Annotated in this window: 49 protein-coding genes (1 of these 49 running past the window's edge); 25 read left to right on the forward strand and 24 right to left on the reverse strand. The window is 56.9% G+C overall.

From position 1 onward, the window contains the following. On the reverse strand, positions 1 to 187 hold a 187-nt coding region (locus tag K2Q04_RS17325; protein WP_291165952.1), incomplete at its 3' end, for a sugar phosphate nucleotidyltransferase. Positions 188 to 205: 18 nt separating this feature from the next. After that, positions 206 to 2,161, reverse strand: a complete 1,956-nt coding sequence (locus tag K2Q04_RS17330; RefSeq protein WP_291165953.1) for a glycoside hydrolase family 5 protein — start codon at positions 2,159 to 2,161, stop codon at positions 206 to 208. 270 nt (positions 2,162 to 2,431) lie between these two features. Between K2Q04_RS17330 and K2Q04_RS17335 the strand changes: the two genes are divergently transcribed. Further along, positions 2,432 to 3,427, forward strand: coding sequence for a glycosyltransferase (locus tag K2Q04_RS17335; protein WP_291165954.1), 996 nt, complete (start codon positions 2,432 to 2,434; stop codon positions 3,425 to 3,427). Positions 3,428 to 3,457: 30 nt separating this feature from the next. Here the strand turns inward: K2Q04_RS17335 and K2Q04_RS17340 are convergent, their stop codons facing one another. Beyond that, positions 3,458 to 4,528 (reverse strand): glycosyltransferase family 4 protein, encoded by a 1,071-nt coding sequence (locus K2Q04_RS17340; RefSeq protein ID WP_291165955.1) that lies wholly within the window; start codon positions 4,526 to 4,528, stop codon positions 3,458 to 3,460. Between the two features lie 573 nt (positions 4,529 to 5,101). Here K2Q04_RS17340 and K2Q04_RS17345 point away from each other — a divergent pair. Genes K2Q04_RS17345 through K2Q04_RS17355 form a run of 3 tightly spaced genes read left to right on the forward strand, consistent with a single transcriptional unit; the run spans position 5,102 to position 8,747 of the window. Further along, positions 5,102 to 5,815 (forward strand): sugar transferase, encoded by a 714-nt coding sequence (locus K2Q04_RS17345; protein WP_291165956.1) that lies wholly within the window; start codon positions 5,102 to 5,104, stop codon positions 5,813 to 5,815. Positions 5,816 to 5,856: 41 nt separating this feature from the next. After that, positions 5,857 to 7,524 carry a hypothetical protein gene (locus K2Q04_RS17350; RefSeq protein ID WP_291165957.1) on the forward strand — a complete coding sequence of 556 codons (1,668 nt, stop codon included), beginning with the start codon at positions 5,857 to 5,859 and terminating at the stop codon, positions 7,522 to 7,524. Between the two features lie 2 nt (positions 7,525 to 7,526). Then, entirely contained in the window at positions 7,527 to 8,747 is a 1,221-nt protein-coding gene (locus tag K2Q04_RS17355; protein WP_291165958.1) for a polysaccharide biosynthesis/export family protein, read from the forward strand. A gap of 13 nt (positions 8,748 to 8,760) precedes the next feature. On the opposite strand, the gene K2Q04_RS17360 is transcribed toward K2Q04_RS17355, so the two are convergent. The 3 genes from K2Q04_RS17360 to K2Q04_RS17370 are packed head-to-tail and all read right to left on the reverse strand — an operon-like array spanning position 8,761 to position 11,932. Beyond that, entirely contained in the window at positions 8,761 to 10,038 is a 1,278-nt protein-coding gene (locus K2Q04_RS17360; protein WP_291165959.1) for a polysaccharide biosynthesis protein GumE, read from the reverse strand. After that, positions 10,028 to 10,804, reverse strand: a complete 777-nt coding sequence (locus tag K2Q04_RS17365; RefSeq protein WP_291165960.1) for a WecB/TagA/CpsF family glycosyltransferase — start codon at positions 10,802 to 10,804, stop codon at positions 10,028 to 10,030. The genes K2Q04_RS17360 and K2Q04_RS17365 overlap by 11 nt, the downstream gene beginning before the upstream one ends. 15 nt (positions 10,805 to 10,819) lie before the next feature. Beyond that, positions 10,820 to 11,932 (reverse strand): glycosyltransferase family 4 protein, encoded by a 1,113-nt coding sequence (locus K2Q04_RS17370; RefSeq protein WP_291165961.1) that lies wholly within the window; start codon positions 11,930 to 11,932, stop codon positions 10,820 to 10,822. A 327-nt stretch (positions 11,933 to 12,259) separates the two neighbouring features. Between K2Q04_RS17370 and K2Q04_RS17375 the strand changes: the two genes are divergently transcribed. The 3 genes from K2Q04_RS17375 to K2Q04_RS17385 all read left to right on the forward strand — a co-directional run bounded on the left by K2Q04_RS17375 (position 12,260) and on the right by K2Q04_RS17385 (position 15,602). After that, a complete protein-coding gene (locus K2Q04_RS17375) occupies positions 12,260 to 13,570 on the forward strand; it encodes an MATE family efflux transporter (RefSeq protein ID WP_291165962.1) in 1,311 nt (436 codons plus the stop codon). A 193-nt stretch (positions 13,571 to 13,763) separates the two neighbouring features. Then, on the forward strand, positions 13,764 to 14,504 hold the full coding sequence (locus K2Q04_RS17380) for an adenosylcobinamide amidohydrolase (RefSeq protein WP_291165963.1): 741 nt from the start codon (positions 13,764 to 13,766) through the stop codon (positions 14,502 to 14,504). 270 nt (positions 14,505 to 14,774) lie between these two features. Beyond that, positions 14,775 to 15,602 (forward strand): LssY C-terminal domain-containing protein, encoded by an 828-nt coding sequence (locus K2Q04_RS17385; RefSeq protein WP_291165964.1) that lies wholly within the window; start codon positions 14,775 to 14,777, stop codon positions 15,600 to 15,602. A gap of 100 nt (positions 15,603 to 15,702) precedes the next feature. Here K2Q04_RS17385 and K2Q04_RS17390 read toward each other — a convergent pair whose 3' ends face one another. After that, entirely contained in the window at positions 15,703 to 18,507 is a 2,805-nt protein-coding gene (locus tag K2Q04_RS17390; RefSeq protein WP_291165965.1) for an autotransporter outer membrane beta-barrel domain-containing protein, read from the reverse strand. A 508-nt stretch (positions 18,508 to 19,015) separates the two neighbouring features. Here K2Q04_RS17390 and K2Q04_RS17395 point away from each other — a divergent pair. Then, complete coding sequence (locus K2Q04_RS17395) at positions 19,016 to 19,816, forward strand: pentapeptide repeat-containing protein (protein ID WP_291165966.1); 801 nt, start codon at positions 19,016 to 19,018, stop codon at positions 19,814 to 19,816. Between the two features lie 107 nt (positions 19,817 to 19,923). On the opposite strand, the gene K2Q04_RS22250 is transcribed toward K2Q04_RS17395, so the two are convergent. Beyond that, positions 19,924 to 20,352: a cytochrome c gene (locus K2Q04_RS22250; protein WP_366935765.1), complete on the reverse strand. Its 429-nt coding sequence runs from the start codon at positions 20,350 to 20,352 to the stop codon at positions 19,924 to 19,926. Between the two features lie 257 nt (positions 20,353 to 20,609). On the opposite strand from K2Q04_RS22250, the gene K2Q04_RS17400 reads away from it, so the two are divergent. Continuing rightward, positions 20,610 to 21,053: a c-type cytochrome gene (locus tag K2Q04_RS17400; RefSeq protein WP_291165967.1), complete on the forward strand. Its 444-nt coding sequence runs from the start codon at positions 20,610 to 20,612 to the stop codon at positions 21,051 to 21,053. A gap of 38 nt (positions 21,054 to 21,091) precedes the next feature. On the opposite strand, the gene K2Q04_RS17405 is transcribed toward K2Q04_RS17400, so the two are convergent. Next, positions 21,092 to 21,541, reverse strand: a complete 450-nt coding sequence (locus tag K2Q04_RS17405; protein ID WP_291165968.1) for a host attachment protein — start codon at positions 21,539 to 21,541, stop codon at positions 21,092 to 21,094. A gap of 34 nt (positions 21,542 to 21,575) precedes the next feature. Then, positions 21,576 to 22,277, reverse strand: a complete 702-nt coding sequence (locus K2Q04_RS17410) for a hemerythrin domain-containing protein (protein ID WP_291165969.1) — start codon at positions 22,275 to 22,277, stop codon at positions 21,576 to 21,578. A gap of 21 nt (positions 22,278 to 22,298) precedes the next feature. Here K2Q04_RS17410 and K2Q04_RS17415 point away from each other — a divergent pair, with 21 nt between their 5' ends. Then, positions 22,299 to 24,209: a PAS domain S-box protein gene (locus K2Q04_RS17415; RefSeq protein WP_291165970.1), complete on the forward strand. Its 1,911-nt coding sequence runs from the start codon at positions 22,299 to 22,301 to the stop codon at positions 24,207 to 24,209. Between the two features lie 4 nt (positions 24,210 to 24,213). On the opposite strand, the gene K2Q04_RS17420 is transcribed toward K2Q04_RS17415, so the two are convergent. Continuing rightward, positions 24,214 to 24,933 carry a response regulator gene (locus K2Q04_RS17420; RefSeq protein ID WP_291165971.1) on the reverse strand — a complete coding sequence of 240 codons (720 nt, stop codon included), beginning with the start codon at positions 24,931 to 24,933 and terminating at the stop codon, positions 24,214 to 24,216. A 127-nt stretch (positions 24,934 to 25,060) separates the two neighbouring features. Here K2Q04_RS17420 and K2Q04_RS17425 point away from each other — a divergent pair, with 127 nt between their 5' ends. The 3 genes from K2Q04_RS17425 to K2Q04_RS17435 all read left to right on the forward strand — a co-directional run bounded on the left by K2Q04_RS17425 (position 25,061) and on the right by K2Q04_RS17435 (position 27,078). Further along, complete coding sequence (locus tag K2Q04_RS17425) at positions 25,061 to 25,747, forward strand: helix-turn-helix domain-containing protein (protein WP_291165972.1); 687 nt, start codon at positions 25,061 to 25,063, stop codon at positions 25,745 to 25,747. Between the two features lie 62 nt (positions 25,748 to 25,809). Further along, the gene (locus K2Q04_RS17430; RefSeq protein ID WP_291165973.1) at positions 25,810 to 26,655 is read left to right on the forward strand and encodes a universal stress protein; all 846 of its coding nucleotides are present in this window, start codon (positions 25,810 to 25,812) and stop codon (positions 26,653 to 26,655) included. Positions 26,656 to 26,721: 66 nt separating this feature from the next. After that, positions 26,722 to 27,078, forward strand: a complete 357-nt coding sequence (locus tag K2Q04_RS17435) for a c-type cytochrome (RefSeq protein WP_291165974.1) — start codon at positions 26,722 to 26,724, stop codon at positions 27,076 to 27,078. Positions 27,079 to 27,112: 34 nt separating this feature from the next. Here K2Q04_RS17435 and K2Q04_RS17440 read toward each other — a convergent pair whose 3' ends face one another. Then, positions 27,113 to 28,177 carry an ABC transporter ATP-binding protein gene (locus tag K2Q04_RS17440; protein ID WP_291165975.1) on the reverse strand — a complete coding sequence of 355 codons (1,065 nt, stop codon included), beginning with the start codon at positions 28,175 to 28,177 and terminating at the stop codon, positions 27,113 to 27,115. Positions 28,178 to 28,217: 40 nt separating this feature from the next. Next, the gene (locus K2Q04_RS17445; RefSeq protein ID WP_291165976.1) at positions 28,218 to 29,522 is read right to left on the reverse strand and encodes a sugar ABC transporter substrate-binding protein; all 1,305 of its coding nucleotides are present in this window, start codon (positions 29,520 to 29,522) and stop codon (positions 28,218 to 28,220) included. A gap of 127 nt (positions 29,523 to 29,649) precedes the next feature. Between K2Q04_RS17445 and K2Q04_RS17450 the strand changes: the two genes are divergently transcribed. The 7 genes from K2Q04_RS17450 (at position 29,650) to K2Q04_RS17480 (ending at position 35,848) form a co-directional block, all read left to right on the forward strand. After that, the gene (locus tag K2Q04_RS17450; RefSeq protein ID WP_291165977.1) at positions 29,650 to 30,423 is read left to right on the forward strand and encodes a DeoR/GlpR family DNA-binding transcription regulator; all 774 of its coding nucleotides are present in this window, start codon (positions 29,650 to 29,652) and stop codon (positions 30,421 to 30,423) included. A gap of 4 nt (positions 30,424 to 30,427) precedes the next feature. Then, complete coding sequence (locus tag K2Q04_RS17455; RefSeq protein WP_291165978.1) at positions 30,428 to 31,312, forward strand: sugar ABC transporter permease; 885 nt, start codon at positions 30,428 to 30,430, stop codon at positions 31,310 to 31,312. Then, positions 31,302 to 32,132, forward strand: coding sequence for a carbohydrate ABC transporter permease (locus K2Q04_RS17460; RefSeq protein ID WP_291165979.1), 831 nt, complete (start codon positions 31,302 to 31,304; stop codon positions 32,130 to 32,132). Before K2Q04_RS17455 ends, K2Q04_RS17460 begins: the two co-directional genes overlap by 11 nt. Beyond that, positions 32,129 to 32,941 (forward strand): choline/ethanolamine kinase family protein, encoded by an 813-nt coding sequence (locus tag K2Q04_RS17465; RefSeq protein ID WP_291165980.1) that lies wholly within the window; start codon positions 32,129 to 32,131, stop codon positions 32,939 to 32,941. Before K2Q04_RS17460 ends, K2Q04_RS17465 begins: the two co-directional genes overlap by 4 nt. Further along, the gene (locus tag K2Q04_RS17470; protein ID WP_291165981.1) at positions 32,938 to 34,317 is read left to right on the forward strand and encodes an NAD(P)/FAD-dependent oxidoreductase; all 1,380 of its coding nucleotides are present in this window, start codon (positions 32,938 to 32,940) and stop codon (positions 34,315 to 34,317) included. Before K2Q04_RS17465 ends, K2Q04_RS17470 begins: the two co-directional genes overlap by 4 nt. After that, positions 34,314 to 35,429, forward strand: a complete 1,116-nt coding sequence (locus tag K2Q04_RS17475; protein WP_291165982.1) for an FAD-dependent oxidoreductase — start codon at positions 34,314 to 34,316, stop codon at positions 35,427 to 35,429. The genes K2Q04_RS17470 and K2Q04_RS17475 overlap by 4 nt, the downstream gene beginning before the upstream one ends. A gap of 176 nt (positions 35,430 to 35,605) precedes the next feature. Beyond that, positions 35,606 to 35,848, forward strand: a complete 243-nt coding sequence (locus K2Q04_RS17480; RefSeq protein WP_291165983.1) for an acyl carrier protein — start codon at positions 35,606 to 35,608, stop codon at positions 35,846 to 35,848. A 7-nt stretch (positions 35,849 to 35,855) separates the two neighbouring features. Here K2Q04_RS17480 and K2Q04_RS17485 read toward each other — a convergent pair whose 3' ends face one another. Next, complete coding sequence (locus K2Q04_RS17485) at positions 35,856 to 36,791, reverse strand: hypothetical protein (protein ID WP_291165984.1); 936 nt, start codon at positions 36,789 to 36,791, stop codon at positions 35,856 to 35,858. Between the two features lie 124 nt (positions 36,792 to 36,915). Here K2Q04_RS17485 and K2Q04_RS17490 point away from each other — a divergent pair, with 124 nt between their 5' ends. Beyond that, on the forward strand, positions 36,916 to 38,127 hold the full coding sequence (locus K2Q04_RS17490) for a hypothetical protein (protein WP_291165985.1): 1,212 nt from the start codon (positions 36,916 to 36,918) through the stop codon (positions 38,125 to 38,127). Between the two features lie 36 nt (positions 38,128 to 38,163). On the opposite strand, the gene K2Q04_RS17495 is transcribed toward K2Q04_RS17490, so the two are convergent. Further along, complete coding sequence (locus tag K2Q04_RS17495; RefSeq protein ID WP_291165986.1) at positions 38,164 to 38,364, reverse strand: hypothetical protein; 201 nt, start codon at positions 38,362 to 38,364, stop codon at positions 38,164 to 38,166. 84 nt (positions 38,365 to 38,448) lie between these two features. Between K2Q04_RS17495 and K2Q04_RS17500 the strand changes: the two genes are divergently transcribed. Further along, positions 38,449 to 38,958 carry a hypothetical protein gene (locus K2Q04_RS17500; protein WP_291165987.1) on the forward strand — a complete coding sequence of 170 codons (510 nt, stop codon included), beginning with the start codon at positions 38,449 to 38,451 and terminating at the stop codon, positions 38,956 to 38,958. A gap of 57 nt (positions 38,959 to 39,015) precedes the next feature. Here K2Q04_RS17500 and K2Q04_RS17505 read toward each other — a convergent pair whose 3' ends face one another. The 6 genes from K2Q04_RS17505 to K2Q04_RS17530 all read right to left on the reverse strand — a co-directional run bounded on the left by K2Q04_RS17505 (position 39,016) and on the right by K2Q04_RS17530 (position 44,494). Then, positions 39,016 to 40,692, reverse strand: a complete 1,677-nt coding sequence (locus K2Q04_RS17505; RefSeq protein WP_291165988.1) for an FAD-dependent oxidoreductase — start codon at positions 40,690 to 40,692, stop codon at positions 39,016 to 39,018. 73 nt (positions 40,693 to 40,765) lie between these two features. Then, entirely contained in the window at positions 40,766 to 41,656 is an 891-nt protein-coding gene (locus K2Q04_RS17510) for an alpha/beta hydrolase (RefSeq protein WP_291165989.1), read from the reverse strand. A gap of 132 nt (positions 41,657 to 41,788) precedes the next feature. After that, complete coding sequence (locus tag K2Q04_RS17515; protein WP_291165990.1) at positions 41,789 to 42,592, reverse strand: anti-sigma factor; 804 nt, start codon at positions 42,590 to 42,592, stop codon at positions 41,789 to 41,791. Next, on the reverse strand, positions 42,589 to 43,131 hold the full coding sequence (locus K2Q04_RS17520; protein WP_291166034.1) for a sigma-70 family RNA polymerase sigma factor: 543 nt from the start codon (positions 43,129 to 43,131) through the stop codon (positions 42,589 to 42,591). The genes K2Q04_RS17515 and K2Q04_RS17520 overlap by 4 nt, the downstream gene beginning before the upstream one ends. A gap of 30 nt (positions 43,132 to 43,161) precedes the next feature. Continuing rightward, entirely contained in the window at positions 43,162 to 43,545 is a 384-nt protein-coding gene (locus tag K2Q04_RS17525) for a c-type cytochrome (RefSeq protein ID WP_291165991.1), read from the reverse strand. 4 nt (positions 43,546 to 43,549) lie between these two features. Beyond that, entirely contained in the window at positions 43,550 to 44,494 is a 945-nt protein-coding gene (locus K2Q04_RS17530) for a metallophosphoesterase (RefSeq protein ID WP_291165992.1), read from the reverse strand. A 385-nt stretch (positions 44,495 to 44,879) separates the two neighbouring features. On the opposite strand from K2Q04_RS17530, the gene K2Q04_RS17535 reads away from it, so the two are divergent. The 3 genes from K2Q04_RS17535 (at position 44,880) to K2Q04_RS17545 (ending at position 50,698) form a co-directional block, all read left to right on the forward strand. Beyond that, complete coding sequence (locus K2Q04_RS17535) at positions 44,880 to 45,437, forward strand: cytochrome P460 family protein (protein ID WP_291165993.1); 558 nt, start codon at positions 44,880 to 44,882, stop codon at positions 45,435 to 45,437. 797 nt (positions 45,438 to 46,234) lie between these two features. Beyond that, positions 46,235 to 48,478 carry a polysaccharide pyruvyl transferase family protein gene (locus K2Q04_RS17540; RefSeq protein WP_291165994.1) on the forward strand — a complete coding sequence of 748 codons (2,244 nt, stop codon included), beginning with the start codon at positions 46,235 to 46,237 and terminating at the stop codon, positions 48,476 to 48,478. 174 nt (positions 48,479 to 48,652) lie between these two features. Next, positions 48,653 to 50,698 (forward strand): hypothetical protein, encoded by a 2,046-nt coding sequence (locus tag K2Q04_RS17545; protein WP_291165995.1) that lies wholly within the window; start codon positions 48,653 to 48,655, stop codon positions 50,696 to 50,698. Between the two features lie 66 nt (positions 50,699 to 50,764). Here K2Q04_RS17545 and K2Q04_RS17550 read toward each other — a convergent pair whose 3' ends face one another. The 3 genes from K2Q04_RS17550 to K2Q04_RS17560 all read right to left on the reverse strand — a co-directional run. Next, on the reverse strand, positions 50,765 to 53,851 hold the full coding sequence (locus K2Q04_RS17550) for a N,N-dimethylformamidase beta subunit family domain-containing protein (RefSeq protein WP_291165996.1): 3,087 nt from the start codon (positions 53,849 to 53,851) through the stop codon (positions 50,765 to 50,767). 99 nt (positions 53,852 to 53,950) lie between these two features. Next, positions 53,951 to 55,756 carry an HlyD family type I secretion periplasmic adaptor subunit gene (locus K2Q04_RS17555; protein ID WP_291165997.1) on the reverse strand — a complete coding sequence of 602 codons (1,806 nt, stop codon included), beginning with the start codon at positions 55,754 to 55,756 and terminating at the stop codon, positions 53,951 to 53,953. Continuing rightward, positions 55,757 to 57,671, reverse strand: the 3' portion of a protein-coding gene (locus K2Q04_RS17560) for a type I secretion system permease/ATPase (protein ID WP_291166035.1). It continues 224 nt past the right edge of the window; the window shows 1,915 of its 2,139 coding nt (coding positions 225–2,139); its start codon lies beyond the right edge, outside the window; its stop codon occupies positions 55,757 to 55,759. It lies immediately after the preceding gene.

The raw sequence follows: 57,671 nt of genomic DNA on the forward strand, positions 1-57,671 counted from the left end.
TGTTGCACAGGAGGATCGGCCGCTCGAAACCCTGAGGTCCCGGCAGCCGCCCGAGCGCCGCGCCGAGGAACGACGAGTTTTGATCGTTGAAGAACCGAATGAACTGCTTCGGATACATCGCCCGCGAGAGCGGCCATAACCGCGTCCCCGACCCGCCCGACAAAATGACTGGGTAAATATTGCTCACGACGTCCCCTCACGACTGTCAGCGCGGAATGTACTTTTTCAGTTGGTCAAGCATTGGTGGCGCCGCGCCGCCCGGGAAGGGGCGCGGCTCGACGAGATAGGGATAGTTCTTATCCCACCAGGGGCCCGCGGCCCAATACGTGAAACCTATGTAGCCTCCCTCGGATGGCGTCGCCATCGCGCTCTTCCAACTGTTGAGCATATCCTCGCCCTCGTGGAGACAAAGGAAATTATTGGCCCACCCCGCCTCGCCGATGATGCCCTGCATCTTGTACTTCTTCAGCCACGTCGTGAACGGATCGAGACGACGCGAACCGCTGAATGGCATGCAGAAAGAGGATGTTCCGGAAGAATCCAGGTCAAGGTATTGATGAGCTTCAACGGCGAAGTTGTTCAGAGGATCGTAGGCCTTGAGAACCTGCACGCTGTTGTCCGATGAATCCCACGAGTGCGCACCATCCCAGTACGAACCTTGAAAGACAATCTTGTTGGGCGCGCCGGCGTCCCGAATGGCCAAAGTAATTGTGTTCGCCGTCTTTATCCACTCGAGCGCCGACTGCTCGTGCGGCTCGTTCATCAGGCCAAACCAGATGTACGGGTTGTTCTTGAAATGCACAGAGAGCTTCGCCCAGAGCTCCGCCAACTTTTGATTGGAAACGCCGTTGGAGCCAGCCAGTCCCGTCCCCTTGCCGTCGTCGCTGTAATACGATCCGTAATTGTGCATATCCAAGATGCAAACAATCTCGTTTCGCGCACACCGTGATGCCACGCGACCGAGTTCCTGCAGATCCTGAGGGCGAATTTCTTTGTCAGGACCAGGCTGGATGTTTTGAAACTTGAACGGGACGCGAAGGATCTTGAACCCCTGCTCCTTGGACCAGTCGATCCGCGCATTCTCCGGATAGACGTAATCCTTGTTGAACGTCGTGCCCTGACCGAATTCACCGCTCGCCATATTGACGCCCATCGCGGGCTTCGCCGGAGGCAAAGTCCAGTCCCCGAGATGAACGCCTGCACGGCCCGCATCGATCTCCCCGGTCTCGTTGTCTTTAAGACCGAGAACAAAATCTCCGGATTTAGGATCATCGCGCGCGGTCAGCGTGAACTTTATAGGAAACTTCGTTTGAGCATCGACGATCAAAACGCCGCTCGATGGATCATACGTTCCCGGCGGCACCGCTGCAGCTATCGCATCGCCGACCTGACCCTGAAAGGCACCCTCATCCACCGTACTGCTCGGATGGATACTGATGCGAATCTTGGTCGGCTTCTTGATCGCGGCTCCGCTTTCATCAAGCTCGAAGGCAACGCTTTCACCGGCCGCAATCGCCGGAACGGAACGCAAAATAGACCATCGGACAGCGCGATCATCGCCGCCCGCAAAGCGTGGGCCCTCGGTAACAAGCTTAAAGGTTGATGAGTCATGAATAGTCGCCGGATTGACCGACCCCGGAGCAATCATGAAATCGATTTGCTCCTGCTTCCCTGGTGCCCACGGAGCCGCATCGCTGCCCGTAAAATTTCGCCCGCGTGCAAACTTGAACGGGAAATTCAATTCATAGGTGCCGGCGGGCAAGCGATATTCAAAATTATGCGATGTCACCGGTCCAAGTGACAGACCGGGCCGCGATGAAAGAGCCTTCTGCGCGACGACGTCATAGGACTCTTCCAACAAATTGTCGTCGCTCGCCACGCCCGAAACTTGCATCTGAACCGTTTGCCCATCGGTCACACGGCAGGCGAACAGATCGACATTGAAGCGCTCGCCCTCCGACAAGACGAGAGGGTCGGCACCGATGACATAAACCCCATCCTGCTTGTTCCGGCAAAAATCATCCGGTGACTTTTCGCTAGGCGTATCGCTAGCGGCGAGATCGCTTCCGGCTGCCAACGTTTGAGAACCGCCCACTGGCGTGAATGCAGCTGTCACGAACGCGATTACGACAACGGAAGGCAGCTTGAAGTAATCAAGCATCGATCTCACTCCCGGATGCCTGCTGTCATCCGCCCTGCAAATCACGCCCTGCACTGATGACTGCAGCGAGACAAAAGCAGCAACAACACCTACTCCTGCTCTCGAGGGAAGTTCCTGCCGACGAGCCTGAAGTCACTTTTCCTGCTGCGCCGTTTATGCGGCATTGATTCTGAGCTGCCGAACCGGCTTGATCGTCATCGACGAGAACGAAACACCTGAGCCCCCCAGGGAACGCTGCCGCACGTTGCCGCAGACGAATTGGAGGATCGAATGTCAGATCCGGTCAGTGTGTGCATCCCGACCTACGAACGGCCTCGGCTCTTACAGGCTGCAATTCACTCATGCGTAACGCAGGCCTACCGGCCGTTGCGCATCGTCGTTGGCGACGATTCCCGCACGACAGAAACCAACGAAATGCTCGATGCCTTCGCTGTTCCCGACGGTGTGAGCATTGAATATTTGCCAAGGACGTCGGTCGCGTCCCAACGCGACAACATTATTAGGTTATTCAATCACGTCGCCACGCCGTACGTATCGTTGCTACACGACGACGACATGTTCGCACCGAGCGGAATGGACCTTACAATAAAGGCCGCCTACGAAAACCCCTCGGCTATTGGCGCATTCGGCGTCCAGCAAATTGTCGACGCAAGCAGCGCACTGCTGCCTGCGGAAACAGAGCAATTCAATAAAACGTACCTTAGAACCAAAGAGTATTTGGACCGCATTCATAGCATTTGGTTTTCGGTTTTATCCCTACAGCTGCCAAGCAACGGCTTTTTGCTAAGGACTGCCTTGGCAAAACGTGCAGCAACGGCCTTGCCCGCCAACCCCGGCTCTGCGGTTGACGTGGCATTTGCTCTGCGATTGGCAGAGTTGAGCGGCGACGCATCGCTCTTCCTCACCTCCAGCGTAACGCATCGCTACCGGTTGACACCGGGAGCCGAAACCGAACGCCTCGATCATCTTCCGATTTACACGTTCTTGCGCGAGATCAACATACCCGCCGCCTACCGCGATCTTCAAAAGCAGCGCTTGGCAATTTTCTTAGTTGCGGCCATCAACGAACGGCTAAGCCGCGGAGACATGCAAACCGCGCGCGAATTGATACTTTCGAACGACTATCCGGCGGAGCTTCGGTTGCGGCCGATGGGCATCTTTCACACGGCCGCAGCGCACCTGAGATTGCCGCCCGCTGTCGCTCGCCTGCCCTATGCGATCAGCCGCAAGAGACGATTTACGCGCCAAACTGCCGTAAGGGTCTGAATCAGGCTCTCGACATTCGGGGCGCATGAGCTACGAACCGTTGCGGCGAACCAAAGCATCCAGCGCCGCGGCGTAAGTATTTCTGCCAAGATATGATAAGAACTCGACCTTTGCCTCGCGTGCCCGCTTGATCGAACCGGCACGATCGCTTCTCACTTTCTGAAGCTCGTGCGCCGCAGCCTCGACGGACGGCTCTGCCCACACGGCATCGGAAACGCCGTGATACGCCGGATCGTCATCGGCAAACGCAACGAGCTTGTAGGCGACCGCCGACAGCTTGTCTGGCGAGCAAAAATCAACATTACCGGACCAGCCGGTCGCGATAACGGGAACCTCCATAAGTATCGCCTCTGCGATCGTCAGCCCGAAACCTTCCGAGCGATGCAACGAGATGTAGGCGTCTGAAGAACAATAAAGTTCTGAGAGTTGCTCATCCGACCAGACTTGATCGATGACGCTGATATTCCGGCTCTCGCCGATCTCGCTCCTGATCACAGCGAGATCTTGCGGGTACCGCTTCCCCTGTGACGTCTTCAAAACGAGTTCGACGCCCTCTTCATCGCCGAATGCCGCTCTAAACCCGCGTATGACCGCGAGCGGATTCTTCCTTTCGAAGGAGGAACCCAAATTGAAAACGGAAAGAACCCGGAAAGTCCTGTCTTTCGGCCTCACGGGAACCACATTGCCCATATCTAACTGGATCGGATGAGGCACCGTAAGCACTGGCTTCATCGTGTAGCGCTGCATCGTTCTCTGGCAAAAACGACTTGGAACCATGAACGCATCGACGTACCGCATAGCGTCGATCCAGTCCTTAGGCAAACACTCGAGTTCCCACGCCCAGTACGCAATGTTGTATGATTTGTAGTAGGAGCGGAGCCCTGCCGTGATGATGCCGGGTAGCAGCATCGGCGCGTTCAAATGAAATATCGAAACATTCGTTCGAAGGCTCTGGGAGCCACGTTGATACGTTACATCGTCTCCGCTCGCGTAAAGCCCCGCCACGTCACACGTCGAAATTTCGCAGCCGTAATTCTCAAGCTGCTGAATGCAGAGCCGCGCCGAACGGCCAAGCCCTGAGGCCGATGACAGGAGTCCCACGACCATGATCTTCGTAGGCGGATCACGAAGAGAACCGCGCGCAGGCGGCATGATCCTCGGCAAAATATGACGGCGGGCAAAGCGGACAGGCTTTCTGAAAAGTTCGCTTCGCAAGAGCGGCAGCCATTTCAAAACTGGATCAAATAGGCGACTGTGATCGCAATGCGGATCGACCCACTAAACTACGACGCCTACGGACAAAAAGACGCATTAGCCAAGCTTTCACTTCTGCGGTTGATAGCTTAGATTTTTGCGGTGCTACCGTGAACCTCCGCTGAAACGCATAAAGCGGAGAACGGGTTTTTCTTATTTAGAAAATAGTAGCGCAACGAAAAGCCAAACAACGAGCGACACGCCTCCGACGAATAGAAGCCCTAACAATCGGGCTCTTCCCCTGCTGATCTGAGCAGGAGCCACCGAATTGGCGGCATCGGCAGTCGAACGAATATCTTCCTCCGTCGGATCGTTTTTTCGTTCGCCAGAATTGATCGATGAATGAGTGGAATTCATTTTTTCTAATACCTGAGCAGATCTCAGATCTGCGCTGAGTTACCTCATTTTGGAGGAGCGTGCATGCATTTCCGCACCGTCTCTGACGCCGAAACAATTCTTCTTAACGATCAATTTCAACATCGTGAGCTTGCCATCTCCGCAGAGCCCGGCGCGCAAGCACTGCTTCATGCGCGCGCCCACAAGGCCAATACCGCTTTCTTGAAGCGCTCATTGGATATCATTGTATCGGGCGCGTTGCTAGCGTTTCTGGCGCCAGGTCTCATACTCATCGGGCTTCTCATTCGCCTGGAATCCGATGGACCTGCATTGTTTCATCAAAAGCGCTTCGGTCGGAATGGCAAAATTTTCACATTGATGAAGTTTCGCAGCATGAAGGTGCAGGAGTCCGATGGCGCCTTCGTTCAAGCGAGAATCGCCGATCCGCGTTTCACTGCTCTTGGCCGATGGCTTCGTCGAACCAGCGTCGATGAGCTGCCCCAACTGTTCAATGTGTTGATGGGCGACATGTCATTGGTCGGCCCTCGTCCTCACGCTATTGCGATGGACCAGCATTACGCCCGTATCATTCCCCACTATTCAGATCGACTTCTCGTCCGACCTGGCCTGACCGGACTGGCTCAGATCTCCGGCCTGCGCGGCCCGACGAACACCTACGAAGATATTTCGATGCGCGTGAATCGTGATCGTGCCTACGTACGGCGCTGGTCGTTCCTGTTGGACCTCAAAATTTTGGCGCGCACGCCTCTTGCCCTGTTCGGGCCAAACGCTCTCTGACCAAGCACCTCCTGAGTACTCGGGCATAGAAAGGCGCTTTGATGCTGGTTCGCAACCACGATGCGCGAAGGGCGCCACCCCATTCCAGCCAATTTCTTTGGGATACCATCTCGCGCCACCGGACTATTCTGGTCGCTCTCCCGGCACTCTTTCTCGCGATGGCCGCGGCCTACGTATTGACGAGAGGATCGAGCTATACTGCAGCCTCGCGCTTGGTCATCGATAATCGAATTCTTCAATTCAATCCCCAGGAGGCCATCCTCCCGACATCGTCGATCAGCTCTCCATTGCTGCAGAGTCAGGTAGCGATCCTGCTGTCCGATAAGATCGCCCGCGATGCAATGAAATCATTGGGCTTGATCAACGACCCCGAATTCCTGCCCAAATCCTCCGCGTCAGAAACGGAGCAAAAGCGGGAAGCCCGAGTCCTCGACAAACTACAGAACAAGATACACGCGAGCCGCATCGGCGAAAGCTATCTGATCGACGTGCGCGCAACATCCGTTGATCCGGTTAAGGCCGCAAAAATCACGAATGCCGTGGTCAAGGCGTACCTGGACGATCAGGCAAATTCGAACGCTGACGTTGCGAACTCCGTCAGCCCGTGGTTGCGCAGCAAGGTCGCGTCACTCGGAACGACGGCTCGCGTGGTGAGCGAAGCAACACCTCCGTTGAAAAGAGACCAGCTGCCGGACGGGTTCATCCTCGCCCTCGGCCTGGCATCCGGATTGGTCTTTGGCTTCACGTTGGCCTTCACACTCGACTGGTTCGACAATCGGATAAAAACACGCGAGGCCGTTGAACGGGTGTGCGATGCGGAGTGTTTCGGCATGTTGCCGTGCATGAAAAAAGCGCCATGGTACTCGAAACTGGCCTCCCGCAAACGTTCACTCACGAACCGCCATACCGTTGCGTCGGATCCGTCTCTCCTTTGGGCAATAACCAATCCGCGAAGTCACTTCGTTCATGTCCTGAGAAATACCCGAGCGGCCATTCTCGAGCACAAAGACAGCAATCCCGTCATTATTGGCATTACTTCTCCTGCGTCTGGCGAAGGCAAATCTGTCGTGGCCGCCAACCTTGCGAGACTTATGGCCATCGCAAATCAGAAAGTCCTTCTGGTCGACGCGGATCCATATAGCGCTGGCCTTACCGCGTTGCTTTCCCCTGGAGCTTCCGCTGGATTGGCCCAAGCGCTCGATGGCCGCAATCTGCCGGACATACTTTGGACATGCGATAAGACCGGCCTCGAATTTCTACCTAACCCCGCGAGCGAGAACGGCTCGCACCCGGGTTTCCTCCTCAACGCGACGAACGAAAAATTCTTCACCGAATTGACGCGGGATTACGACAGGATCTTCATCGACCTGCCCCCTCTTGATCCGGTTCCAGACGTCCGCGAGGCTCAACCGATTGTGCACGGAATACTGCTCGTCATCGAATGGAATAAAACTTCGGCCGAACAGCTGGCGATGATCTTGGATTCAGCAGGCCCCGTAAGATCCAAGCTTATCGGCGTACTCCTCAATAAAGCCGGCGACAAAATGTTCCGAGGACGACGTTCGCCGCCGCGGCAACCACATGCATCAGCCCACATGAAAAGTAAGTTCAATCCGTCGTCGAGAGGCCTTGGAATGGACCCGCCCGGAGACAACATCGGAAAGGGCACTCCACCGGTCCCTCATATTGAATGGACAGCGGGAGAATGAAAATGTCGAACCCCCTCATGCGCGCATTATTTGGCCTGACGTTACTTCTCGTTGCATTGCCTGCAACGCCGATCATTGCAGCTGATTACACCCTCGATACGGGAGACAAAGTTCGCATTGCCGTTCACGACTGGCCCGACCTTTCCGGCGAATTCAATGTCACCGCGACCGGAACGATCTTCCTTCCTCTGGTCGGTGAAGTTCCGGTCAGAAGACTCACCGCCTCGCAGGTCGCTACCAAGGTCGCAACCGAGTTACAGCGGCGGCAGAAGTTGAACGACCTTCCGAGCGCGACGACGGAAATCGTCATTTTCAGGCCGTTTTACGTTCTCGGCGATGTACAAAGCCCAGGCGCCTTTCCATTCAAACCGGGCTTGACGGTTATGCAGGCCGTCAGCGTCGCAGGCGGATACTATCGCCTCGTTGACGTCGCCTCCTTGCGCCTCGAACGTGACGCGATAGCCGCGAAAGGCGACATAGACGTATTCCAGACGCGCATGAAACAACTTGCCGCCCGCCAGATAAGATTGGCAGCAGAGCAAAGCGGCACAAAGGACTTGGTCTTTCCGCCCGAATGGAACAAGTTGGACAGCACTTCGCCTGAAGCGCGCCTCGTCGCCGAGGAACGAGGCATCTTCGCGACGAATAACGACAGCTTCGAACAGCGCAAGGCAACGTTCGATCGCTTTCATCAGATCTACGAGGGCGAGGTCACGTCAATAAAAGCGCAAATCGAAAGCGAGAGAGAACAATATCGTTCAGTGCAAGACGAACTCGCAAGCGTCACAGGGCTCGTGGCGCAAGGCTTGACGCAGAAGCCACGGAAGCAATTGCTCGAGCGCACGCTCGCGCAAGTATCCGGAAATATCCAGGGCATGAATACGCTCGTCTTGCAAGCGCAGCAGAACATCAGCCAGACCGAGCAAGCGAAACTCGATTTGGTGGTTCAACGAGCCGAACGCATCAATCGAGACACACAAGCGACTCGCGCCGAAATAGATGACACGAATGCAAAAATCGCGACTGCCAAGAGATTGGTCTTCGAAGCTCAAGTGGCGACGCCGGACACCCTGCTTCGCACAACCAAGGGCCACTTCACGATTGCGAAGCAGGGCCATGGCGAACCAATGCCGGCGAGCGCGGGCACACAGCTCGAGCCCGGTGATGTGTTGACAGTTGAGCGCTCCCATTCCCCAGAGCCGACCCAATCCGCCCAAAACTAAACAGGAGCACCAATCACGAAGCCAGATCGCCAGTCATATCATCTTCAGCCATCGGCTTGATCGCCGCTCCATACAAGAACCATAGAAACGCGGCGGATTTGATTGAAAACAGCGAATAGCTGACAAGAAGGTTGAGCCCGATGAAAATGGCGACCGCATGTGTTGCACGCCGAATGCGGAGTCGGATTTCCATGTCCGGAACATGATCGCTCGCCACGAGCGTTGTGAACAACCACACGAAACCGCCCCCAAGCGCGGTTTGCGTAACGATCAGGTAAGTCAATCCACTATCGAGATTGTCGTTGATCTGGCTCCATTCGGCCATGCCAAGCACATCGTAAAAATTAAGATTTCCCGCAAGTTCCATCGTTTTCGCTACGCGACCGCCGAAGTCGTCACTCAGAGGATCTGGGTGAAATGCATAAACCCCGATTGCGCCGAGTATCACGATCGTCGGCAAATAGAAGACCGCGGCGCGCGACGGCAGCTTGGACGCCAGTGGTACACAAAGCAGGATAAGGGCCGAAGTGACTGTCGCAAAACGCCCATCGCAGGCAACCAGCAGAGAAACGGTCGAAACGACAAGCCAGGTCCGCATGATCAACGAAAGTGTCGACCAGAAGCAGATGAGCAAGATGACCATGATGCAAACGTAATTGCCGAGCGAAACCGGCTCGAGAAATATCGAGGACACGCGGTGAATATCGACAAAGGAAAAAAAGCGCTCGCCCGGCCGTGTCGCACTGACGAAAAGCGACGAATCCGAGTTCCAGAAGTCGTCAGCCGTGAAGTTGCGGGAATTTATGTAGTAACTCCTGACATCAAAGATGTCTGAGAAGAGATCGGGATTGGCGACCTCCAGGAGAGCAAAGAAAACGACAATGAATTGCAACTTGGAAAACAATGATACGGGACTGCTCGAATACCGCAAACCGAGCATCACGAAGACCGGTATCGACAGCACGTCGCGAATGTTCTTTGCAACCAACTCATCTCTAAACAGGCTTACGACCAACCCCATACCGATGAGCAGGAACATGAGCGCAAGCCACGGGCGATCATGAGGGGCAAGCGTCAATGCCAGAAGAAGGGCGCTGCAGAAAAATATCAGCAACTCCGCGGCGATCACCTCCCCATTCGTCACGGCCGTCACGTGTGCATTGACTGCTGCGAGCACCGCGTTGAACAGCAGAGTTGCGATCATTATCACAGCGATCAGCTTATCTACGGCTTCTCGCGTCAGCACGTCGAATGGAATGTCTACATGCGGATCATACCGCTCATAACTCACGCCTCAGCCTCCCCCATCGTGAAGAGACCGTGATGCGATCGAGCACAACAGCAGCAAGGAAATATACGACCTCGATTGTATATCGTCGCCACAGCCGCGACGGCTCCTGAGTTATCCGGAATACCCATTCGCACTTTAAGTTCCGCAGCCAGCGGGGCGGGCGATTTACGCGCCCGGTTTCGACGTCTAGATAACCGCCGACACCCAGAGCGAGAACACCGCACGCCGAGTTCTTCTCCGACATCCACTGTTCCTGCTTCGGATTCCCAAGAGCAACGAGCACAACCTTTGCATGCGCGCGCTTGATAGCGTCTACAGCCACATCTGGGTTATCGCAGTACCCGTCGCACACTCCGCATATTTCGGATTGGTATTTCTGACGGAGGATCTCAGCCGCACGACAAACGACCGCCGGACGAGAGCCATACAAAAACACAGGCGTCTGTTTAGGCAGTCTCTTGAGCAGTTCCGGCGTTAAATCCGAGCCATTCAAATTCTCAGGAAATCCTTTTCCGTACAAAATCCGCGAAGCGATATCGACCCCTACGCCGTCGTTCAAAACAAGCATTCCATCGAGCTGACGTTGAAGCAGCGGATCTCTCCGCGCCTTCATCAACAAATTTGCGTTCGCAAACGCCACGTTCATGGATCGGGAAGTCCGGAGCCCATCGACAATAACGTCCAGCGCCTCGGACTTGCTGAGTGTGGCGACATGCACACCAAATATCTCTCGGCTTGGGAGCCATGGCAAACAGCTTTGCGACATCCCAACTCCTCAGTGTTAAGTCTCGCTCGCAATAGCATCCTGGTAGGTCGTTTGAATTCGGGCTGCAGCAGGAGGCCATGCACACCCCAACGCAAAACGACGCGCGCGTTCTCGATCTTGAATATTCTGTGTCTTCTCCCACTGGAGAAACCGCTCCGCCGAAATCGCGGCATCGGTAAAATCAAGCAGCAAACCCGTCGCCGAACGTTCAAAAATTTCTTGAAATGCGGAATTCTTTTGCATGACCGGCAACAGCCCGGCCGACATCCCCTCCACCTGAACCAAGCCGTAGCCTTCGTACTGCGACGCCGACACCGTGAACCCACAATCCTTGATCAACGCCTGAAGTTCGGGGCAATCCAGATACCCAAGGCGATGAATGCTGTCCGTCAACTTCGCGGCACGAATCTTGTTGTTCAAGCGATCCTCATCGCTGGCCGTTCCTGGCCCGACGATGAAAAGCTTTCTCGTGCAATCCGCTCTCATCAGGTGCGCAAAAAACGGAATAAGACGGTCGACGGATTTGTTTTCAGCAATCCGGCCCCAATAAATTAGGTTACGACCGCCAGCGTAAAGCCACGGAAACGGCTCGACGGGGTTCAGCAACACCTCCGACCGGATCCCGATCTCTTGAAGCCTGCTCTGATCGTTACGGCTCACCGCGAAGATCTTTTTCGCCTGTGACAGCGTCACTCGTGAAATTGTCCTGAAGTAGAAATTTTTAAGTTTGTCGAACTTGTGCGTATGAAAAAAGAGACCGTGCGAGGTCACAATCAGCGGCGGAACGCCAAGTCTTCTATAGATGCTGATGAGATCGGTGAATTGATCCAAAGAGTGCAGATGAATGATATCGTATCTGCGCAAAAATTTCGGCGATAAGAGCGGAATGAAAAATCGGCTGAAGCCGACATAAGGCACGCGCACGACAATCGAACGATTGACTCGCTGCACCTTTTTCAATCTGCGCGACGTGCCGAACATCCGGTCCAAGGTAAGGACCGTGACGCGAGAAGATCCGGACTGCCTTTCGACAAGTTGCCTTACATATTCTTCCAGACCTCCGACCGAGGGAGGGTACTGGCGCACAACATGCAGCACGCGAAGCGGCGGCTTTGAGTAGGCATCCATGGCAGCTACTCGCCTAGATAACTACGAAACGCGCTGCCCACCGATCATCACCGTAACCCGGAGCAAAACGAAAGTAACCGTGCACAGCTGACGCAGGGCTTTGAGACGTTCGATCACTACGGCAATAATGATCCGTACACATTTCCTCAGCGAAGCCTCACTGCTCGAAACTTGGCTTTTTGGCGTTTGATGCGAGCAGCGCTCAAATGTCCAGTTGCCCGTCCCACCAATGCGCAGTCTCATCGGCGCGCATCGAGCCAGTGTCACGGCGACGTTCACTCATCCGATAGGCCATAGGCCTCTCAACTCAACGATGCAGCAGGGCACATGGGCACCGCGAAACATTCGTCTTTCGCAGAGTGGAAGCTGCTCGTAACCTACGTTTCCCGAGAGCGAATAGAGCAATCGTCCGCGCTGTTCTTACGGATATGCAGCGCGGGGCTCGGCTATATCATCATCGCGCTCGCGGCCCGCATAACGACCGCGCAAGGCTTCAGCGATTTCGTTCTGCTGATGTCATCCGCGGCACTTTTTGGCGGCGTCGCAACGATCGGCCAAGAGTCGATTTTGCTTCGCGACCTGCCCCTCGTAGTCGCACGCGGAAATCATGGGTTTCGCCCGCTATTGAAACGCTGCTTAATCATAGCGGGCGCAGGGCTGCTGTTCTTCGCGGCCGTCGGGATGCTCTACGGTTACCACTCGCTTCGGTCATCGGACTTTGAAATTCTTGGCGTCCTCGGCGGCCTCGTTGTCATGAGCGGATTGAACGAGCTCAACTTCGCAATTCAGCGAGGATGCGGACATACGTTGCCGGCAGTCTTCGTAAAGGAAATCGCCTGGAAGCTGATCCTCGCGGCGGGACTGGTCATCATCGCTTTCGGCAACGCGCATCCCAACGCGACGCTCTTGGGTTGGCTGCTTCTGGTGGCCTACCTCGTCCCCATCACAGTATCGGCGGTGTTTGTGGCGCGTGCCTGGTACCGAACTCCACAAGGCGATGCCGCCGCACTGTCGGAATATCCGAAGCCCAGCGGCGTTGCCTTCTTTGCGCTCAATTTTATTAGCCAAGCGGGAACGCAAATCGACATTCTCGTTCTCGGCATAATGTCTTCTGTCTCGAGCATGGAGCTCGGCGCGTACTACGCAGCCCAGAGGACTATACAGATCCTGTACCTGCTGCCCTATGGAGCTGCGATCACCAGCGCGCCCCTCATTCCGTTGGCATACAGCGAACATAATCCCCGCGAGATCGTGAGGCTGTCGCGGCAGATCTCTCGAGGCGTTGGATCGATCGTCTTGTTCCTGTCAGTTGTCATGCTGATCTTTCGCACCGAGATCATGTCGATATTCCGCCCGGAATTCGCGAACTACGCGATCCTTCTCCCGGTTCTTGCGCTCGGGCCCCTGGTATCAGCAATCGGCGGCTTGCATAGCCTCGTCGCTCCGATGTGCGGGATGGAGCGCGAATACTCACGCGCGCGCATCTGCATCATCGCGGCGGGAACAGCCGCCAAGATCGTTCTCGCAAGCCAAGGTCTGCTTCTTGGGATTGCTCTGTTCAACGCGTTCGAGGCGATCGTCACCGCCGCGGTCGGAGTGCTGATGGCCCGCCGGCGCCTCGGCGTTTGGATCGTCTAGCGGCTTTCGACGCCGTTGCGCAACAAGCCTTCCCCGACAAATGTTGCATGATTAAACCGCAGCAAGGCGTGGAGACATCTCGACGCTTGGCAACGACCGGAACCGCAGCTAATCCAACACAAAGCACGCTGCAATCCTGCGTTGGATGCCCACGCATTCGCACAGTAGCATAAACCCCGGGGCACGGCAGTCGATGAGGCGAAAGGAACATGCGGCGGACGAGGTAACCGGAATATGCGCCGCGGACCTTCCAAGCCTTCCTTTTGCCCTCTCCCACACGCAACGGCTCCTGGTCGCAAGCTTCCATGAGCCTCAGCAAATGCTGAGTTGGTCGCTCACAAGGCCGGGATTTCAAATGGCTCGGCGAGTGGCGTGGATCGAAATCCGTGATGCCGATTTGCCTGCCGGTCAGGATGCCGAGCAGATCATCACCATCCGCATCGCGAAAGCCAAGCTGGCGGATGCCATCTCGCTAATCACCTCGCGCGACGTGAGCAGACATCACACGTCACAGGTCACGATTGACGACGTCGTCGCGACGTGCGTCACCACCGTCGGGCTCTCGAATGGGGAGAGAGTAGGCCAGCGGTTCGCCACCACACGGACAGGCGTAGGTACGATCAACACGATGGTGCATGTATCAAAGCCGCTTTCGGAAGCCGCTTTGATCGAGGCGATTACGATTGCAGCTGAAGCAAGAACGGCCGCTATTCTCGATGCTGGCGTGCGTCGGTCCGGCGTGGCCATTACGGGGACGGGGACTGACTGCATCGTCGTGGCCGCACCGCGTGGCGGCTCCGTACGGTTCGCGGGCATGCATACGGCCGTCGGCGAAGCTCTCGGAGCGTCGATCTACAAGGCAATGCGCGACGGCATAGCTACATGGCTCCAGGATATGGAGGCCATGGAGCTCGCCGCCGGCGTTGAAGGGTAGAATTCAAGCTGCTGCCGGCTAAGCAGACCGCGGCTCGAGCGTCCAATCCGACCTTCCCGAGGGCCTCCGGAATAAGGCCGTCAGTGGTACAACCGGAGCAGACTCGCCGCCGACGATAACGAGTCAATGCAGAAAAGCTGCCACACTCGGCAGAATGCGGAGACCCAGCTCACTTTTCGTTCGAACCGTCAAATTTGATTGCATCCCGAATCGGCGCATCGAAATAATGATCGCAAGGCGCGGCTGGCAGCGGCGGAGGCGTGAAAGGATATGCGGTTAGCAATTCGCACATTGCAGCGGATAGCTATTTTCGGCCTCGGCGTCTTGAGCGTCTGGCTGATTGTGGATGTCTTTGAATTGGTCGACCGCAGACTGCCGTGGATCCTCGCGGTGAGCGCCACGTACGTCATCGGCGCATATCTCATTCTCCCGCGCGCCGTCCGGATGGGTCTCAAAATTCTCCAACGTCAACACGTGCCGAGCTTCACGATCACGGGAGATGGCCTGCCAGGCGACCCCGTGAACTTGGCATTGGCGGGCACCGCGGCTCAACTCCGCGCTGCATTCGCGGCCACGGGGTGGGTCGAAGCGGATAAGTTGGACATCGCCAGCTCATGGCGAATGGCTCGGGCCTTCGTCCTCAACACGTCATACCCGACAGCGCCATTTAGCACGCTCTATCTTTTTGGACGCGGTCAGGACGTCGGGTTTCAAAAAGCGATCGATAACAGCCCCCGCAAGCGCCACCACGTTCGCTTCTGGGCCCAAAACCTCAAGAATGGCGAGACGGACTGGAACTCAGCCGCCTTCTGGCTGAACGACGAGCGACCAGCGGACGATGAGCACGTGCTCTGGGTGGGAGCCGGCACCAAGGATACCGGCTTCTCTTTGACCCGCATGACGTTTCAAATGACACACGCGACCGACTCCGACACCAACGCCGAACGGAATTTCATCGTCGAGGAATTGAGCAAGCGCGGCGTCATAGGAAACGTGACCAACTACAAAACCGGCGACGAGCTGGTCACGAAGCACGTGAACCACTACGTCACTGACGGCGATGTCGCAGTTGCCGAGTTGGCAGCTCCAACGAATTGATTGGAATTCAGGCCGCCGCGTCTGCAGAAAACGAAAAAGAGGACCGCGAGCAACCGCGATCCCCTGGCCTCAATAACCCAGCGCTCAAATGAGCTTTGGGTTAGAAGTGAACGTCGACACGGGCTGAACCGATGTGCGCCAGGTAATCCTCGCGAACGTTGGCGTCGTAGTTCAGTTCGAATGTCGTTTCCGCGCTGATCTGAGCGAGCATTCCGACGCCGAGTGCCGCGGTGTCTCGTCCAACCGCCGGTCCGCCTGCCGCGAAGGTGCCGCCGCCTGCTGCAAAGCTGGCCGTGACGTTCTGTGCGTCGTCAGCGAATTCATGCAGCCACAGTGCGCGACCTTGGATGACGGTATCGTTCGCGATTGGAACGAGCGCTTTCAGACCGAGGCCGGACACCAGTGAGTCGTTATCCTGGCTGGCGACGTCGAGCGCCATGCCGCCATCGCTGCTCTCAGTATAGCCGCTCTGGTGAAGCCGCGAATACGTCAGCGATGCGACAGGCGCAAGGATCGTGCTAGCGAAACGCATGGGAGCACCCACTTCGATCGCGGCGTTGAATTGACCGCCGTCATGGTTGCCCTCTGCCTTATCGGTGAAGGGAATGGTCAGCACACGGGTCGTGTCGTAGTCATTCCAAGTGAAGCCCGTGCGCGCCGACGCGTACCATCCAGATCCCTTGACCGCACCGTAGGCTTGGAACAGGTAGCTGTCGATTTCGGTGTTGTTTCGCGAAGTATCTCCGTCACCGGTGATCCGGGTATTTGCATAACCGCCGGCGACACCGACGCGAACTCCGGGCGAGATCCAGTTGTCGTAGCCGGCAAGGGCGCCGTAGATGCGGGCATCATAGCCGTCGACTTGTTCGCGCGTGTTTTGGTTCAACCCGGCTCCGAAGGCCTGGCCCCAGAGCGCCGCGCTGCGGGGAGCAACGAAGTCGGCGTCATCCTTGAGACCGCCACCGAGGTTCGAACGGTTCGGGTCAGACGGCTGCTTCATGCCGAGCCCGGACGGTCCGGATGCGAAGGACGGGGCTCCGCCGGTGGCACCAACCGCATTGAGGCGCATATCGATGTGCTGGCCGACCGCGTTGTTCAAAGCAATCGCGGCTTGCTGGGTTGCAAAGTTCGTTTCAGGCGCAAGCTGATTGGCAGCTTTTGCAACATCGGAGTCGTCCGCCAGTTGCTGGACGGCGCCACCTAGCGCATCGAGAACCGGATCCGCACCCGCTGCATCCATCAATACATTGACTGCTACTGCACCCGGCTTGGATATGCCCTCGATGTCGAACGCGTCCTTGACATCGGCTCCGATGACAAGTGCGTTCCTCGAGTTTTTGGCCGCTTCCCAGCTGACGAGAGCCGAGCCTTCGACTTCCGGAAGAGCCGTACCGAAGAGGGTCGTCGCGACCGTGTACCATTCACCGCTCTTCACCGTGGCGTCGATGACAGGTGCAAGCGTCGTCGTGCGTGCGATCGAAGAAGTTCCGCCAGCACCGTTGCTGATACCGTCCGCAATCTTCAGCGTGCCATCGATCAGACCGATCGTGCCTGCGCCGCTTGCGGTATTGGCGGTTGCGCCGCCGCCGCCAAAGATGTGAGGCGCAATGGTGACCTGGCTATCACGCACCGCGAACGAACCGACGGTTGTTGCCGCCTGCGTCTCGACGGTCAGATTTCCGACATAGGTTCCGGCATTTTCGAATGTAAAGGACTTCGCGCCCCACATGCTCAGTGTGTAGGTGGTCGAAGATCCTACTGCTGCGCCGGCCGTTATTGTAGATGCCGAATTCTCATTGAATGCTTCTGCGGCAGGATTGCCCTGATACGTCGTGCCAGTCGTGGTCGCAGTGGCGAAGCAACCGTTAGCGCCGACCGTGCAAGAACGCCCAGTAACAACTTGCATGCGCTGATCAACATCGATATTGCCGGTCAGCATCGCGCCCTTTTCGTTGATGAGCGTATGTTCGCCATTGCCGTAATAGATATTGCCGTCGATCGTTCCCCTGTTCGTGATCTCGGAGTCGAGCTGGCCGAATTGATTATTGATGTTCAGTCGAGCGTCGGTTTGCGTACCGCCCGTTCCCAGCCCGTTCGAGAGAGCCCACCAGCGCACCGCGTTGCCGCCTACGGCAACGATATCGCCGCTGATCGTTCCGTTGTTTTCGATCGTAGCCGACCGAATCTCACCGCTGTCCGATACGATGCCAAGGGCAATTCCTGCGCCGCGGCCCGCCGTATGCGTGACCGTTCCATCGTTTTGGAGCTCGAATTCCCCAGCGCGGCTGTAGATGCCAGCTGCCAATTGGCCCGACGCAGAAATGGTTCCGCTGTTATTGATCGAGAGCTCTTCAAGTTCCTCTTCCGAGAAAACACCCGCAGCGGCCGACAAGTTGCCGCCGCTCGCCTGTAAAGAAGTGGCAGTGACAGTAGTCAACGTCAGCGGCCCGCGCGTAATGGAGATATTGCCTGTATTGTTGACGGTCATTTCTTCGGTATCACCATTGCCGGCAATACCATAGAGCTGACCACGGCCCGCGCTCGTGAGCGTTATATTACCTGAGTTGTTGATGACATATTCACCCTCATCATCGGCATTGATACCGATGATATTGACCGCATTAAAGGTGTTATTGTTGATTGAGATGTTGCCGAAATTGGTAAGGCGTGCTGCCTCACCCAACGGCACGACTTCTATGCCTGTGGTTGCAGGAAGATTGCCCGGTCCCACCGAAATATTTGTGGTGTTGGTACTGGTGCCGTCACAAACGATGACATTTGGCGCGCTCCCAGAAGTACAAGCTGCTAGCGCCTGCTGCGACACACCCATACTGAGTGCGGCCCCAAGGGAAGCAAGTATCAATTGCGCGGCCGGACGCCTCAAAACGTGAGTTGACACAGACATGACTTCCCCCCTCCAGCCGGACGCTTTCCGGATGGCCCCTTGTTGATTGATTGTCTTTTGAGTGGATCTGGCTGCAGCTCGTCAGCCGGTCACGGTATTTAGATGTTCGACATTTTCATTCGCGGTACCTGTTACTGCGACCCATACGAATTTCCGCGCTTTTAACGGTTTGTAGATATCTGCTGGCGGAGGCGCGGAGATATAGGACTAGTTCCCACAAGCGAAATAATGCGGCGAATGACTTTTACCGTGGCAACTTAGTTACAGCCGATTCAAATGTATTCTGTGCGCCAAAGCGTGGATTCACATCGGATGAGGCAAGCGGATCTCTGCCAATAGCTCCGAAAGGAGGTTGTGCGCGACGCGCGCTCCGAGCCTCTGTTGGCGGACGGACTATTTTTGCCCCTGGGCCGCCCTTGTAAGAGCCCGGGGCGAGTACGTACATATCTATCAGTACAAAGCCGAAGATACGGTCATTCGATCGCCAAGTGCTACCCCGATGGTCCAGATGTTGAAATTCATCGCTGCGAGCTGCGCAGCAATCTTGACGATGGCCAGCGTACCGCCGGCTATGGTCGCTCAAGACATGACCGGCCTCGACACTTCCTCTCCCGCCTTCACGAAATCTGAGATGACGAGAGCGGATATAGAATCCGGTCTGACCAAGCTTCGGGGGGCGGAGATTCTCGATCTCAGCGGCAAAAGTTTGAATGGCCTCGACCTCTCGGGCATGGACCTCAGGCGGACCAAGTTGCAGTCCGCAAGAATCAACAACGTCAATTTCAAAGACGCCAACCTTGAAGGCGTTGTACTGGATCAGGCCTGGGCTCTGAAATCCGATCTGACGGGAGCCAAGCTCAAAGGCTCGAGCCTTTTTGCGACGCAGTTCGGTGGGTCAAAGCTTGATGGCGCCGATTTCTCGAACGCCCACGTCGCAGCGGATTTCAGTAACGCCAGCGTCACGGGCGCAAAGTTCGACGGAGCAGATCTGTCGGCCGACGAAAAAAACCAATCGATGGGACTTATGCGCGGCGCCTTCAAGAGCGCCAAACTTGATGGGTCTTCGTTCAAAGGCGCCAATATGGCTCGCGTCATGATGGAGTACGCGTCGCTCCGCGGAGCGGACCTGACAAACGCAAACTTGAGAAAAGCCGAACTCGCTGCAAGCGATTTAACTGACGCGAATGTTCGGGGCGCAAATTTTGACGGCGCAGACGTCGACAGCGCTCGGATCGGCCACCTCATTAATGCAAATGAAGCCAAGAACTTCGATAAGTTGAAAAATGCTGATCGGAGCGTCCGCGACTGAACGCGGCCGCTTCGTACCCCTTCAACCCTTCAACAGTGCACGGCCATGGCGATTGGCATGAGATGTACAGATGCCACCCAGCGCATCATTGCCCCAACTCTATAAAACTAGGGCTTGGGTTGGCGCAGCGACATTATATATGCCGCGACGTCGCCAAGCTCCTTCCGCGTTAGATGAGCGTTCGGCATCGGCCCATGAGCATTGTGCAACCAATTCGATATGCGCTCGGCTGACTGGTCATGAATATTGGCAATCGCTACAAAGCTCGGCACGTCAGCGTTCACAGCCGAGTTCGGCTGATCTCCGATCATGTGACAGTTCGTGCATAGCGCACGAGCAACGGCGCGCCCGTTTTCGGGATCTGGCTTCTTCGCCTGTATCGCATCGGGTTTCTGAACGGGCTCGTTCTCGTTGGACTGACCATTAGCCAGAGACGTAAAGGCACAAGCAGCGGCGGCAATCGCCAATAGTCTGGCAGCAACAGGGGCGCACCGTTGGATGGGCCTGACGCGCCAAGTAACTGTTCGATGGGACATAGGCACGTCGTGAACTCCTGTTGGTTCAAGTCGAACGAAACCCTATCGAGGCGCGGGCCATTTGCCATTGACGTGGCGCAAATAGAGCTTACCAGCGTTCGAAATCCCTCCGTCGAATTGTATGCCGAATGAAACATATATTCTAAAATCCCGCCCGTCGAGTTCACCCAATCGCGTACATTCCTCGAACATTCTTCTCTGCACATTCAAACATTTGGTAAGCCTTCTCCAGAGGCCAATCAGCCAGAGGTAAGACCATGGCAACCATCGCGCCCGCGAAAGCCAAGCGAGCCTACGCAGGAATCATCATTGCCGCGCTTCCGATTCTCGTCGCGACGGCAGCTGGTGCGAATTCGCCGGCGACGACGGAAGCTTCGTTAGGGCAACTCTTGTTTGCAGGGCATTGTGCTCAATGCCACGGCGCCGACGGGAAAGGGCACGGGCCGGTTGCCGACGTGCTCAAGGTTGCGCCATCCGACCTGACGACCATCAGCATGCGCTCCGGCGGAAAATTCCCGGCCGAACGCATCGCCGAAACTATCCGTTACGGAGGCAATGTTACCGCCCACGGTACGCGCGACATGCCGATCTGGGGCAAAGTATTTAGCGTCCAAGGCGGTGGCGGCAAACGCGGAGGCGCGTTCTCCCGGCAAGCCGTAATTCAGCTGAAAGACTACCTGGAATCCATTCAGCAGAAATAAGCACCGGTTTTCGCGCATTCAAAAGGCGTATCTCACGCCTAGAGGTAAACAACATCCTCGAGATGCGAAGCTACGTCGTCGTTAGGAACCTTGGTCAGGTCCTTGTCGACCTCCGCGATCACCTTCGAGGTAACCTCCGTCGCCAGGCGCTTGCGCAGATAGCCAAGCATTGTTGGCGGCGCCACAATCACTAACCTGTCAAAGGCGTCGATCGCCACGTACTGGCGAAGGTGATCGGCGAGTTGATCGGCGAACTGCACTTCCAGAGAATCGTGCGGATCACTTTTGGGTTCGATGGCATGCCGCGTATACCCGACGGATTCATGAACCCGGCCCGGCTCCGCTCTTCCCAGAAGGTGGCTCGGCGGATTATGCAGCCGCGTTTCGGTTCCCGCCACTTCATGAAGGCCATGCCCCTTGCCGAGGGCCTCAACCATCCGCGCATGAGCGCCGTCCGCAATGAGGATCCATGTGCGTGTTGGTTTCATTTTCGCAATTCCCTGAAGCTCAAAAATGTTTGACTCAACTGTCCAGTGCGAGCCCGGCAAACGGCAACGGATTGGCCGCGGCCCATTCGAGGTAAATTTTGCGTTCGATTGGAGCAAGAGCCTCACGCAACACAGGCAGAAGCAGAACGTGTTCCGCCTCGATGTGATCCCGCCGCCGCTCTGAAACATGCCGCAAAAGATACGCCAACGTATCGCTTGCCTTCCCGCCGGACACGGCGACGCGAAGCGTCTCGATAAGTTCATCATTCGCGAAACGGATTTCGCTGTGCTGACGATCAAGTAGCGCCGCACATCCGCATTGCCCACCGCCGTTCCGGCGTTTGAGAAGCGGACAAATCACTTCGTCTTGAAAGCGGACATGCCCCAGCCAAGCTGCGTTGAATATTTCAATGAGGCGTTGAGTGAGATTGTGGTCGGCCGTTTTTGGCAGTCCGTCCGCGAGCGCAAGCAACCCACGGCACACTTCAAGTTGTAGGGCATGGTCAGCAAGAAACCTTGCCCCAGGATGGTCCTCGTCGAACTGTGATGTTGCTGTTTGCTCGGCCAACGGCGTAAAGGCTCCTATTTCGGACCGCCATTTTGCGGCGACCGCGCCATTCGGGCCTTGATCGAGATCAGTTCTGAGCCGCCTCCGCCCGAATATTTTGCGACGCTCTGATCCGGCGGCGTCTGCTGGATTGCCGAATGCCAAGGCGGTAAGGTGCAGATGAGCCAAGCAATAATCTCAAGGTCATCAATGCTCCAGGCGATTCTGGATTCCGCGGTTTCCGCCATCCTGGCGATCGACGACACCGGCCGCATCCGAAGCGTCAATCCGGCGACGGAAGTGATGTTTGGTTACCGTGCCGATGAAATGCTCAACCAAAATGTTAAGATGCTCATGCCCGAGCCTTATCGCACGGAGCACGACGATTACATCGGCCGGCACGTCAAGACAGGCGAGAAGCGCATCATCGGCATCGGCCGCGAAGTCAAAGGCCAACGGAAGAATGGCAGCATCTTCCCGATCCACTTGGCCGTCAGCGAATTCATGGTCGACGGACGGCGGTTCTTCTCGGGCATCATCAACGATCTCAGCGACCGCGCCAAGTTGCAGGATGAGGTGGATCGTCAGTCGCGCCTGTTCGAGACGGTCTTCGAACACGCCCCCGAAGCTCTCGTCATCTCGTCCCCCGACGGGAAAATCCTTCTCTTCAATCCAGCCGCAACGAGAATATTCGGGTACGACGTGGCCGAAGCCACCGGCATGGCATGGTCGAATTTATTTGGAAATCCCGAAGGCCTTCCCCAGATCGAATTCGATATTTCTCGGTCGAGCGAGCGAGCGCCGGACCTCAACCTCTCCGTGATGTTACGCCGGAAAGACGGCAGCAGTTTTCCGGCCGAAGGGATAATCACTCAGGTCGCCGATCAGCATGCGAGGCTGAGTGTCCGGGTGAGCGTCTTTCGGGATGTCACGGAAAGGCTCAAAAACAAAGAAGCGGCGGTCAAATCGCAACGCCTTGAAGCCATCGGACAGCTCACCGGCGGCATCGCTCACGACTTCAACAACCTGCTCACGATCATATCGGGCAACCTGGAGCTTCTCGAAGAGCAGCCCTTGAGCGAGCAGGATCGCAATCTTCTTGATCGGGCAGCACGAGCGGCGGATTCTGGCGCGCGGCTCACGAAGCGCCTCTTGACCTTTGCACGCCGGCGCCATCTCGCGCCCGCGGTCATCAACCTGAACGACCAAGTGCGCACCATGACGGAACTGCTCCGTCGCACGCTCGGCGATATGATCGAGCTCCGCACCCAATTCGCGTCGCCTTTATGGCTCGTCCGCGCCGACGCCGGAGAAGTCGAAGCGGCGGTCTTGAACCTCGCCATCAACGCACGTGATGCGATGCCGGAAGGCGGCACCTTGGCAGTGCGAACCGATAATGTCGTTCTCCAAGAAGGAGAGACCGGCCTCGAGGATTCGCTCAGAGCCGGAGACTACGTGCGGATTTCCGTTTCCGACAACGGCATCGGCATGAGCAAGGATGTTCTGAGCCGCGTGTTCGAGCCATTTTTCACGACCAAGCCTGTAGGACGCGGCACTGGCCTTGGCCTCAGTACGATCTATGGCTTCATCAAGCAGTCGAACGGCAATATCACGATCAACAGCGAGCCAGGCATTGGCACGACCGTAAATATGTACCTGCCCCGTTGCGACGAAGAAGCCGCGCAGCACGACGAAACCTTATCGCTCGCCCCGGAACCGCATGCGAACGGCGAGTGCATCCTGGTTGTCGAGGACAACCGGGACGTTCGCCAGTTGACCGTCAACCGGCTCAAGCGGCTGGGTTATGATACAGTCGAGTGCGCGAGCGGCGTCGAGGCAAAGGCGGCCCTCGAAAGCGGACAACAGGTCAGCGCAGTATTCACCGATATCGTGATGCCCGGCGGCATGACCGGTATTGAACTCGCGACCTGGATCTCTTCCCACTTGCCGGACCTACCGGTCATTTTGACGACGGGTTTCTCCGATGACGCAGCCGGCAAGAGCGAAGCCGACGCCTTCTGGCCAATTCTGCGCAAGCCATACACGCTGAAGCAGCTCTCCAACGTGTTGCGCACAACGATCGATAAGAATGCCGCCCGCCAGGCGTCGCTGCGCGACTGACAGCCTAAACAGACCGGCGAACGTCGCTCGCGAACATATACCCGACCCCTCGGATCGATTTGATATGCTCGACGTCCGTCTCGTCGTCGATTTTCCTGCGTAACCGGCTGACGAGCGCGTCGATCGAGCGATCGAGTGGCGAGTAATCGTGCCCCTTGAGGAGATCCATAATCTCGTCTCGGGACAGCACCCGATGCGCGTGCCGCACGAACAGCTCGAGCAAATTGAATTCGGCCGTGGTCAACTCGCGGCGCTCGTTCAACTGCCCCTTGAGCTCACGGCTCGTTATGTCGAGCGTCCAACTACCGAAGCGGAATACTTCATGCGCGGAAGCAGCCGGTCGAGCGGCAGGCGCATTGCCGGCCTCCCTCCGTCTCAACACCGCGCGCACGCGCGCCAGAACCTCGCGTGGACTGAAAGGCTTCGCAATGTAGTCGTCGGCGCCGACTTCCAGCCCGACGATGCGATCCACCGTATCGCCCTTGCCCGAAAGCATCACGATCGGCACGTCGCAGGACGCTCGGATTTCTCGCGCGAGGCTTAAACCGTCATCGCGGCCGAGCGTCAGATCCAAAGTAATGAGGCTGATGGTGCCGCGCTCCAGCGCAGCCCGAGCGTTCCGGGCGTCAGGCGCTTCAATGACCTCGTAACCTTCCCGCTCGAAGCACGTCTTGAGTAAGTTTCGGATCTCGGGATCATCATCGACAACGAGTATTTCTGTCACGACGCGGGGTTCCAAATGTCAGGTCGGTTACAATCTATTACAATTGATTACACAGAACGCAAATGCCCGGTACGTTAATCCTGTCTTATGCCCCCGACTGACGCAGGGCAGAAGGGATATACGGGACATGTATAGTGCGCCACAAACCGAGCAGGTCACGGGCTTCAAAACCGGTCGGAAAGCGCCCAACCGCCATCCCGTTGACGGTCTCGACGGCTTCCATTCAGGGACCGTCCGGCGCGTCGAAGCGAAAGAACATGTCTTTTGCGAAGGAGACCCCCGGACGCATGTATATCGCATCGAAGACGGTGTGATTGCTCTCTCAAAGGTCCTGAGCGACGGCCGCCGCCAGATCATCGACTTTGCTTATCCGGGTGATTATATCGGCCTAGGCATGTTCGGCGACCATGTCTTCGACGCGCAAGCCACGTGCGCCTGCAAGGTTAAGTGTCTGCCGACATCGCAGCTCGAACATGATGCGGCCCGGGATCCTGCCCTTGCCTTCCGGCTCTATAATGCCGTTTCAGCAGAACTCTCGGCCGCGCGCCGGCTGCTCGTCAGCGTTGGTCAGGGCACCGCAATGGAACGGATTGCTTCGTTTCTTATCGAATTGAAAGGCCGTGGCGGCCACACGGGAGAAGATCTTATTAACCTGCCAATGCGTCGCTCCGATATTGCCGATCTGCTCGGCTTGACGATCGAGACGGTCAGCCGCACGCTGACGAAACTCAGGATGATGCGCGTCATCGAGATACAGAATGGAAATGACGTTCGCATTCTCGATTCCCACCGCCTGGAAGAGATCGCCGGCTGAAGTAAGATAAGCTGCCTCTTCTGCCTGGCTACAGCCAAGAATTACGAGCTGGAGTTTTCGCCATGCCATACCGGACGATGCTGCTGCACTTGAATGACGAAAAGCGCGTCCCTCACCTTATAAAAACGGCCACCACTTTAGCGCGGAGTGGCGGAGCACATATCATTGGCCTCTACGTCATGCCGTCGGCTGCTCCTCCGCCAGATCTCGTAGGCCCGTTGGCGGTGACGTGGATGGAAGATCAGCTCGCCGCCTATCGTGACCAAGAACGTCGCATCAAGCTTGCGTTCGAAGCCACGATCAAAGACGCAAGCAACATCACGCACGAATGGCGAACAGACGATTCGAGCTTCGATGCCAATATCGCCGATGCTGTCATCAATCATGCGCGCTCGGTCGATTTAGTCATCGTCAGTCAGGGAGGCCAAAATCCCTGGATTGACGACGTCCCGGAACGCGTCGCCCTCGAAAGCGGCAGGCCCACTCTAGTCGTTCCGCAAGAAGGCGATTTCGAGAAAATAGGCAAAGACGTCACCATCGCCTGGAAGCCGACCAAAGAAGCCGCACGCGCTGCCTTCGATGCATTGCCTATTTTGAAAGAAGCCGAGCGCGTTCGCATTTTGACCGTCACGGAGGATGGTGACACCCCGTCAGACGGAAGCAACCGAACATCAAGCGACGAACTCGCTTCCTCGCTGCTGCGCCACGGCGTCCATGCCGAGACCGAAACGGTTGCCCAGGATGATCTATCCGTTGCCAATCGGCTTCTCGTGCATACGCGCCGCACGTATCAAGACCTCATTGTCATGGGTGTCTACGGTCATTCCAGATTTCGAGAATTCGTTTTGGGCGGCGTCTCGCGAGATGTCCTGCAACATACAAAGGTGCCGGTGTTGCTCGCCCATTAGCGCTTACAAGCGCTAGAAAACTCGACGCTGCGGCTCACCGCATATCTCATTTCGAGGGGTGAAAGCATGACGAGAAAAGTCTTTGGTGGGACAAAGTCATATTACTTGCTTGCGATGACTGTGGCGCTTCTTACGCTGGCGGAGGCACACGCTGCGGAGCCCGGAAATCCGAACGTAGGCCACACATTCGCGTCGGATCATTGTTCCGAATGCCACGCCGTCAACGAAAATGAGGCGCTATCGCCGAATGCTGGCGCGCCCAGTTTTACGAGCATCGCCAACACATCGGGAATGACGGGCCTCGCACTTTCAGCGTGGCTCGATACCGCCCACCCGACAATGCCGAACTTTATTCTTTCAAAGCAAGATCGCGATGACGTGATTGCTTATATTATAAGCTTGAAACGCAAAGCGTCCCAGTAACGGCCTAGGCGCTCAGCCCTGCTTGCCGCGCCCGTCAATCGAAGCGTGCGCCGGCCTCATTGAAGTAGCAAACGTCTTCAAGCGGAAAGCAAACATCGATTGCCTGCCCGGGCTCCAAGTTGTTGTCCCGCCACTCGGTCAAGGCAACGATCCGGCTGCCCGCCGTCTCGAGGTCGACCATCATGGATGCTCCGAGCGGCTGGAGCGATAGAATTTTCGCCGTGAACGCGAAGCCGCTCGCCGATCTGGCGCCGAGGCGCACGTTCTCCGGTCTGCATCCCACCAGCGCGGCGCGTCCGGCAGATAGAAGAACGTCTTCGCCACTGCCGGAAAAATCCTGCCCAATGATGGGCCGTCCGATCTCCACCGCCGGCACGAGGTTCATACCTGGACTTCCGACGAAGCCAGCGACGAACGTATTCGCCGGCTTCTTGTAGACCTCCTTCGCCGTCCCGATCTGCTGGATGACACCCTCGTGCATAACGACGATACGCTGTGCCATCGTCATCGCCTCCACTTGATCGTGGGTCACGTAGACGATTGTCTTGCGCACGTCCGCATGGAACCTGATCAGTTCCGAGCGCACGCCTTCACGCATGTTCGCGTCGAGATTTGATAACGGCTCGTCGAACAGAAAAATGCGGGGCTCACGGATGATCGCACGGCCCAGCGCAACGCGTTGGCGCTGCCCGCCGGACAACTGCTTCGGCTTCCGCTGAAGCAACGCCGAAAGCCCGAGCAAGGCCGCGACTTTCTTCACTTTGGCGTCAATGACGGCGGAAGCCTCGCCGCGCACCTTGAGTGGAAAACCTAAGTTGTGCGCGACGCTGAGATGGGGATAGAGCGCATAGCTCTGAAACACCATCGCAACGTCGCGTTCGCTTGCGCGCGTGTGCGTCACGTCCTGTCCGGAAATGACGATTTCACCGCTCGTCACCTCCTCGAGGCCGGCAATGATCCGCATCAGCGTGGTCTTGCCGCAACCCGACGGTCCGAGCAGCACTGTGAACTCGCCGCTTCGGATCGTTAGATCGAGTTCGGGCAAGACGACCAAATCGCCGAAGCGCTTGGTGACCTTGCGGAGGACAATGTCGGTCATGGAGGTATCTTGATACAATGCACTATCCGATGTTCTCGGCTCATTTCTGATACTTGAGCTGCTTCAGCAGATCATCGAGACCGCTGTGCGCGGCATTCATCGCCTCTTCCGAGTTCTTTTTGCCGACCCACGCCGCAGAGATCTGGTCATAGACAGTTCGTTGCATCTCGACATATTCCGCTAGATCGGCCGTGAGAGGCAGAAGAACCTCGGCACTCTTGATAGGCGCCAGGAACGGATAACGCGTCAGCCATTTCGTATTGTCGTAGGCTTGCGTGCGATAGGCTCCGGGCGCACCATTTTCCAGCATGATCTCCTGGCCTTCGTCGCTCGTAACGAAGCTGATGAACTGGTAAGCCAGATCAGGCTCCTGAGCCTTGGCGCTGATGGCGATCTGGAAACCGCCGAAATAGTCGCGGCGCGGGCCATCGAGCGTCTCGCGCGGAGGCAATGCATAAGCCGCTTTGCCAACGATCTTGCTTGCGGACGGATTTTCGATGTCTGCGAAGAACGCGTACCAGTTGATGTTCATGGCCGCTTGCCCCTGCGCAAAGGCATTGGTTGCCTCGGCGTAACCCATCGCAGCAGCACCGGGTGCAGTATAGGGCTTGATCTCGAGCCAACGATCGAGAGCCTTTTTGCCGTTACCCTCGTATGCGATCGTCGACTTGAAATCCTTGTCCCACACGAACTGGTTGGCGTTCGGCGGCATTTTGAGGCCGGCTAAGCGAACCGTCCACTCCGAATAGGCGCCGTCTTGCTCGGCAGGCATGGTCGCGACGCCGTAAACTTCGGACTCCGGCGCGTTGAGCTTGGCGGCATAGTCCCGGAATTCGTCCCATGTTTTCGGCGGCTCGGTGAGGCCCGCCTTTTCAAACAGGTCTTTTCGGTAACCGAGGACCTCGATGAAAAAATCGACCGGGGCCGCATAATGTTTGCCGTTGAAGACGTTGTAGCTATCGACAATGCCCGGGAAAAACCCGTTCCAATCGATTTTCGTCGTGGCCTTCGCCTCGAGCGGCTCGAAGGGCTGCACCCAATTGTTCTTCACGAAGATCGGCAGCCAGATGCAGTCCAGCACCATGATGTCGTATTCGTCGGAGCCGGCAGTGCCGAGCAACACTTCTTTATTATAGGCGTCGGCGTAAGGCAGCTGATCGATCTTCACTTCAATCCCGGTGCGCTGCTTGAAAACGTCGGCAGCAGCCTTCATCGCCGATCCGTACGCTTCGCCTGTCGCGATAACGCGGACCTCTTTGGCCTCGGCAGAATTTAGCGGCGAAAACGCGAGAACGCCCGCCAGTGCAGTCACAGCCAGTTCGATGCCCACCCGATTCCAGATCATGGTTTTTCAGTCCTCCGTTGCCGAAATCTGCGCCCCGAGACGACAGATTAATGGCAATCAATCACAAAACGCAATAGAATGATTGTTAGTGATTGACTTTCTGGCACCGAATGAGTGTCTTTTCATCATGAGATCCGAAAAGCGAAATCCCTCCGGACGACGAGCAGAACTCCGGCGACTGATGCTGGCTCGTGAAACCGTATCGGTGGAAGAGCTTTGCGAAATGCTGTCCGCGTCGCCCGCCACGATTCGGCGCGATCTCGCAGCACTCGAAGCCAACGGTGAACTGTCCCGAACCCACGGCGGCGCAGCGCTTCAAGACGTTCGCATGGCCGATCAGGATTTTGCCCAGCGCGAATTGCAGGACGTCGATGAAAAGCAGCGCATTGCTGATGTCGTTATCCGCCTGATCCCACCCAAAAGTACGGTCTTCATGAATGATGGCTCCACGATCATGGCGGTCGCAAGAGCCATCGTGTCCGCTGGATCGGAGTTGTTCGTCGCGACGCCGGCCGTGAATGTTGCAACGAAGCTCGCGGAAAATCGCGCCGTCACCTCATGTCTGCTCGGCGGCTTCGTCCGAACGACGTCGCTTGCAACAAGCGGACACTTCACAGAGGCAATGACCGCTCAAATCAACGCGGACTTCGCCATCATCTCGGCGGACGCCGTGAGCGTCGAATGCGGACTGGCGTTCGCCGATCCTCACGACGCGGGGCTCGCGCAGAAAATGATGAGCCAGTCCAAAACGACAATCGTCGTGGCGACGGCTCGTAAACTGAATGCCCGCGAGCGCGTAACGGCGGTTCCGTTGTCAAAAATTTCCAAACTCATCACCGGACCATCGGCATCAGTTCGCGAACTGGTCGCCGCCGGACTGCGCGTCATCGAGGCCAAGTAACGCCATGTCGAGGCCGGCAATCAAACAATCAAAAGACGCGTGGAAAGGAATGGCGTTCTTGGCGCCGGCACTCCTTTTCATTACCGCGCTCACCATTTACCCCCTCTTCTATTCTCTTTGGGCGAGCTTTACCGACCTCCGGCTGACAAGTCCCGTTTGGCGTTATGTCGGATTTGAAACGTACTGGCTCTCGCTCACAAACGATATTTTTCGACACTCGCTGGTGGTCACCGCCTTCTTTCTAGTCACGGCGGTCAGCCTCGAGTTCCTGGTCGGCTTCGCACTGGCCCTATCCTTCAGACAGATGCGCGGCCAGCACCCGATCATGCGCGCGCTGCTGATGCTTCCCGTCATGGCAACGCCCGTGAGCGTTGGCCTGATTTGGAAGCTGATGCTCAACAGCGATTTCGGCATCATCGTGCATGCGGGTTCGGTGCTTGGGCTCGGCGACGTGCACTGGCTCTCGGACACGATGATGGCGGTCGTCTCGATCATTGTCATGGACGTCTGGCAATGGACGCCCTTCATGTTCCTGATCCTTTTGGCGGGTCTCGAAGGGCTTCCCGCAGACTTGTTCGAAGCTGCTGAGATCGATGGAGCGAAACGCCGGCACGTACTCTTCGGCATCACGCTCCCGCTGATGGCTCCGATCATCGCCGTCGCCCTGGTATTCCGTCTCATGTTCGCGATCGCGACCTTCGACAGCGTATTTGTGCTGACCAAGGGCGGCCCCGCGCTGTCGACGGACCTCATCACACTCTTCATTCAGCGCGAAGGACTTATGAACCTCAACGTTGCATCCGCCTCGGCCGCTTCCTTTTTGGTCCTGATCATCGCGTTTGTCGTGATCAGGGTACTGTTCAAGAAAGGCTTCGCCGGTGCGCACTAAAAGCAAGCTCGGTGCCGAGTGGCTGATGATTGCGGCCAACGTCATGCTCGTGGCGCTGTTTATATTCCCGCTCGCATGGATGGTTCTGGGCTCGTTCAAGTCCGATGCCGATCTGCTGTCCCCGAGCCCGGTATGGTTCTTCAGTCCGACCTTGGATCACTGGCGATTCATCCTGTCCAACTGGGATGTCGAACGCCATCTCACCAATAGTGTCATTGTGAGCCTCGCAACGACGTTTCTCACCTTGGCACTCGCGTTGCCGGCAGCATACGGGCTCTCCCGCTTTCCGGTCTGGCGCAAGGATGCCATTACTTACAATCTGCTCAGCCTCAAGATGATCCCACCGATCGCATCGATCGTGCCGTTGTTCGTCCTCCTGAGACAGGTCGGGTTGTACGACACGTATCTGGTGCTGATCCTTCTCAACACGTCGTTTCAACTGCCATTCGCCATCTTGGTCATGAAGTCCTTCGTCGACGAAATTCCCCGCGAGATCGACGAAGCGGCGAGCGTCGACGGGTGCAGCCCGCTCGGCGTTCTTTGGCGCACGATCCTGCCGCTATCGGTTTCAGGGCTCGTCTGCATCGGCCTGTTCGTCTTCATATTCACTTGGAACGAATTTCTTATCGCGAACACGATGGTTGGCGGCAAGCTGCGGCCCCTGCCGCCGGTGGTGGGGCTCGCCCTCACCCATCGCGGCATTCTCTGGGGACCCGCACTGGCGCTCGGCACAGTCGTCCTGGTTCCCGTCTTTTTTCTTGCATTCTCCCTGTCGCGTTACATGGCGCGCGGTTTGACTTTTGGCGCGGTGAAGGGATGAGCGAAATCGAAATGTTAGAAGCGCTGCCGCTCTGGTCGGCACCGCCGCGTATTGTGCCGATTGCAGGAGGCCGCACGAACCGGAACTTCGCGGTTCACGACGGCGAACGCTCGTACTTTGCGCGCATCGGCGAAGACTTGCCGCATCACAGGATCGACCGGCAGATAGAGCGTCAGGCCGTGACGCTTGCGGCCGCCGAAGAGATAACGCCGCCACTCGTCTATGCTCGCGATGGGCTGCTCGTAACCGGCTTCATCGACGGCACGACACTTCACAAGCATCTATTCGAGGATCGCCATCTCGAGGCGATCGCGGCACTGCTGCGTCGCCTGCACCAGATCCCCGCCGAAAGTCTGCCGGCGTTCTCGCCGACGGATTCAGCATTGTCCTATCTCGACATGCTTCCGGACGCCGCCCTCCCGATTGAACGCCAGCGCCTCGCCGCGAGGCTTTCGATGCTGCCCGCTGGCGCCCCCCTTTGCCTCGTTCATGCTGATCTCATCCCCGAAAACTTCATCGAACGCACCGGGGGCCTCCAGATCGTCGACTGGGAATACGCGGGCCGCGGCGTTCCCGAAACGGATCTGGCATCCGTCATCGCGAATTTTGACCTCGATGATCGCCAAACCTCAACACTCCTGGCCGCCTATGGCCCCTATTCATCCGGACTACTGGCTGCAATGCGCGAAGCGTCAATCATACGCGAATATCTTTGGTGCCTCATTCAGGCGCGGCACACTGACGAGTTGGGAGATTTGATCGAATACACGAACCTTTGCCGGCAACGCCTGCTGGAGATCGGACTATGACATCCGACTTCGACATCGTTGTGATCGGCGCTGGAGTCGTCGGCACCGCCATCGCGCGCGATCTTTCACGATTTAAGCTCAAGGTCGCATTACTCGAAGCGCGGCCGGATTTCGGAGACGAATCGAGCAAGGGCAACTCGGCGCTGATGACGTCGGGCATAGAGATTGCTCCCGATAGCCTGGAGTATCGTCTGGTTCAGCGTGGCTATGCCCGCTATCTCGAAGAAGCACCGGCTCTCGGTTTGCCGATGCGCAAAGTCGGCGCTCTGACCCTCGCCTGGAGCGATGAGCAGTGCGCGATCCTCGAAGAAGAGTTCGAGCGAGTTCGCGCACTTGGGCACCAGGATTTTTACAGGCTGGAATCTGCCGAGATCTATAGCCGCTGGCCGAATTTCGGCCCAGGCATCCGCATGGCGTTGTGGGCTCCCGAAGAAGGGATCGCCGACCCGTTCTCGACTCCCTACGCCTATGTCCTGGACGCGGTCACGAACGGCGTCGAATTCCGTCATTCATGGCCGGTGCAATCCGTCGATCGCCTCCAGAATGGTTGGGCTCTCCACAGTGCGGACAGGAACGTCGTTCGCGCGAGGCTGGTAATCAACGCGTCTGGCCTGCGCGCCGACATCGTCGAAGCGCTAGCGGGGTACAATGACTTTGAGATGCGCCCCCGCCGGGGCCAATACCTGGTTCTCGATAAGGCCGCCCGCGCAATTCACGACGTGATCGCGATGCCCACACCCACTCCCAAGGGTCGCGGGATCCTCATCTCACCAACGATTTTCGGCAACGTCATTGTCGGACCGACAGCCGAAGACGTGGACGATCGCGACGACCGCGCAACGACCGTCGACGGTATAAAGCTCCTCAAGGAAGCGATGGCGACCATGGTTCCGGGCCTCACAGCCATCCCGGTGAACACCGCCTATGCCGGCATGCGACCGGCCACGAACTACAGCGACTATCGGATCATTCCGCGCTTCGATCACGACTGGCTCACCGTTGCGGGTATTCGCTCGACGGGCTTTTCCGGCGCGCTCGGCATCGCCGAGCACGTCATCGGGCTGATCGTTCCGCACGTCTTCGATGTCAGACCCAAAGGCAGTCTCAGTCCCGTCAGCGTGCCCGACCTATCGGAACCGTCGAACCGATTGCTGAAGAACGGCGAGCGCAGTGGCGCCGATCCCGCCTATGCCGAGATGCTCTGCCACTGCGAGTGCATCAGCGTCGGCGAGGTCCGCGATGCCCTCGCGTCTCCCGTCCCGCCGCAGACGATCAAAGGATTGAAGCGGCGCACCCGCGCGATGTTTGGCAGATGCCAGGGCTTTTACTGCGGAGCACGCGTGCAAGCGATGTTCGACGAAAGATCGAAACCATGAAGGCGGCAATCGGAAATCCGCGCGTTTTGATTGTCGGCGCCGGACCTGCAGGCTTGGCGGCAGCGGCTGAACTCGCCCGTTCCGGCGTAAGCGACGTGCTCATTATCGATCGCGACGACAGCCCGGGCGGCTTGCCGCGCTTCTGTCACCATCCTGGCTTCGGACTTGAGTATGCCCGCTGGCCATATTCCGGCCCGGCGTTCGCAAAGAAGATGCTGGGACAGCTGCAAGACACCCCCGTTCGGATCAGCATGGGCACGACGTTGCTCTCGATTGAAAACGGCCCGGTGTGCGAGGTGATTGGGCCCGAGTTCGGACATGCCCAATTGGAGCCTCAGGTCGTCATCGTCGCAACAGGCATTCGCGAAGCCAATCGGGGCAATCGCGTCGTCCCAGGTGTACGGCCGGCCCAAGGCATCCTGACCACCGGCTTGCTTCAGCAGTTGGTACATCGAAACGTCAGTCTGCCATCGTACCTGCGCCGCCTAGTGGTCGTCGGAACCGAGCACGTGTCCTTTTCCGCGATTCTGACGGCAAGGCACGCCGGCATCCGCGTCGTCGCATTGATAGGCGCCGACGAACGCGTGCAATCCTACTCGGCCGCAGGCTGGCTTGCCCGGGCGCTCGGGATCAACATTCATTTGCGAAGCGAGATCGTCTCGATTGCGGGCACCAGCGAACGCGTCGAGGCTGTGAGAGTTAGGAAAGACCGTGTCACCCGCGACATTGCTTGCGACGGCGTCCTTTTCTCAGCCGGTTGGATCCCCGAAACGGTGGCGCTGGCGAACGGGCCGATGCTGATCGACGCGATGACCAAGGGGCCAATCGTCGATCAGGCCATGCGTACGAGCATTCCCGGTGTCTTCGCCGCCGGAAACGTCCTCCGCGGGGTCGAGACGAGCGGCTTCGCGGCCCTCGAAGGGAAGCGCGCCGGGGCCATGGCTGCCATGGCTGTTGCAGGAAAGATCCCCAGCGGACAAGCCCGCGAAACGAGAAAGATGGCCCAATCGCGCGTTCCGCAGCATTGGGATCATTCACTCCCCGAGCCGTTGGAACTTTCCGATCGGTGGCGGCCCGCCCGATTTCGAGATGCCTACGAGCGGCAAACCTGAGGAAATTCGCCGGAAGCGGACGCTGCACACGGAAAGTCTGTGAAAATCCCGGTCCAACACTGCGGTTCCCCCGCAGTGTTGCATTATTGTCCTTGTCCGCAAGCGTAGCATAAATCACTGGTACTCGGGTCGATTAAGCTCAGCGGGCCCAGATGCATCCAGAAATCGTCTCCATAGTGATCGATAAGCTGCGAAAGATGAGCCCTGAAAAGGCTTCAGACTTAACCGCACAGAACGCGCAATTCACAACGCTGCGATCACTGGATCTCGACAGCCTCGACACGTTGCAGCTCGCGATGGACATCGAGGACGCGCTCGGGATGAGCATCGAGATCGTGAACTTTCCAGATACGTTGACAATCGCGCAGCTTTCCGAGCACCTCGGCGAGATGAAAGCCGGGCTCCGTCAGTCAGCGTAGCTTCACTTCAGGTCAGACCAATTTGAATTTGTGCCGGCATCAAGAATGGGTCGTTGTGAGGACTCATCGTGATGGTGAGAGGTTCCGCCTTAAGATCGCTCCGAGAAAAGGTCTCGACCACAAGTCCCCATACTTTTTCCGAAATCGACTTTCCCAAACACGTGTGCGCACCGTATCCGAACAAAGCGCGCGCGTTGTCCTCATCCGAATAATCCGCACTCTGCGTGAAGCACCTTACCCGTTCACCCGGACGAAACTCGGACTTGGCGACGTCCGCTTCCTTTCCGCAAATTCGGTCTACAAAACGAAGTGAGCTCGACGGGTAGAGTTGCGGCCAGGCGAGATCGCACATACGAGCTTTGGGATTTTCTCTGAAGACCTCATAGAGCGACAAGCTCAATGTCCCGACAAAGGGCCTCGCACCTAACGAAGCGAGACAGAGAAGGATTAGCCGATCATCCCCTTCTTCCGGATGCGCGCTTAGATAATCTCTAATTCTGTCGCTAATCCTGGCTCTCTCCCGTATGGATAGGATCGGACTGAATAGGGCCGGAATCTCATCAACAAGGTCCAAAGTCTCGCCGTTCGGCGGAACAATGGAAGCCGAAATTGACCGCCATAGCGGTTGAGAAAACTCCCCAACCAATTCTAGTTGCGTATTCTTCCGGAAAACCCGCTCGAATAGAATGGTCAGCTGTTCCCGGCTGGCGGTAAGTTGGCAATCCTTTGTCTTCGAGATCTGCTTGGCCATGGCCTTGCGGATTCTCTGATGAACGTCGCCATCGATAAAAACCGGCAAGCATTCAAGCAATCTGATGGCGGACGAAAAATCAAGCTTGGTTCGCACCGCCAGCTCGCGATAGCGACTTGCCATGGAGTAGGTGTTGAAATCTGGGGACAGGATAATTGCCTTCGCAATCGCTGCATCCTGCACAGACTTCATATTCGGTTTTCCCCAAGCCCATTTGAATTTCGGGCAAGATAGCGAAAGAGTTTACGAAGTAAACGGGATAGCATAGGACTGCGTCACTCACGCAAATCTTATCCGCCATCAAATCGTCTGTGGAATGCCTACCAATCAGCTTCCAATCGATATCGAAGTCATCGAGACAGATGATGGCGCCTTGCTGAAAAGCCGGGCCGGCGAGATCCACGTAACGACAAGCCATCCCGAAAAACGCGGCCGCGAAGCGATGGCCGACTTTGCTGCGTGGTATTTCCTTCCCGTTGGCATGCGGCTCAACACACCTCTTCGCATCAATGGGCGCGGCACACCCGAGACTGTTGCGAATTTTCGCAGGATTAGCGAGATTTGGCAGTCGTGGCTGCCAGGCCATTTTTACGCGACAGACGTGAGCTTCGCCGAACTGATTTCGAGGCAAACAGAAGTTTCACATCAGAACCCGGGCCGCGACCTTCTCTATTTTTCCGGAGGGCTCGATGCCGCCTATACCGCACTGGCGCGCCTTAGGGATGGTCGCCGACCGGACCTTCTGACGATTCACGGCATGGATTACAGCCTGAGCGATAAGACGGCTTTCCAGGCACTCCTCGACAAAACACAAGCATTCGCGGAAGAGCTTTCCGACACGCGCATCGTCGTCAAATCGGATGCTTACGCGCTTTACAACGAGTTGAAAGTCAATCTAAAGCGGCATCATTTGAGCCATATCTTTGCGTTATCCGGAGCAGGCTTCTATCACTCCGGTGCATACCAAAATCTCATCCTAGCGGCCGACGAACGCCTTGACGGACAGTTTCTGCATTTTCCATGGGGGTCGAACTCGGCAACCGATCATCTCTTTGACGACGGCTGGACGAAGCTGGTCACAGCAGACGACGATTTAACGCGAAGCGAGAAGTTGGAATTGATCCTGAAATCCAAGACAGCGCTGGATTCGCTTGCTTTCTGCTGGAACAGGAAGATACAGCCTGAAAATTGCGGGGTCTGTCAGAAATGCTTGCGGACGAAGATGACGTTTTTGGCGGCAACGGGTGCGGTCCCCGGCATCTTCAAGGATCAGTCGATCCCGTCCGACTGGGCAAGGCGCCTTCGTTATCGGGATCCCGCCGGCTTTCATGCGGTTCAAGAGATTTTTAATTCCGCGCTGGCCCTTGGACATGCTCGCACGATCCCGAACTTCAACAAGACGTACGAGGAAGTATTCGGCTTTTACCGGCGGCTGAGAGTCATTCAAGAGTCGAAGTTCGTCACGTATAACAGCAGGTGGATTAGATCGGCCATCAACAAATTGGCGTCGATTGGAACAGGTCTGTAGGTCTCGATGAACCGCCGCGAGAAACTCAAAACCGACCTAAAGCACCTGCGGTTTATGGGTCGAAATCTCCGAGTTTTCACATTCTTGATGCGTAACCGCAGCCAGCCGGCCGACGTGCTTTTCAGAGACGCCTGGAAAAAGCTTGACCGGAATAGCTCCGCCGTCGCCGCCAAAAATTTCCGGCAAATCCCAGCCCGAAACATTCGGCACCATCATTTTCGTCAAGTCTTCAAACATTTATTCCCGAGCTTTTTACCGGAAATCACCCTTTCCGATCCTGGCGTCATCGATGAACTGCGCTCCCGCCAATCCATCATCGCAATGATCCATTCGCAAGGCGAATACGCGATCCTCGCGGCCCTGGACCGGGCCGGCCTACGAAGCGCTATGATCACGGCGTCGCCTATCAACCCGACAAGGCTGGCGAACTACGGCGTTCGAAACGTGCCTCTCAACATATTGAGAACGTCTTCGACATTCGTTGAGGCTCGCGCTGCTTTGCGTGATGGCTACACGCTGGTATGCGACGTCGATTATGTGCTCGACAAGAAGAGTGCGAACGCAGATCGCTACATCTCCACACCCCTCTTCGATTTTCAGCGGCTCGTGAAGGCAGAGCTGTATTTCGCTCACATTCGCATCGGTGAGGATGGTGAGATGGAATGCGTCATCGAGCGCGCACCCGGCAACGACAATCCTAACGGGTCCGCAGCTCTGACCGCTGCCGAATTCATTGAATTCATCGACAAGGTTCAAGACAAGCCATCGAAATTCAAGGTGGCCAGTTGGTCGATGCACATGAACCAAAAGGCTGGCGGTCACCAGGAGTAAGGTTCAATCCGCGCGACTTCTGCATCTCGCGCCAAGCGGGCTTCCCGCGTGGAGAACTTATATTACAGCAGGCCGGGCATGATTAACCGATGCGAGATAGGTATGAAGCGCGGCAACAACTTGCGCTCCCTCGCCTACGCCAGCCGCCACGCGTTTGATTGAGCCTGCGCGAATATCACCTATGGCGAACACCCCCGGGACGCTGGTTGCCAATTGGCTCGAACCATCGCCGGCTGCTGCGCCGGTCAGAACAAATCCCTTCGGATCGAGCCGTACGCCAGATCCCGACAGCCAATCCGACTCCGGATCGGCTCCGATAAAAAGAAAGAGATGATGTATTTCACGGCGAACATCCTCCCCTTTCGCCGTTCTCCAATGGATGGCTTCGAGAACACCATCGCGTCCTTCGAGACCCGTAACCACTGCCTGCGTTTGCACTTCAACGTTTGCAAGACCACGAATACGATCCACCAAATATTGCGACATGCTTGCGGAGATGTCGCCACCGCGCGCAAGCAACCAGACCTTGGCGGCCCGGCTCGCCAGGTAAACCACGGCTTGCCCCGCCGAATTTCCGGCGCCCACCAGAACGACTTCCTGTTTGGAGCAAAGCCGGCCTTCAACGGGCGAAGCCCAGTAATGGACTCCGCTTCCCTCGAATTCGTCGACATTCGCCACATCAAGGTGCCGGTACCGAACCCCACCGGCAATAACGACGGAACGCGTGGTGACGCGTTCGCCATCTTTCATGGTCAGAATGAAGCCGCGTTGATCCGGGTCGTTGCTGGATTCGAGCCCCACGACTTGGGCTGGAATGGCAAATTCAGCACCGAACTTCTGCGCCTGATTGTAGGCGCGTGCCATCAACGCCATACCCGTAATGCCGGTCGGAAAGCCGAGATAATTTTCGATGCGAGATGACGCGCCGGCCTGCCCACCGAACGATCGGCAGTCGAGCACGAGAACCGACAATCCCTCCGAGGCTGCATAGACAGCGGCGGCCATTCCCGCGGGTCCCGCACCAACAACAGCAACATCGTAAACACGCCGTGCATCGATGGGCCCCACAAGACCGATGCAACGGGCAAGCGCCGTCTCGGACGGATTTTGAAGAAGTTGACCGCCAGGACAGAGAACAATCGGCAGCGTGTCTCCGTCCACATGGAACCGTTCGATAAGAACGCGCGCCTCGGCATCGGTTGTGGGATCGAGCCACAGATGGGGGTGACCATTGCGCCTTAGAAAATTCTGGAGACGCAGCACGTCGCTGTTATCGGCAGGCCCGATAATAACCGGACCGCCTCCGCCCGTCTCAAGCAAGCCCACGCGGCGCAAGATAAGCGCCCGCATAATGCGCTCGCCGAGTTCGGCTTCCGCGATGAGCAATGCGCGAAGTTTCTGAGGCCCGATGATCAGCGCCTCCACTTCGTCATGCGCGCGCGCGTCGACCAAAGATGGCCGGCCAGAGAGCTGAGCAAGCTCGCCCAAGAAAGACCCCGGCTCGTGTGTAACGATCCGCACGCGGTGACCGCTCGTATCCTGCTGCGTGACGTCAACTTTGCCGTCGAGGATGATCGCTAGACCGGCGCTGACTTTTCCGATTTCCGCGAGGGCATCACCTGTGTTGAAAGACGTGAGATTACCGAACCGGCGGAGACGGTCGATCTCCTGGGGCGCCAGTACGGGAAACATCTGCTCGCGTCGCTGTTCAATGATAGACTGCGCTTCCGACATCATCCCCACTCGCACTCCCACGTCTTGTCGAAATGATCGTTACGGGCTTGTCCAGTTGAGTTCTTGGACCGACTTACGGAACATCTAGCTTTTGCTTGGCGAGGAACGTGCGCGTCAGAGCCGCTATCTGATCAACCGCCTCGTCAAGGGCAAAGTGTCCGGCATCGAGGATGTGAACCTCCGCATCGGGAACATCTTGCGCGTACGCTGCCGCCCCTGCAACCACGAATGAAGGATCGTATTTGCCCCAGACGACAAGCACGGGTGGCTTATATTGGCGCAGCCACGCCTGCCAGCGCGGATATGAGGCTACGTTGTTCTGGTAATCATAAAAGAGATCGGCCTGAATCTTGGCTTGGCCGGGCCGTGACAGCGCCGCGAATTCCTCGGCCCAGATGTCCGGATTGTAGCGCTCGATGTTGGGGCTCGTTCCGATGTGGCGTTGCCTGCACGCTTCGAGCGAGGTGAAGCTCGATATGAAGGCCGCCTCATGTGCCTCTCGGTTCTTCCAATAGGCTCGTCGGTCCTCCCATATCGGTCCAAGCCCCACTTCATGCGCCACGGCATTTTGGACGATCAGCGCCTGAACGCGTTCCGGATGAGCGACCGCAAGCCGGAAGCCGACGGGGCCGCCATAATCCTGCATGAATAGAACGTACTCTTTAAGACCCAGCGCCTCGATGAAACCCTCAATGACTTGGGCTTCATGATCGAAAGTGTAGGCGAAGGCCGATGCCGGCGGTGCATCGCTTTGCCCGAAACCCGGATAATCCGGAGCAACGACGTGATAGCGATCGGCGAGCAATGGAATAAGCGTATCGAACATCCGCGACGAAGATGGAAACCCGTGCAAGAGCAGCAAGGTCGGAGCATGGCGCGGACCAGCTTCGCGATAGAAAATCTTCACGCCATCCACCGCGACCGTTTGATAAGTCGTAGTTGCCGAAGTCGAGGACAAAGACATGGGCTGTGCCTGAGTTCCGTCGCCGGCAAGGATAAACGCAACCGCAGCCGCAACAAGCGACCGCTTTAATATCGTTAGAACTCTTTTACGACCCGGCATCGCCACTGGCTATTTCCAACAAAATCCAATCGATCAGCTACCGGGCGTCGCCTCGCGCCAACGCGATACAAATTCACGAAGTTCCGGTTCCGGCACGTCCGATACGGCAAAATACTCGAAATCCCGGCCGAACCAGCGGATCACGGAATATCCGTCCTTGGTCGTCTGAAGAGCCGGAGCGGTGCTCGTCATCTGCCCCGCACGCGGCACCGCAACCACACTGATGACGTGGGCGCGGCGCTGATAAACGAGAACGGGCACGGGCTTTCCGTCAACGATTTCCACCCGCCCGCCTGCAAGCGGAAACCCTGCTCCCGCCAAATCGACGACCTGGGGCGAAATGGCGATCTTGCTGTCGAACCATGGCTTGACGGTATGCCTGTCACTCGATGCGATATCGAACGGCTGAGCCGCCAATAAAGCACGCTGATGATCGGCAACGATGGCCGCAATTTCGTTCGCACCAGAGTTCTGACGCAGAACTCCGTACATCCCACCTGCCGTGATGGCGGCGGCAACGACTGCGGCGGCAGCCATCTGACGCCAATCGTAGGATCGAGATTGCCGCGACGGCAGCGCTACGACAACATCTCGCGACGGATCGGCAATCCCCGCGATACGCCGCTTGAAGTCATCCGATGCGCGCTGCGCTGAGAGATGAGACACCAGCGTGCTCCGCAATTCAGCGATCCGGTCGCGTTCGGCCCGCAGAGCTGGATCGGCCGCCAGACGCCGCTCGACGTCCAATGCCGAAGCCGCGTCGAGTTCGTCGTCAAGATAAGCATTCAACAGAATGAGGGACTCTTCTCGGGAAGACCATGACGAAGGCTTGATCATGCAGCACCCGCCTTTCCCTCGCCCGCCATGCCGATGCGCTGAATAAGCGAACTCCTCGCGCGCGCCAATCGCGACATCACGGTTCCAACTGGGATGGATAAGACCTTCGATATCTCCCGATAACTCAGGTCTTCGATCTCTCTCAGAACCAGAACCTCGCGATAGGCAAGCGGCAATGCGGAGATCGCATTCTCCAATTGCGCGGCATCGGCTTTCCTTATCAAGATCGCTTCGGGCGATGCCTGTGGTTCAGCCATCTCAAGCCCAGCCTGTTCAAAAATCCCCGCGTCATCCGTTGTCATGATGGCCTTCGGCCGGTTCTTTGCCATCCAGCTGAAAGCAGTGTTGCGAACAATTGCGAGAAGCCAAGCCCGCGCATTGGCGTTTTGGACCGAGGCGATGGCGCCGAAAGCTCTGAGACAAGCCTCTTGAACGACATCTTCGGCGTCGGCGGCATTACCGGTCAGCCAACGCGCAAGAGACAACGCATCGTCGACGTACGGGAGCACCGCCTCGCTAAATCGTTGCCGTTCGTCCATCACACCTCGCTTGATTGCGCGGTCTGGCACCTACTTCGCCCGTTCCTTCAAATACTCGATAACGTCGGCTCGATCTTGGGCGCCATCGAGGTGAAAGAACATTTTCGAACCCGGCACGAGCTTTTGCGGATCCGTAAGCCATCGGTCGAGGCTGTCTTGATCCCATGTAATACCCGACTTCTTGAGCGGAGCGGAATAGCTGTAATCGGGAACCGAGCCGGCCTTTCTGCCGAATACCCCCCGATGCTTCGGGCCGACATCGTTGGAATCGAGCGAATGACAGTCCTGACAGCTCTGGTAAATTTGCTCCCCGTGCGCGGCATCTGCGGCCGCGTGAGCGGCGGGTATCAGCAAGACCATTCCTAATGCGGCAGCTGCCAGCCCGGCAGCCGCCAGTATCATTTCGAGCTTCATGGCATTACTCCGCCAATGAGGTGTCGGTTATGGCGAGAGGCGACTCCGTTCTTTTGAACCCCACGCTCGTTATCCCGAGCACACTTCGGAGCTTCTCGGCCGGTACGACCATCGGACCCGGAGAGGGCGCCGTTCCCGGCGCCGGTTGCGGAAATGCCGTCGAACGCGCAGTGTGAAACGTGATGTTCCCTTCGACTTTCTGCATCAGCTGGTGGATGTGGCCATTGAGGACGGTCACCGAGCCGAAGCGCTTTAGGTAGCCAAGCGCGATCGCGGCATCGTCGGTACCCCATCCCCAGTTCGGATAGACGGACCACAGCGGGATGTGCGCAAAAATGACAATCGGCGTTGATGACTTGAGATCGCGAAGATCGTCCTCGAGCCATTCGAGCTGCTCAGTGCCGAGATAGCCGAGACCGAATTGCTTCAGGTTCACGACGTTGTTCAATCCGATGAAGTGCACGCCGTTGTCGTCGAAGCTGTACCAGCCTCCACCTTTCGTGCCCTTGCCGTACCGTTCGAGATAGGCTTTCTCGGTTGTTTCGTCCGTGATGTCATGTTCGCCCGGCACGTAATGCACATCGACGCCGGTGCTGCCGATAACCTGGTCTGCAAGGTCGAATTCCGAGGGCTTGGCACTGTGAGTGATGTCGCCCGTATGCAGCATGAACGTGGGTTTCACAGGCAGCGCATCGATCCGGCCAACCGCCTCCTTGAGCGTATCGAGCGCGTGCGGATTGGCCGGCTTGTTGAAGCCAACATGACTGTCTGAAATCTGCAAAAACGTAAACCCGCTCTTCGCAGCTTCGGCGGCTTGGGCACCATCAAGCAGCGATAACGATGTCGGAACACCGCCGGTAACCGTCCAAAGCACACCTGTCCCCGCCCAGATCATGCATTCCAGCGCATGCCGCCGGTTTACGCCCTCGTCGTCCTTGCTGTCGCTCATGACAATACCTTTCTGAAGGTCCGCGACTTGGCGGATCGAAAGGGTAGACTCGAGCAACAAGCAATTTATTCCCGGGTGTGCGTAAAAAAATTCGGACCCACACCTCCCGCGCATGGGAAGCAGTAAATTCAGAACAATTCCGCACGCGAACGATGTTAAACAAGGGCCCCATTAACGAAGTCGGCAGTGTCGAGCGAGACAATCTGCAATTTTGATCCATAGGAGCCTATGGATTCTGGTGCTCCGGAATGTCACTATCGTTGCTAGATATTTTTCTTCGCGCGGCGAGCCTCACCAAATCAACCACGCGACGCACACCTCCTCAATCACCAGCGTTTGGAACATCACAAACTTCGACTTGCCAACTGGAGCAAAGGGGTAAGCCATGCATGTAAATCAATCGTGGCCGATCGTGATCCTCGCGGCATCGCTGACACTCGTCGGCGGGCTGGCGATTGCCGCTCAGGATAAGTATGCGGTGAGCGTCCCGAACGGGCTCGCCTTCTCCGAGTTCAAAGGATACGGAGATTGGGCTGCTGTGTCCGTCAGTCACACGGAAGGCGCTATTGCTGTCATCGTAGCCAACCCAGTGATGATCGAGGCCTACAAGGCCGGAATTCCCGAAAACGGCAAGCCTTTCCCCGATGGCTCAAAGATTGCGAAAGTCCATTGGAAACCGGAGAAGAGTGCGGAAGCGCCCGGCCCAACGACAGTGCCCGGCGCCCAGCAAAACGTTGACTTCATCGAGAAGGATAGCAAGCGCTTCGCCGATAGCGGCGGATGGGGATACGCCGCGTTTATATACGACGCCAAATCCGACACGTTCACACCCGCGACCGTCGATGATCAGCCGCCGCAGGAGAACGACGCCAAGTGCGGCTTCGCCTGCCATACGCTCGTTTCAGCAAAAGATTACATCTTCACGGCATACGGAAAACGCTGACAGGGCCCAGCCTCACTCTATTTGTCGTAACAACCAGTCCGGCAAGTCATCTAATTCCTACTCGCCGACCGCAGCTCGAGCGAGCATTCGGATCACGTTGTCTTGCGTCCGAGCATCCCTCGAAAGCGCGTCCATGACGTCGCCCCAAGACAACTCGATCCAGCCGTCAATCTTTCGCTTCGCTGCAAAAACCCGACCCGTGTCTTTCCTCCTCACGAGCGCCAGTCTTCTCTCTTCGGGAGCAGCGTTCTCCCAAAGAACGACGGAACACCATTTGGAGCCACAGGAGCACTCAACCACAACTTCGCCGTTACCCCGCACCATTCGACGTTCGCTCATCTTCCGTTCCTCCACTCAGTGCTCGCAGTGAACTCAATACCTGACGATAAATCTCGGATCATACACAAACCTGAACTCACTCGGTTCAAACCAATTTCAGAATTCGCGGCAGCCGAGACACTCGGCACGTTCCGCCGATATTCAAGCCTCGGACCATAAGGTCTTTTGTGGATAACCATATCGCGACCGTCTGATTAAGCCAGATGGCAACTGTTCGACACGGCCTGCGCTGTGCTGTGATTGGAAACATTCATCTCACTGAGCATTTCATTTTCAGCCACCACCGACTTTGAGTCCACATCTATTTTTGCTCTATCGGGCGCCGATATTGGGAGCCGCTCATGCGTCACATAATAAGCCTTCATGGTCGCGCGATGACCCGCACATCTCAGAAGGCGGCCTTGGCCTCGTCCTGGCTCTGAATCGCGAGCTCGGCTCCAGAAGAGTCCTTGCAAGATATGAAACAAATTCGCTTTGACGATCCCGGCTCGGTCCAGCAACGAGCGCTTTTGCTCGGCCATTTCTCAACGGTCGGCGATATTCAATGTCTGGAGTTCGTCAAGCGATGTCTTACGAACACTGGACTACGCTATGACGTCGCGGCCTTCGGGGCCGATGTTCGCAGCGAGCTTAAGGGCGCCATAAGCCCGGCAATGGCAGAGCCGCGTTCCTATACTCATCTCGTCATTATTTGCGGCCCTTGCTGGCCCGGCCTGCTTCAGAACCACAATTTCGATATCGACAAATATGGGCACTGCAAATGCATCGGCATCAATCTGACGATGGTGGAACCGCTCTCCATCTGGAATCCATTCGATGTATTGCTTGAGCGCGATTCCGATGCTGCCACGAGGCCCGATCTCACCTTTCTGGTCGGCACGAACAAGGTTCCAGTGTTGGGCCGCTGCCTTATCAAGAGCCAGCACGAATACGGCTCTAGGCAAAAACACAGCAAAGTCATCGACAGCATAAACGATTTAATCGAACGGCGCGGATTGCCGGTTTTCGATATCGATACGCGATGGCCTAAAGCGTCTAACGCGGGCCGCATTGGTTCGCCGGAAGGCGTCAGCGCGCTCATCGGTGTTGTAGACACGTTGATTACAAATCGATTGCACGGGCTTGCATTCGCGCTTCGAAACGGCGTGCCAGTCATTGCTGTCGACTCCGTTGCCGCCGGCGACAAAGTAACCGCGCAAGCTCGGACCCTTGAGTGGCCGGTGTGCTTGCAAGCTGATGAAGCAACGCCCGAAGCGATGGATGCGGCGTTGAACTGGTGCCTGACGTCTGATGCACGTGCTGCAGTGTTGCACTCACGGGAACGGGCTCAACGTCTCCTAGCCGGCATCGAACTTCAAATTTCCGAGATGCTTGCGCCAGTCAATCATCCGATGTCCATCAGCTCAGATGAGATCGTCCACCCTGGAACATCAGGTTACTTTTCGCTCCGGGTGCCGCCTCCAGACAAGCCGACATCTGCCAAGCCGCACTTTAAATCGTTTGGAGCCGGTGACGCCGCAAAACAGAGCGGTTGGATTGAGCCGGATCAACTGCAAATCACCCGTAGCGTCGGAGCAAAACCCGCCACCGACCGAAGCGCTCTACTCCGTGAGTTAATTGGACTTGTCGGCAAACCGGAGCCTACCGAGCCAGCCGAGAACGATGAAAATAAGCGTGACACGATCAGCCCCCGGCAACTATCGTCAGAAATCGAGTTCGACGCCGATGGCGACTGTCGCTATGCCCGAAATGACACGCACTTCGCACGCGTCGCCCATATATTTCATCAGAATTGGCACGGGATACGTTCTGCCGCTGGCGTGCAGCCGGGTCACAAGGTTGCGATCCCTTTGCAGCGCCCCTTAAGCAGGGGCGATCTAATGAAACTCGTTACGCAGCTCGAAGAATGGGGCATCCGGAAAGCTGTATTTCATGGCTTCTCAGATGCCGCCGAGCGCGCTCTCCGGTTAGTGCGTGCAGCTGGGATCGAATGCTACCTCGTTTGGCATGGAAATTTGAGCCAACTTGCGTGGAACCCCGAAGCTCAGTTTTTCGACCGCGCCATCGCAATCTGCCGGCGCGGCATCGTTCGGCGCGTGCACATGATGAAGTCCGGCATGGGCATGGTATTCCCGCGGAGCTACGAACCAATGCTCCTCAACTGTCCCCCCTCGACGAACCGGCGCCGGCTTGTTCCGGCCTTTTCCGGAAACCACAAGATTGCTCTGGTGCCGGCTTTTCCTGATATCCGCAAGAACTTGCACACCAGTCTCCTCGGAGCCGCGCTATCGAGCTCGATTCAAGAAATTCTCCACTACGGAAAAATTCACGGGGGCATGCCAGAGACCGCGAGATGCAAAAGGGTGCTGTATGCGGGTCATCACAACCACATCGCATTCCTGCACGACATAGACGTCAGCGTAAATGTCACGACGATCGATTGCCATCCGATGGTCGACATGGAGGCGCTTGGAGCAGGAGCCATGGCCCTTTCAGGGCCCTTGTTTCTCGACGCCCTGACAGAGCATCCGTTTACGGCGCTCAGCGTTATAGCAAACCCATTTAATGTGCGTGAAATCGGAAAGCGCCTCGATTACCTGAGCTCGATGAACAATTCGGAGCTGCAGGCAATCATGTCGGACTACGCAGCGGAAATTACCCGCGTTTCGAGAATGCGTTATGCCGAATTTCTCAACCTCTAATTTTCAAGAGATCGCTTTATGGCCATTCGCGTCTGCATTGCAACGTTCGAACTGAAGCATTTTACATCGGGCGGCATTGGAGTTCTGGTTCACAATCTACTCAAGACATACGCCGGTGATCCCGGTCTCGAATTTTCAATCCTCTGGTACGGCGAGAAGGCCCTGAGTGAAGGATTGTTCCGGCGCATTCACCCGGTGTGTGCATTCTTCGATGCCAAGGCGTGGGCTTCCCGGACTTCTACGGACAATATCAGCTATCCGCCTGCCGATGCTTTCATGCTGGCCCGTCACGGCCAATCCGCCGAACTGATGAAAGCGCTTCGTGCCATCGAGCAAAGCACGGGCCCCTTCGATGTGATCGAGTTTCCAGATTTTGGCGGCATAGCGTTTGCCACCCTGCAGGAAAAGTTGATGGGTCGCGCCTTCGCACGTTCAACGATCGCCGTACGTATCCACAGCACAGAAGCTGTTCTACGCAGCCGAGACCACCGGCCTGCGCATTGTGGAAATCTGGTGATCGCCGACATAGAAAGGAAAGCGCTTTCCGACGCCGATGTCGTCGTTGGTCACCTTCACCCGATCATCGATGATGTCGCTTCGCATTTTGGCTTTAGCGAAACATGGCAGCGAAAAGCCGTCGTTGAAACGCCGCCGGTGCTGCTGGAATCCGACGAACGCGAAGAGAGCGCCAAATTCACTGAGACCACCCCGCTCGTATTCACCAGCAAGATACAGTGGGTGAAACGAGCTCACGTGTTCATCAATGCTGCCGTCGGCTTCATGGACTCCACCCCGGAATATCAAGGCGATGCATTGCTACTGGCTCACATCGTCAACGACGAACTGTACCGGCATTGTGAAAGCTTGATTCCGGATCATCTCAAAGCACGCATCAAAATCCTGGACAATCTGCATAACACCTTGCGGGAAGAGACCATCTCCAATTCGGTCGCGATATTCCCCGCTGCCTATGAGAGCTTCTGTCTTGCCGCATATGAAGCAAATCTCCTGGGTGCACTCGTCATTCTAAATAGAAACAATCCGGCCTTCGGTCATAAGACGCCTTGGGCAAATGGAACCAGTTGCGAGAAGTTCGATGGTACTGCACACGATCTTGTCGGCTTGCTCCAAGATATGTGGTCACGCCGCCATGGCCTGAAGCATGAGCGGGTAGCATTGAAGCCCGCCTCAGCGCCATATTGGATGCATACCGCGACAAGCAAACCATCGCTGGCGTCCGAAGCTGAACTGAAACGGCTCTCGATCATCGTTGCGACCAGCGATGAGTATGGCGATCCAATGGATACGATCTATTCGGCACTTCAAGTGGAAGGGCTGAACGTCGAAGTTATCTTCGCATGCGATCGCCTCCCATCCGCGACCGAACGAGCAGCTGTCTTCGAACGTCTAAAGGCGTCTTCGCTCGTTTCCAACGGGACGGTCAAAATTGTCGAACTCGGCTTTCGCGGCGGCCTGGCGGCACTCTGCAATCTGGGGATCCGCAGCACCGAGAATGACTTCGTTGCAATTTGCAGAGCCGGAACATCGATCGGCGCGGCGTTCCTGATCGATGCCGTAGAGGCGCTGAACGCGCAACCCGATTTTGACTTCGTGATTCCGCAATTGATTTTCGAGAAGCTGCCGTCGGAACCGGCAGCTCTGTATCCCGATAGAGTTCGCTTAGGTGAGGCGCTGAATACCGGGGTCGTGGCAAATCTCTTCGGCACTATCGAAATGGTAGGACGACGCCCAGCAATCGAAGCCATTGGCTTCGATGAGTCTTTGGACCGAAACGTCGATTGGGACTTCCATATGCGAGCATGCGCGAGCGGACATCGCTACATCGTAAGCAATCGGGTTGAAGCTCGCGTCGAGCTATTCCCGGATGCTACGCCCATTAGCTTCAGAAGTCATATCGATGCGGTTCTCGTCAAACACGAGGCGAACTCGCCCGGCGGAAAGGTAACGCTTGCTGCCGCACTCGATGCGACTGACTTGAGCTACAAAACTTGGAAAGGAGTGGGTGAAAACGAGGGAGAAGAGCCTGATATTTCGACGGCAAATTCTGTGCTGATCTCTCGACGGCCGATCTCCTATTACTTCCACGAACGAAGGCCTTGGTGGAAAATCGCGCTGAAAAATCCAAACAAACCTGTGAGGTGGCTGCTGTTGCGGGAAATGCAGGCGCGCGTGCGAAACCGTCCACAGCGGGGCAATTGAGACATCACCGGATCTAGGGCTGCCGGATGCGAGGCCGGCAGCCCATGACCCGATTGCGCGACGAGGTTATACGTGACTTACGATTTGAGTATTCGACGCGCTGCTCACCACAATGCTATCGACACCCGTCCCGTTGACATCGGCAACGCCACGGAAATTCTGAGAGGGTGAGTACCCTTCATTCGTTCCGTAAGCATGCAGGCTTTCGCTGATCGCAAACGTGACATGCCCCGTCGTCGCATCGACGGTCGGCCTTGCGACAAAAGTATAATCTGCACCAAATCCGATAATGTCGACCTCGCCTTTGTTGTAAACATCGCCTAACACGCGCGTGTTGACCTCTGCGCTCCACCCTTGCTGCGTACCGAAGTTTGCCATGGCAAGGTAGGCTGCGCCGAACGCACCGCTTCCGTCGGCATTTGCCTGCTGGCCGAGAGAGACCCAGACGCCCGCGTCACCGAAAGCGACGACGTCGAGCCGTCCGTCTCCATTGATGTCCGCGAGAATGCGTTCCGACGTCGATGTATCCCACCCCTGGTCTCGCCCGAAATCAATATTCGTACCGGTAGAGCCCTTCTGAATGGCGCCGAGCGAGTAAACTTGTGAGCCCGCCGTCGCACCGGCGGTAAACTGACCATAGGCGTACTCCATTCCGGTCGGACCCATTCCGACGAAGTCAGCGATTCCGTCGTTGTTCAAGTCGATCATGTTGCCTCGGTAATCGCGGAACGTTTGGATATCCAACGTGCTGTCCCATCCCGATGCGCCGCCGAGCGTTTGCGAGCCAGCTGCAATATAGCTCGCCGCCGGCGTCGCTGTTGGGTTGAACGCCTGTTGTCCAACCCAAAGACCAGAAACGCCAAACCCGAGGATTGAGGCATAGGTATCGGATTTGGAGAGGAAGGCGACCTCGACACCGTATGTCTGCGTCCAACCTTGGGCGAGCCCGAAGTTGTTATAGACCTTCGACGACGTTGCTGCTCCGGAACCGGTAACAGAAGCGTAGTGAAACCCATCCGCGCCGACCGCCCAGAGCGCCTCGAAGTGATCCGTCGGAGAACTCGAGAGGTTTCCGACGAAATCGATTCCGCGCTGGTTCGCCGACGTGTAGCCCTGAGCGATTGTAAAGTCGTTGGCCAAGGCTGTGAGACTTGCCGAAAAGCTTGCCCCCCCGTTGTACTGCGACGCGTCGCCGAGAGACGCAGAAGCGTAGACCGTCGAGGCACCGAACCCGACGATATCGGCGCGGCCGTCACCGTTGAAATCGGCGAGCGTACGCATCGTATCTGGCGTCGCCCATCCCTGCGAAACGGCAAAATTACTGTAGAAATCCGTGATCGAAAAATTGGGGCTAAGAAGCGGATGCGCAAGATTGGCGACGTCATCCACCGAACGCGCCAAAATAGTATAGGAACCCGTCGCCGCGGGAGTCCACGCGTAGGTCCAACTGACGTTCGCGGCGGCGGCTGCGAAATCGGCTTCGTGCCAAGTATTGCCGCCGTCGGTCGATACTTCTACGCCCGCAACGACGCCACCACCCTGGTCTGTTGCCGTACCGGTGATTGTTGCGAGTTGCCCCGCAACAAACTGTGCGGCCGTATCTGTTGATATGACCGTCGTCGGCGGCAAGAAGTCTGTCGACTTTGAAGCCAAGACCAAGCTCGAATCCAGGGATTGCGGCTGAATTCCCTCTTGGGCAAGAAGATTGACCATCGCCTGTTGAAAGGCCGCATCGGCTGGAGCGTCGGTCGGCGACCCATCCGGCCCCGGCGTATGCAAGGACGAGAGCGACCACGTCCACATGATGCTTCCCGCGGCGAATACCAACGCACCGCTGGGTGCGCGATACATGGTCAGATTGTGGGTTACAGTGCCCGTAATCAGCCCCGAGAGTATGTAGGCGTTGCTCACCGCGTCGGACGTCACCGTCGTGGAGGATAGAGGCACGAGCCCGGCCGGACTGAACCCATTGTTCGCCACGTCGCTTGATGTGGCGTTGACGTCCCATTCGTATCCTAGGTAGTCGCTCTGACTTGTATATGTTTCGCCAGGCTGAAGATTAGCGACATCCGTATTTTTCCAAATGTTGAGTTGAGCATACTTATAAGGGACTGTGATTGGATTGAGCGGAGTGTTGTGATCCCAATCCACGTAGTACATCTGGCCGGAAAGTCCGTTCTCGGGAATGAGGCCGCCAGCGGGATCACGGGTCGCCCCCGTCCATACGCCGTCGGGATTCTGCAATCCGGTGGCTGATGTTTTGTAGGTCACCAGCGTGCGATTGGGATCTCCACTTCCGTCGATGCTCGGAAGAAGCTCAGTCGTCCAATAGCTTTCGTTGCCGCTCCAAAAATTGAGACTGACACCCGCGTCGCGAGCCGCCCGGACGTTGTCCTGCTGCTGTGCAGTCCAATATTCATCGTGGCCGACCGACAAAAATGCCTTGTGGTTAAGCAAGAGGCTGCCGTTCGTCGCCGTATCAATTCCGGATTGATAGCTGACGTCGTAACCGTTCTTCTCGAGGAAATAAATCGCCGGCAGTTCCTCTCCGAAAACGAAATCCCAAGGTCCCGACGCGGTCGTATCGTCAGGCCCGGCGGGAGTTTGAATCGGCCGGTTGTAGCTTATGTTCTGTGCCGTATCGGTGTAGAAGCTTCCGCCACCCCAGGCATTGTAAGCTTGCCAAGTCGAATCCGACGTTTGAAAGATGATGTCGGAGGTGCTCGCATTGTTCGTCACAACGAACGGGATGATATTTTCGCCGCCCGTTCCGTCCAGCCTGGTCAATTTAGCAATGTAGACGCCAGAAGTCGCATTGGTTGGGATATTCCATGAATCCGTGACGCTCCAGTTCCCGGCGTCGATGTTGCCGGTGGTCGGGTCAGTTATCGGATTGGGCTGATTGACCGCCCCCTGGTGCTCCATCGACGTGACCAACGTGGCCCCATCGCCGCCGTAGTACCCCAAGCGATAGATATCGATCCGGTAATCATTGGAGTCTGTGTTGATTTTGAAATTAACAGTGCTCCCCAAATTCGTGCTCATCGAGGTCGTGAAACCCTCGATACTCGAACTCGCCTCGCCCGGTTGGAGCATCCATTCGCTTTGGGGAGCTCCCGGCTTCTGATTCTCAACTACAATTGCATTCGACATCGTACACCTTCAACAATTTTTGAAAAAACATTCTGACTACTGATCTATGATATTTTATTCCAGACTTTCATGATCACCGATATTGAGTACCTAATTCGATTAGCGTTCCTGCAGCGAAGCGGATTGAATTTCGCGGAGCGGAGACAATACGTAGTCGATAGCGCGGCGCTGTCCCGTCTTGACCTCGGCACTCACCGACATCCCAGGACGCAGCCGAATTTTGTCACCATCGACATCGATTGTTTCTCGCGAGATGGTTATTCTGGCCGGGAACGCGAGCGTCTCCGCTGTGGCAGCATTGGCTGAAGTGGGCGCCCCTTGCGGTCTCGTCAGGCTTGCGGCGTCGCTTAGATTTGCAGCCGTCTTCTGGTCGACGCCATCGTGCGAGATGGTCGTCACGGTACCGTCGAGCGTCCCATATCGCGTGAATGGAAACGCATCGACCTTGATCGTCACGGGTTGCCCAACTTTCACGAAGCCGATGTCGCGATTGAGGATCATGGCTTCAATTTCGATTGGCGCATCATCCGGCACAATCGTCATCAGCGATTGCCCGCTCGCTACGACTTGACCGACTGTCGTCACCGAAAGTTGCTGAACCATTCCGTCGATGGGCGCCGTTAACCTGGTCTGCGTCTCCTTCTCTGTCGCTTTGATGAGATCCTGCACCAGCCCGTCGCGTTTGCGCTGAGCCTCAGCGAGCTTGGCCGTTTGCTCGGCAATGAATTGTGCCATAGCTTCGTCAATTTTGGCCTTGGCGGAATTCTTAGCTGCCTGGACCTCAATAAGCTCACCCTGATCGCTCGCGAGATTCGTCTTTTCTCGCTCATATTCCTGCATGGCATCGAGGACCCTTGCCCGATATCCACCGCTCTGCGTGTCGATCTCATTTCTTACATCCACGCGTTCCTTCAATACGGCGAGCAAACCGTTCCTCGCCGCAACCGTCATCGTCGTATGATCGTAGCGCGCGACCGCCTCTCTCAACTGTGCTTCAAGGCTGTCGCGCGTTGAAACCAAGTGAGCAACATCCGCTGCGAGAACGTGCTCTTCCCGATCGCGCAGGACATCGCCGAGGCTCTCGTCGAAAGGAATAGGCCGCAGCGCAAGGGTGTCGCTGCGAGCGATTGCAACGGCGACCTCGCGCCGCGCGATTTCTGCTCGCGTGGCCTGCAGTTCCAACGCTTGCGCTGTCTTATCGGCCGCCGTTTCCGTCGGATCGAGTTCGATGAGAAGATCGCCTGCTTTGACATGGCTGCCGTTCTCAACGTGCATCGCGATGACTTTACCCGGCAGCAATGGCTGAACGATTTTTGAGCCGCCTCTGGGCTGAATCTTTCCGCTCGCCGTCGCATAAATATCGAGATGGCCGAAATACGACCACGCCAGCACGGACGATAAGCCGAGACAAATGAACCAAAGCAAAGCGACGACGATCGGCGACGGCGGAGTTTCAACAAGTTCGAGCGCCGCCGGTAGAAACTCCCGATGCGCCGCCTCCATTCGTCGGCGTGCGTCCGCGGATGCGACAACGGCGCGGCCTTTGAGAACCGGCCCTAAACCGCTTTTAGTGAAGAACCGCGCAATCGCGTTGGCGCGGCTGCGGAACGGATCGCGCGACCTCAAGAAAAATATCGCAAAGAAAAGAGCCAGCGTCACCGGAACCGAAACGAGCAGCTCCACAAATGCCAACACCAATGGCTCCCCATTGAACGCGTCACCGGCGTTACGGGACGATGCCATGATGGCGGACGGAACGTCCATCCACCAGCCCACGACGGATGGGGATGACAGGAGCCCGCCCCAAGCGCCACCTGCAAAATGCAAGAAGAGTTGATGGATGATACCGAGAGTGGCGGCGAACAACGACAGGCACCCGATCCAACGGACAGCGCGCGCTTTCAATTAAGCCTCCATCGTAGAAAATTGAAGTTTATGAAGGGTCGCGTACGCGCCGCCGACACACTTGCGAAGTTCGATGGGCGCGCCGTCCTCGACTATGCAGCCGTCTTTGACAACGATAATTCGTTCGCAGCACTGCACCGCTGCCAGGCGATGTGCAATGATAATGACGGTGCGCCCCTTCGTCATTTCGCGCATATTGGCGCGAATGATCTGCTCACTTTCGTAGTCGAGCGCGCTCGTCGCTTCATCGAGGATAAGGATGCGTGGCTGAGTGACCAAGGCTCGCGCGATGGCGATGCGCTGTCGCTGTCCCCCGGACAGGTTGGCGCCGCGTTCCTCGATCAATGTGTCGTAGCCAAGTGGCAGCTTCGAAATGAATTCATCGGCGCCCGCAAGCTTCGCGGCGGACATGATCGCACTGCGCGGCAACGCCGGATTGGCAAGCGCGATGTTGTCGTGGATCGAACGGTTGAACAAAAGGTTCTCTTGCAGGACAACGCCAATTTGGCGCCGCAGCCAGCTCGTATCGACGTGTCCGATATCGATGCCGTCCAAGAAGATCTGTCCGCGCTCGGGACGATATAACCTCTGGACCAGCTTCGTCAGCGTCGACTTTCCGGACCCGGAAGGCCCCACGATGCCGATGACTTGCCCCTCCGGAATTTCAATATTGATATCCCTCAGCACATCGCTGCTGTCGGGCGAATACCGGAAACTGACGTCGCTGAACTTAATGGCGCCCCGCAAAGGCCCGAGGCTCATGCACGCTTGAGGTTTGTTCTCGACCGGGCTTCTCAAAATATCCCCGAGCCGGTCGACCGAAATATGGACCTGCTGGAAGTCTTGCCAAAGTTGCGACAGCCGAAGTATCGGCGCAATGGCCTGATTCATGATCATCGTGAAGGCAACCAACGCGCCGATGCTCATCTCGCCGTTCATTACTGCGCGCGCGCCAAATAGGATGACAAAGGCGGTTGTCGCCTTTCCCACGTACTGGATCGCGTTCTGCCCGAGGTTGCTTAAAGTGACAGCCTTGAATGATGTGCGCACATACGAAGCAAGCTTCTCTTCCCACTCATTGCCCAAGGTAGGCTCGATCGACGCGGCCTTGAGCGTCTGCATGCCGACGATGGACTCGACCAGAAACTGCTGGCTGGCCGCGCCACAGTTGAAGCGCTCGTCAATCCGCTGACGCAATATGGGCCTGACCAGGACGGCAATCGTCACGTAGAAAGGGATCGAAGCCAGTACGATTGTTGCGAGCAGCGCCGAATAGCAAAACAGGACCGAAATGAAAATGACCGCAAAAAGCGAGTCAATGATCGACGACAACCCTTGGCCCGTGAGGAACGACCGAATCGTCTCGAGTTCCCGAATGCGAGCAACAGTCTGCCCTGTCGGGCGCGTTTCGAAATATGAGAGCGGCAGGCGCAGCAGATGATCGAATAACCGCGCTCCAAGCTCGACGTCGATCCGGCTTGTCGTGTGGTTGAGAGCATAGGAACGCAAATATTGGAGCGTGACGTCGAACGCACCCAGCAAAACCAGGCCGCCAACAATGACCAACAGAGTCGACTCGCCTTTGTAAGGGAGAACCTTGTCGATGATCACCTGAAAGAACAGAGGAGTGATCAATGCAAAAAGCTGAATGAATAAGGAAGCCGCCAGCACATGAGAGAGCGGACGGCGATACCGCCAAATAGAAGCGAGAAACCAGCGATAATTGAACGCGACCGGGCTCATACCAGCACCAGCCAGTCGACGCCGCAGAAGGATGACTTCGCCCGCCCAGCATTCGGCCAGCGCGGCCGAGTCTGCGACCTTCACCGCACGCGTCATTGGGGATACGAGCCGGAACCGGCCGTCGGCAAGCCGATTGGAAAGGACGATATGCTGGCCGTCATTCAGCCGCAAA

The organism is Hyphomicrobium sp., assembly GCF_019753045.1.
In the GTDB taxonomy this organism is placed as follows: Bacteria; Pseudomonadota; Alphaproteobacteria; order Rhizobiales; family Hyphomicrobiaceae; genus Hyphomicrobium_B.

What these genes read in the sequence shown, in the direction of transcription:
- K2Q04_RS17330 (WP_291165953.1), bottom strand. Translation starts at nt 2,161, where the DNA reads ATGCTTGATTACTTCAAGCTGCCTTCCGTTGTCGTAATCGCGTTCGTG.
- K2Q04_RS17335 (WP_291165954.1), top strand. Translation starts at nt 2,432, where the DNA reads ATGTCAGATCCGGTCAGTGTGTGCATCCCGACCTACGAACGGCCTCGG.
- K2Q04_RS17345 (WP_291165956.1), top strand. Translation starts at nt 5,102, where the DNA reads ATGCATTTCCGCACCGTCTCTGACGCCGAAACAATTCTTCTTAACGAT.
- K2Q04_RS17350 (WP_291165957.1), top strand. Translation starts at nt 5,857, where the DNA reads ATGCTGGTTCGCAACCACGATGCGCGAAGGGCGCCACCCCATTCCAGC.
- K2Q04_RS17355 (WP_291165958.1), top strand. Translation starts at nt 7,527, where the DNA reads ATGTCGAACCCCCTCATGCGCGCATTATTTGGCCTGACGTTACTTCTC.
- K2Q04_RS17365 (WP_291165960.1), bottom strand. Translation starts at nt 10,804, where the DNA reads ATGTCGCAAAGCTGTTTGCCATGGCTCCCAAGCCGAGAGATATTTGGT.
- K2Q04_RS17370 (WP_291165961.1), bottom strand. Translation starts at nt 11,932, where the DNA reads ATGGATGCCTACTCAAAGCCGCCGCTTCGCGTGCTGCATGTTGTGCGC.
- K2Q04_RS17375 (WP_291165962.1), top strand. Translation starts at nt 12,260, where the DNA reads ATGGGCACCGCGAAACATTCGTCTTTCGCAGAGTGGAAGCTGCTCGTA.
- K2Q04_RS17380 (WP_291165963.1), top strand. Translation starts at nt 13,764, where the DNA reads ATGAGGCGAAAGGAACATGCGGCGGACGAGGTAACCGGAATATGCGCC.
- K2Q04_RS17385 (WP_291165964.1), top strand. Translation starts at nt 14,775, where the DNA reads ATGCGGTTAGCAATTCGCACATTGCAGCGGATAGCTATTTTCGGCCTC.
- K2Q04_RS17390 (WP_291165965.1), bottom strand. Translation starts at nt 18,507, where the DNA reads ATGTCTGTGTCAACTCACGTTTTGAGGCGTCCGGCCGCGCAATTGATA.
- K2Q04_RS17395 (WP_291165966.1), top strand. Translation starts at nt 19,016, where the DNA reads ATGTTGAAATTCATCGCTGCGAGCTGCGCAGCAATCTTGACGATGGCC.
- K2Q04_RS22250 (WP_366935765.1), bottom strand. Translation starts at nt 20,352, where the DNA reads ATGTCCCATCGAACAGTTACTTGGCGCGTCAGGCCCATCCAACGGTGC.
- K2Q04_RS17400 (WP_291165967.1), top strand. Translation starts at nt 20,610, where the DNA reads ATGGCAACCATCGCGCCCGCGAAAGCCAAGCGAGCCTACGCAGGAATC.
- K2Q04_RS17405 (WP_291165968.1), bottom strand. Translation starts at nt 21,541, where the DNA reads ATGAAACCAACACGCACATGGATCCTCATTGCGGACGGCGCTCATGCG.
- K2Q04_RS17415 (WP_291165970.1), top strand. Translation starts at nt 22,299, where the DNA reads ATGCTCCAGGCGATTCTGGATTCCGCGGTTTCCGCCATCCTGGCGATC.
- K2Q04_RS17425 (WP_291165972.1), top strand. Translation starts at nt 25,061, where the DNA reads ATGTATAGTGCGCCACAAACCGAGCAGGTCACGGGCTTCAAAACCGGT.
- K2Q04_RS17430 (WP_291165973.1), top strand. Translation starts at nt 25,810, where the DNA reads ATGCCATACCGGACGATGCTGCTGCACTTGAATGACGAAAAGCGCGTC.
- K2Q04_RS17435 (WP_291165974.1), top strand. Translation starts at nt 26,722, where the DNA reads ATGACGAGAAAAGTCTTTGGTGGGACAAAGTCATATTACTTGCTTGCG.
- K2Q04_RS17440 (WP_291165975.1), bottom strand. Translation starts at nt 28,177, where the DNA reads ATGACCGACATTGTCCTCCGCAAGGTCACCAAGCGCTTCGGCGATTTG.
- K2Q04_RS17445 (WP_291165976.1), bottom strand. Translation starts at nt 29,522, where the DNA reads ATGATCTGGAATCGGGTGGGCATCGAACTGGCTGTGACTGCACTGGCG.
- K2Q04_RS17450 (WP_291165977.1), top strand. Translation starts at nt 29,650, where the DNA reads ATGAGATCCGAAAAGCGAAATCCCTCCGGACGACGAGCAGAACTCCGG.
- K2Q04_RS17455 (WP_291165978.1), top strand. Translation starts at nt 30,428, where the DNA reads ATGTCGAGGCCGGCAATCAAACAATCAAAAGACGCGTGGAAAGGAATG.
- K2Q04_RS17465 (WP_291165980.1), top strand. Translation starts at nt 32,129, where the DNA reads ATGAGCGAAATCGAAATGTTAGAAGCGCTGCCGCTCTGGTCGGCACCG.
- K2Q04_RS17470 (WP_291165981.1), top strand. Translation starts at nt 32,938, where the DNA reads ATGACATCCGACTTCGACATCGTTGTGATCGGCGCTGGAGTCGTCGGC.
- K2Q04_RS17475 (WP_291165982.1), top strand. Translation starts at nt 34,314, where the DNA reads ATGAAGGCGGCAATCGGAAATCCGCGCGTTTTGATTGTCGGCGCCGGA.
- K2Q04_RS17485 (WP_291165984.1), bottom strand. Translation starts at nt 36,791, where the DNA reads ATGAAGTCTGTGCAGGATGCAGCGATTGCGAAGGCAATTATCCTGTCC.
- K2Q04_RS17490 (WP_291165985.1), top strand. Translation starts at nt 36,916, where the DNA reads ATGCCTACCAATCAGCTTCCAATCGATATCGAAGTCATCGAGACAGAT.
- K2Q04_RS17495 (WP_291165986.1), bottom strand. Translation starts at nt 38,364, where the DNA reads ATGTTTGAAGACTTGACGAAAATGATGGTGCCGAATGTTTCGGGCTGG.
- K2Q04_RS17500 (WP_291165987.1), top strand. Translation starts at nt 38,449, where the DNA reads ATGATCCATTCGCAAGGCGAATACGCGATCCTCGCGGCCCTGGACCGG.
- K2Q04_RS17505 (WP_291165988.1), bottom strand. Translation starts at nt 40,692, where the DNA reads ATGTCGGAAGCGCAGTCTATCATTGAACAGCGACGCGAGCAGATGTTT.
- K2Q04_RS17510 (WP_291165989.1), bottom strand. Translation starts at nt 41,656, where the DNA reads ATGTCTTTGTCCTCGACTTCGGCAACTACGACTTATCAAACGGTCGCG.
- K2Q04_RS17515 (WP_291165990.1), bottom strand. Translation starts at nt 42,592, where the DNA reads ATGATCAAGCCTTCGTCATGGTCTTCCCGAGAAGAGTCCCTCATTCTG.
- K2Q04_RS17520 (WP_291166034.1), bottom strand. Translation starts at nt 43,131, where the DNA reads ATGGACGAACGGCAACGATTTAGCGAGGCGGTGCTCCCGTACGTCGAC.
- K2Q04_RS17525 (WP_291165991.1), bottom strand. Translation starts at nt 43,545, where the DNA reads ATGAAGCTCGAAATGATACTGGCGGCTGCCGGGCTGGCAGCTGCCGCA.
- K2Q04_RS17530 (WP_291165992.1), bottom strand. Translation starts at nt 44,494, where the DNA reads ATGAGCGACAGCAAGGACGACGAGGGCGTAAACCGGCGGCATGCGCTG.
- K2Q04_RS17535 (WP_291165993.1), top strand. Translation starts at nt 44,880, where the DNA reads ATGCATGTAAATCAATCGTGGCCGATCGTGATCCTCGCGGCATCGCTG.
- K2Q04_RS17540 (WP_291165994.1), top strand. Translation starts at nt 46,235, where the DNA reads ATGAAACAAATTCGCTTTGACGATCCCGGCTCGGTCCAGCAACGAGCG.
- K2Q04_RS17550 (WP_291165996.1), bottom strand. Translation starts at nt 53,851, where the DNA reads ATGTCGAATGCAATTGTAGTTGAGAATCAGAAGCCGGGAGCTCCCCAA.